This window comes from Pseudomonas sp. F8002 (assembly GCF_013385495.1).
GTDB lineage: Bacteria > Pseudomonadota > Gammaproteobacteria > Pseudomonadales > Pseudomonadaceae > Aquipseudomonas.
This window is the reverse complement of record NZ_JACAPW010000043.1, coordinates 1-56,623: the sequence shown is the minus strand read 5'-3', so window position 1 is coordinate 56,623 and position 56,623 is coordinate 1. Positions and strand designations below refer to the sequence as shown.

General features: G+C 60.3%; 52 protein-coding genes and 1 tRNA gene (1 of these 53 cut by a window edge). 16 read left to right on the top strand and 37 right to left on the bottom strand.

Annotated elements, in window-relative coordinates:
- The 17 genes from nuoH to HX811_RS28525 form a co-directional block, all read right to left on the bottom strand.
- Positions 1 to 132, bottom strand: the beginning of a protein-coding gene (gene nuoH / locus HX811_RS28605; RefSeq protein ID WP_003219563.1) for an NADH-quinone oxidoreductase subunit NuoH. 876 nt of this gene lie to the left of the window's left edge; only the first 132 of its 1,008 coding nucleotides appear in the window; it begins with the start codon at positions 130 to 132; the stop codon falls past the left edge of the window.
- Entirely contained in the window at positions 129 to 2,843 is a 2,715-nt protein-coding gene (nuoG, locus tag HX811_RS28600) for an NADH-quinone oxidoreductase subunit NuoG (RefSeq protein ID WP_177048408.1), read from the bottom strand. The genes nuoH and nuoG overlap by 4 nt, the downstream gene beginning before the upstream one ends.
- 135 nt (positions 2,844 to 2,978) lie before the next feature.
- Complete coding sequence (gene nuoF / locus HX811_RS28595) at positions 2,979 to 4,334, bottom strand: NADH-quinone oxidoreductase subunit NuoF (RefSeq protein WP_003219566.1); 1,356 nt, start codon at positions 4,332 to 4,334, stop codon at positions 2,979 to 2,981.
- Entirely contained in the window at positions 4,331 to 4,828 is a 498-nt protein-coding gene (nuoE, locus tag HX811_RS28590) for an NADH-quinone oxidoreductase subunit NuoE (protein ID WP_003219568.1), read from the bottom strand. The genes nuoF and nuoE overlap by 4 nt, the downstream gene beginning before the upstream one ends.
- Positions 4,829 to 4,830: 2 nt before the next feature.
- Positions 4,831 to 6,615 (bottom strand): NADH-quinone oxidoreductase subunit C/D, encoded by a 1,785-nt coding sequence (gene nuoC, locus HX811_RS28585; RefSeq protein WP_003219570.1) that lies wholly within the window; start codon positions 6,613 to 6,615, stop codon positions 4,831 to 4,833.
- 72 nt (positions 6,616 to 6,687) lie between these two features.
- Positions 6,688 to 7,362 carry an NADH-quinone oxidoreductase subunit B family protein gene (locus HX811_RS28580; RefSeq protein WP_003219572.1) on the bottom strand — a complete coding sequence of 225 codons (675 nt, stop codon included), beginning with the start codon at positions 7,360 to 7,362 and terminating at the stop codon, positions 6,688 to 6,690.
- A gap of 10 nt (positions 7,363 to 7,372) precedes the next feature.
- Positions 7,373 to 7,786: an NADH-quinone oxidoreductase subunit A gene (locus tag HX811_RS28575; protein WP_003219575.1), complete on the bottom strand. Its 414-nt coding sequence runs from the start codon at positions 7,784 to 7,786 to the stop codon at positions 7,373 to 7,375.
- Positions 7,787 to 8,444: 658 nt separating this feature from the next.
- On the bottom strand, positions 8,445 to 9,770 hold the full coding sequence (gene aceA, locus HX811_RS28570) for an isocitrate lyase (protein WP_003219577.1): 1,326 nt from the start codon (positions 9,768 to 9,770) through the stop codon (positions 8,445 to 8,447).
- Positions 9,771 to 10,263: 493 nt separating this feature from the next.
- Positions 10,264 to 11,001: a secretin N-terminal domain-containing protein gene (locus HX811_RS28565; RefSeq protein ID WP_177020159.1), complete on the bottom strand. Its 738-nt coding sequence runs from the start codon at positions 10,999 to 11,001 to the stop codon at positions 10,264 to 10,266.
- Positions 11,002 to 11,240: 239 nt separating this feature from the next.
- Positions 11,241 to 11,663, bottom strand: a complete 423-nt coding sequence (locus tag HX811_RS28560) for a GNAT family N-acetyltransferase (protein ID WP_003219580.1) — start codon at positions 11,661 to 11,663, stop codon at positions 11,241 to 11,243.
- Positions 11,656 to 12,822 (bottom strand): cupin domain-containing protein, encoded by a 1,167-nt coding sequence (locus HX811_RS28555; RefSeq protein ID WP_177048406.1) that lies wholly within the window; start codon positions 12,820 to 12,822, stop codon positions 11,656 to 11,658. Before HX811_RS28555 ends, HX811_RS28560 begins: the two co-directional genes overlap by 8 nt.
- Before the next feature lie 84 nt (positions 12,823 to 12,906).
- Positions 12,907 to 14,277: an adenylosuccinate lyase gene (gene purB, locus HX811_RS28550; protein ID WP_003219584.1), complete on the bottom strand. Its 1,371-nt coding sequence runs from the start codon at positions 14,275 to 14,277 to the stop codon at positions 12,907 to 12,909.
- Positions 14,278 to 14,401: 124 nt separating this feature from the next.
- A complete protein-coding gene (hflD, locus tag HX811_RS28545) occupies positions 14,402 to 15,025 on the bottom strand; it encodes a high frequency lysogenization protein HflD (protein WP_003219586.1) in 624 nt (207 codons plus the stop codon).
- Positions 15,022 to 16,146, bottom strand: coding sequence for a tRNA 2-thiouridine(34) synthase MnmA (mnmA, locus tag HX811_RS28540; protein WP_003219588.1), 1,125 nt, complete (start codon positions 16,144 to 16,146; stop codon positions 15,022 to 15,024). Before mnmA ends, hflD begins: the two co-directional genes overlap by 4 nt.
- A 59-nt stretch (positions 16,147 to 16,205) precedes the next feature.
- On the bottom strand, positions 16,206 to 16,652 hold the full coding sequence (locus HX811_RS28535; protein WP_177048403.1) for an NUDIX hydrolase: 447 nt from the start codon (positions 16,650 to 16,652) through the stop codon (positions 16,206 to 16,208).
- Between the two features lie 64 nt (positions 16,653 to 16,716).
- Entirely contained in the window at positions 16,717 to 17,934 is a 1,218-nt protein-coding gene (locus tag HX811_RS28530) for a serine hydrolase (protein ID WP_177041783.1), read from the bottom strand.
- Between the two features lie 172 nt (positions 17,935 to 18,106).
- Entirely contained in the window at positions 18,107 to 20,332 is a 2,226-nt protein-coding gene (locus HX811_RS28525; RefSeq protein ID WP_087693052.1) for an NADP-dependent isocitrate dehydrogenase, read from the bottom strand.
- 494 nt (positions 20,333 to 20,826) lie between these two features.
- Between HX811_RS28525 and icd the strand changes: the two genes are divergently transcribed.
- Positions 20,827 to 22,083 (top strand): NADP-dependent isocitrate dehydrogenase, encoded by a 1,257-nt coding sequence (gene icd, locus HX811_RS28520; RefSeq protein WP_003219599.1) that lies wholly within the window; start codon positions 20,827 to 20,829, stop codon positions 22,081 to 22,083.
- Positions 22,084 to 22,153: 70 nt separating this feature from the next.
- Here the strand turns inward: icd and cspD are convergent, their stop codons facing one another.
- On the bottom strand, positions 22,154 to 22,414 hold the full coding sequence (cspD, locus tag HX811_RS28515) for a cold shock domain-containing protein CspD (protein ID WP_023658953.1): 261 nt from the start codon (positions 22,412 to 22,414) through the stop codon (positions 22,154 to 22,156).
- A gap of 224 nt (positions 22,415 to 22,638) precedes the next feature.
- Here cspD and clpS point away from each other — a divergent pair, with 224 nt between their 5' ends.
- Both clpS and clpA read left to right on the top strand, forming a co-directional pair.
- Positions 22,639 to 23,028: an ATP-dependent Clp protease adapter ClpS gene (gene clpS, locus HX811_RS28510; RefSeq protein ID WP_177048401.1), complete on the top strand. Its 390-nt coding sequence runs from the start codon at positions 22,639 to 22,641 to the stop codon at positions 23,026 to 23,028.
- A 29-nt stretch (positions 23,029 to 23,057) separates the two neighbouring features.
- Entirely contained in the window at positions 23,058 to 25,328 is a 2,271-nt protein-coding gene (clpA, locus tag HX811_RS28505; protein WP_003219606.1) for an ATP-dependent Clp protease ATP-binding subunit ClpA, read from the top strand.
- 236 nt (positions 25,329 to 25,564) lie between these two features.
- Here the strand turns inward: clpA and infA are convergent, their stop codons facing one another.
- From infA to aat, 3 genes are all read right to left on the bottom strand, one after another.
- Positions 25,565 to 25,783, bottom strand: coding sequence for a translation initiation factor IF-1 (infA, locus tag HX811_RS28500; protein WP_002553999.1), 219 nt, complete (start codon positions 25,781 to 25,783; stop codon positions 25,565 to 25,567).
- Between the two features lie 100 nt (positions 25,784 to 25,883).
- Entirely contained in the window at positions 25,884 to 26,591 is a 708-nt protein-coding gene (locus HX811_RS28495) for an arginyltransferase (protein WP_003219609.1), read from the bottom strand.
- Between the two features lie 55 nt (positions 26,592 to 26,646).
- Positions 26,647 to 27,327 (bottom strand): leucyl/phenylalanyl-tRNA--protein transferase, encoded by a 681-nt coding sequence (gene aat / locus HX811_RS28490; protein WP_003219611.1) that lies wholly within the window; start codon positions 27,325 to 27,327, stop codon positions 26,647 to 26,649.
- 487 nt (positions 27,328 to 27,814) lie between these two features.
- On the opposite strand from aat, the gene ftsK reads away from it, so the two are divergent.
- From ftsK to cysG, 6 genes are read left to right on the top strand one after another with little or no spacing between them, the layout of a single operon-like run.
- Positions 27,815 to 30,223: a DNA translocase FtsK gene (gene ftsK / locus HX811_RS28485; RefSeq protein ID WP_003219614.1), complete on the top strand. Its 2,409-nt coding sequence runs from the start codon at positions 27,815 to 27,817 to the stop codon at positions 30,221 to 30,223.
- A gap of 57 nt (positions 30,224 to 30,280) precedes the next feature.
- Complete coding sequence (gene lolA, locus HX811_RS28480) at positions 30,281 to 30,904, top strand: outer membrane lipoprotein chaperone LolA (RefSeq protein ID WP_177048398.1); 624 nt, start codon at positions 30,281 to 30,283, stop codon at positions 30,902 to 30,904.
- 27 nt (positions 30,905 to 30,931) lie between these two features.
- Positions 30,932 to 32,254, top strand: a complete 1,323-nt coding sequence (locus tag HX811_RS28475) for a replication-associated recombination protein A (RefSeq protein WP_003219616.1) — start codon at positions 30,932 to 30,934, stop codon at positions 32,252 to 32,254.
- Complete coding sequence (gene crcB, locus HX811_RS28470) at positions 32,254 to 32,628, top strand: fluoride efflux transporter CrcB (protein WP_008431560.1); 375 nt, start codon at positions 32,254 to 32,256, stop codon at positions 32,626 to 32,628. The genes HX811_RS28475 and crcB overlap by 1 nt, the downstream gene beginning before the upstream one ends.
- A gap of 16 nt (positions 32,629 to 32,644) precedes the next feature.
- Positions 32,645 to 33,925, top strand: a complete 1,281-nt coding sequence (gene serS, locus HX811_RS28465) for a serine--tRNA ligase (protein WP_177048396.1) — start codon at positions 32,645 to 32,647, stop codon at positions 33,923 to 33,925.
- On the top strand, positions 33,926 to 35,320 hold the full coding sequence (cysG, locus tag HX811_RS28460; protein ID WP_003219620.1) for a siroheme synthase CysG: 1,395 nt from the start codon (positions 33,926 to 33,928) through the stop codon (positions 35,318 to 35,320).
- A gap of 110 nt (positions 35,321 to 35,430) precedes the next feature.
- Here the strand turns inward: cysG and HX811_RS28455 are convergent, their stop codons facing one another.
- The 7 genes from HX811_RS28455 to HX811_RS28425 form a co-directional block, all read right to left on the bottom strand.
- Positions 35,431 to 36,426, bottom strand: coding sequence for a glutathione S-transferase family protein (locus tag HX811_RS28455; protein ID WP_102369436.1), 996 nt, complete (start codon positions 36,424 to 36,426; stop codon positions 35,431 to 35,433).
- Positions 36,427 to 36,514: 88 nt separating this feature from the next.
- The gene (locus HX811_RS28450; RefSeq protein ID WP_008431554.1) at positions 36,515 to 37,516 is read right to left on the bottom strand and encodes a glycosyl transferase family protein; all 1,002 of its coding nucleotides are present in this window, start codon (positions 37,514 to 37,516) and stop codon (positions 36,515 to 36,517) included.
- Complete coding sequence (locus HX811_RS28445; RefSeq protein ID WP_177041787.1) at positions 37,513 to 37,848, bottom strand: TusE/DsrC/DsvC family sulfur relay protein; 336 nt, start codon at positions 37,846 to 37,848, stop codon at positions 37,513 to 37,515. Before HX811_RS28445 ends, HX811_RS28450 begins: the two co-directional genes overlap by 4 nt.
- On the bottom strand, positions 37,845 to 38,138 hold the full coding sequence (tusB, locus tag HX811_RS28440) for a sulfurtransferase complex subunit TusB (RefSeq protein WP_003219628.1): 294 nt from the start codon (positions 38,136 to 38,138) through the stop codon (positions 37,845 to 37,847). The genes HX811_RS28445 and tusB overlap by 4 nt, the downstream gene beginning before the upstream one ends.
- A complete protein-coding gene (tusC, locus tag HX811_RS28435) occupies positions 38,138 to 38,488 on the bottom strand; it encodes a sulfurtransferase complex subunit TusC (protein WP_087693046.1) in 351 nt (116 codons plus the stop codon). Before tusC ends, tusB begins: the two co-directional genes overlap by 1 nt.
- 1 nt (position 38,489) lies before the next feature.
- A complete protein-coding gene (gene tusD, locus HX811_RS28430) occupies positions 38,490 to 38,882 on the bottom strand; it encodes a sulfurtransferase complex subunit TusD (protein WP_003219632.1) in 393 nt (130 codons plus the stop codon).
- Between the two features lie 89 nt (positions 38,883 to 38,971).
- Positions 38,972 to 39,643, bottom strand: coding sequence for a Bax inhibitor-1/YccA family protein (locus tag HX811_RS28425; RefSeq protein ID WP_003219636.1), 672 nt, complete (start codon positions 39,641 to 39,643; stop codon positions 38,972 to 38,974).
- A gap of 152 nt (positions 39,644 to 39,795) precedes the next feature.
- Here HX811_RS28425 and HX811_RS28420 point away from each other — a divergent pair.
- Positions 39,796 to 39,886 (top strand) — tRNA-Ser (locus HX811_RS28420).
- A gap of 247 nt (positions 39,887 to 40,133) precedes the next feature.
- On the opposite strand, the gene HX811_RS28415 is transcribed toward HX811_RS28420, so the two are convergent.
- Positions 40,134 to 41,045, bottom strand: coding sequence for a bifunctional GNAT family N-acetyltransferase/nucleoside diphosphate kinase regulator (locus tag HX811_RS28415; protein ID WP_008431545.1), 912 nt, complete (start codon positions 41,043 to 41,045; stop codon positions 40,134 to 40,136).
- 362 nt (positions 41,046 to 41,407) lie between these two features.
- On the opposite strand from HX811_RS28415, the gene HX811_RS28410 reads away from it, so the two are divergent.
- Positions 41,408 to 41,866 carry an Hsp20 family protein gene (locus tag HX811_RS28410; protein ID WP_003219642.1) on the top strand — a complete coding sequence of 153 codons (459 nt, stop codon included), beginning with the start codon at positions 41,408 to 41,410 and terminating at the stop codon, positions 41,864 to 41,866.
- 127 nt (positions 41,867 to 41,993) lie between these two features.
- Here the strand turns inward: HX811_RS28410 and HX811_RS28405 are convergent, their stop codons facing one another.
- From HX811_RS28405 to HX811_RS28390, 4 genes are all read right to left on the bottom strand, one after another.
- Entirely contained in the window at positions 41,994 to 43,322 is a 1,329-nt protein-coding gene (locus HX811_RS28405) for an OprD family porin (protein ID WP_003219643.1), read from the bottom strand.
- A 230-nt stretch (positions 43,323 to 43,552) separates the two neighbouring features.
- The gene (locus tag HX811_RS28400) at positions 43,553 to 43,810 is read right to left on the bottom strand and encodes a hypothetical protein (protein ID WP_003219645.1); all 258 of its coding nucleotides are present in this window, start codon (positions 43,808 to 43,810) and stop codon (positions 43,553 to 43,555) included.
- A gap of 40 nt (positions 43,811 to 43,850) precedes the next feature.
- On the bottom strand, positions 43,851 to 44,843 hold the full coding sequence (locus tag HX811_RS28395) for a zinc-dependent alcohol dehydrogenase family protein (protein ID WP_177048394.1): 993 nt from the start codon (positions 44,841 to 44,843) through the stop codon (positions 43,851 to 43,853).
- 62 nt (positions 44,844 to 44,905) lie between these two features.
- Positions 44,906 to 45,208, bottom strand: coding sequence for a helix-turn-helix transcriptional regulator (locus HX811_RS28390; RefSeq protein ID WP_003219649.1), 303 nt, complete (start codon positions 45,206 to 45,208; stop codon positions 44,906 to 44,908).
- A 599-nt stretch (positions 45,209 to 45,807) separates the two neighbouring features.
- Here HX811_RS28390 and HX811_RS28385 point away from each other — a divergent pair.
- Together HX811_RS28385 and HX811_RS28380 are read left to right on the top strand one after the other, a co-directional pair.
- Positions 45,808 to 46,005, top strand: a complete 198-nt coding sequence (locus HX811_RS28385) for a hypothetical protein (RefSeq protein ID WP_177009152.1) — start codon at positions 45,808 to 45,810, stop codon at positions 46,003 to 46,005.
- A gap of 145 nt (positions 46,006 to 46,150) precedes the next feature.
- Entirely contained in the window at positions 46,151 to 46,900 is a 750-nt protein-coding gene (locus HX811_RS28380; RefSeq protein ID WP_003219654.1) for a hypothetical protein, read from the top strand.
- A 15-nt stretch (positions 46,901 to 46,915) separates the two neighbouring features.
- On the opposite strand, the gene HX811_RS28375 is transcribed toward HX811_RS28380, so the two are convergent.
- Complete coding sequence (locus HX811_RS28375; protein WP_177048463.1) at positions 46,916 to 48,178, bottom strand: MFS transporter; 1,263 nt, start codon at positions 48,176 to 48,178, stop codon at positions 46,916 to 46,918.
- Positions 48,179 to 48,421: 243 nt separating this feature from the next.
- Between HX811_RS28375 and HX811_RS28370 the strand changes: the two genes are divergently transcribed.
- Positions 48,422 to 49,549 (top strand): MFS transporter, encoded by a 1,128-nt coding sequence (locus HX811_RS28370; protein WP_177048461.1) that lies wholly within the window; start codon positions 48,422 to 48,424, stop codon positions 49,547 to 49,549.
- Between the two features lie 55 nt (positions 49,550 to 49,604).
- A complete protein-coding gene (locus HX811_RS28365) occupies positions 49,605 to 50,702 on the top strand; it encodes a LacI family DNA-binding transcriptional regulator (RefSeq protein ID WP_008431528.1) in 1,098 nt (365 codons plus the stop codon).
- A gap of 108 nt (positions 50,703 to 50,810) precedes the next feature.
- Here HX811_RS28365 and HX811_RS28360 read toward each other — a convergent pair whose 3' ends face one another.
- Genes HX811_RS28360 through HX811_RS28350 form a run of 3 tightly spaced genes read right to left on the bottom strand, consistent with a single transcriptional unit; the run spans position 50,811 to position 54,942 of the window.
- Complete coding sequence (locus HX811_RS28360) at positions 50,811 to 52,421, bottom strand: GMC oxidoreductase (RefSeq protein WP_102369430.1); 1,611 nt, start codon at positions 52,419 to 52,421, stop codon at positions 50,811 to 50,813.
- A 17-nt stretch (positions 52,422 to 52,438) separates the two neighbouring features.
- A complete protein-coding gene (locus tag HX811_RS28355; protein ID WP_102604522.1) occupies positions 52,439 to 54,226 on the bottom strand; it encodes a thiamine pyrophosphate-binding protein in 1,788 nt (595 codons plus the stop codon).
- Positions 54,223 to 54,942, bottom strand: coding sequence for a ThuA domain-containing protein (locus tag HX811_RS28350; RefSeq protein WP_032898774.1), 720 nt, complete (start codon positions 54,940 to 54,942; stop codon positions 54,223 to 54,225). The genes HX811_RS28355 and HX811_RS28350 overlap by 4 nt, the downstream gene beginning before the upstream one ends.
- Positions 54,943 to 55,230: 288 nt before the next feature.
- Here HX811_RS28350 and hisD point away from each other — a divergent pair, with 288 nt between their 5' ends.
- Positions 55,231 to 56,514 (top strand): histidinol dehydrogenase, encoded by a 1,284-nt coding sequence (gene hisD / locus HX811_RS28345; protein ID WP_008431521.1) that lies wholly within the window; start codon positions 55,231 to 55,233, stop codon positions 56,512 to 56,514.
- Positions 56,515 to 56,623: the final 109 nt, after the last annotated feature.

Here is a 56,623-nt window from a genome sequence, read left to right as displayed (position 1 = left end):
CTGCCACCAGCCCAGCAGGCGACGTTCGACGAAGCTGAGCAGGGCGCCCGCCACGACCACGGCCAACAGGATCACGATGGCCTTGACCACCGCGATGATCACGTCGATCACTTCAGGGGTGAACCAGGTCATTGAGCTGCCTCCTGCAGACCGTCAACGGTGAGGCCGAAGATCGCCGGAGGAATCCCCGCGAGGCCTTTTGGCAATGCAACCAGGCCAGCACCCAACTCTTCGTCGATGCGCAGCGGCAGACGCAGGGTCTTGCCGGCGACGTTCACGCTGAGCAGGGCACCGTCGTTGACGCCCAGGCGGTCGGCTTCGGACTTGGCTACGGACACGTAGGCGGCTGGAATGCGCTCTTGTACCGGCGCGGCTTTGGAAGAAGTCTCTTCGCTGCCGAACAGGTGGAAGAACGGCACAACCTGCCAGGTACCCTGGGCCGGGTTGAACGGACGCGGAACGCTGGCGAACCAGTTCAGCGAGTCACCGGTGCTTTCGATCAGGCGGGTGCCCGGGTCGCCGGCACGAATGTGGCCACCGACTTCGTCCTGGAACTTGTTCCAGGCCTGCGGCGAGTTCCAGCCCGGCGACCAGGCGAAAGGCACCTGCTGACGTGGCTCGACCGAACCCGAGTAACCTTCCATGGAGAAGGCAAACGCGGTGTCGTTGTCTTGCGGTGTACGTGGCTCATGCACGCTGATGTCAGCCCGCATGGCGGTACGGCCGGAGTAACGCAACGGTTCACGGGCGAGTTTCATGCCCTTGATGCGGAACGCGGCGGACGGTGCAGCGTCGACGATGCGCGCCAGTTGCGGTGCGGCTGCGGCTGTGGCGGCAGTCACGTGGTCGAGCTGGGTCCAGTCGATCGGCTGGTTCAGCAGGGTAGCGCGCAGGGCATGCAGCCAGCGCCAGCCTTCGTGAACCAGGATGCTGGCGTCCATGTACTTCGGATCGAATACCTGGAAGAAGCGCTGGGCGCGGCCTTCCTGGCTGACCAGGGTACCGTCGCCTTCAGCAAAGCTGGCGGCGGGCAGTACCAGGTGGGCGCGGTCGCTGGTGGCGGTTTTCTGGTGGTCGGCAACGATCACCACTTTGGCCGCGTTCAGCGCTGCGTCGACCTTGGCCGAATCAGTGCGGGTGTACAGGTCGTTTTCCAGTACCACGATCGCATCGCTGCTGCCGTCGGTCACGGCTTGCAGGGCGGCGTCCAGGGACTCGCCACCGAGCATGGCCAGGCCGAGGCTGTTGGCTTCCGGCACGATCAGGCTGATGGAACCGTTCTTCTCGCGCAGCTTCAAGGCTTTGGCAATGTTGGCAGCGGCTTCGATCAGCGCCTTGGAACCCAACGAGGTACCGGCAATGATCAATGGACGCTTGGCGGCCAGCAGGGCGTCGGCGATGCGCTTGGCCAGTTCAGCGGCTTCAGCGTCCAGGCCTTCTACGGCAGGCGCGCTGGCGTCGAGGGCGTGGGCCACGGCGAAACCGATGCGGGCCAGGTCGTCAGGCGCGGCGTGTACGCATTCTTCTGCGATGTCGTCGAGCTTGGTGGCGGTCAGACTGGCGATAAACAGCGGGTTCAGCGCGTGCTGGCCGATGTTTTTCACCGCAGCGTCGAGCCATGGCTGGACGCGCATGGCGTCGGCCATGTCTTCGGCCTTGCCTTTTACCGACTGGCGCAGGGACAGGGCGACACGGGCAGCGGTCTGGGTCAGGTCTTCACCGAGGACGAAGATCGCGTCATGGTCTTCGATGTCGCGCATGTTCGGAACCGGCAGAGGGCTGTCGTTCAACACTTGCAGCACCAGGCGGATGCGCTCCAGTTCACCGGCTTCGATACCCGAGTAGAAGTGCTCGGCACCCACCAGTTCGCGCAACGCGTAGTTGCTTTCGAGGCTGGCGCGGGGCGAACCGATACCGACGATGTTGCGACCGCGCAGCAGGTCAGCGGCTTTATCCAGTGCTTCGTCGAGGCTCAGCTTGGCGCCGTCGGCCAGCAGTGGCTGACGCGGGCGGTCTTCGCGGTTGACGTAGCCGTAGCCGAAACGGCCACGGTCGCACAGGAAGTACTGGTTGACCGAACCGTTGAAGCGGTTTTCGATCCGACGCAGTTCGCCGTAGCGTTCGCCCGGGGAGATGTTGCAACCGCTGGAGCAGCCATGGCAGATGCTCGGCGAGAACTGCATGTCCCACTTGCGGTTGTAGCGCTCGGAGTGAGTCTTGTCGGTGAACACACCGGTCGGGCAGACCTCGGTGAGGTTGCCGGAGAACTCGCTTTCCAGGGTGCCGTCTTCAACGCGACCGAAGTACACGTTGTCGTGGGCGCCAAACACACCGAGGTCGGTACCGCCGGCGTAGTCCTTATAGAAGCGCACGCAGCGGTAGCAAGCGATGCAGCGGTTCATCTCGTGGGAAATGAACGGGCCCAGTTGCTGGTTCTGGTGGGTACGCTTGGTGAAGCGATACCGGCGCTCGTTGTGGCCGGTCATCACGGTCATGTCTTGCAGGTGGCAGTGGCCGCCTTCCTCACACACAGGGCAGTCGTGCGGGTGGTTGGTCATCAGCCATTCGACGACGCTGGCGCGAAACACTTTCGCTTCTTCGTCTTCGATGGAGATCCAGCTGCCGTCGGTGGCAGGGGTCATGCAGGACATGACGATACGACCACGGGTGTCGTTCTCGTCGGTGTACTGCTTGACCGCGCACTGGCGGCAAGCGCCAACGCTGCCAAGGGCGGGGTGCCAGCAGAAATATGGAATGTCGAGGCCTAGCGACAGACACGCCTGTAACAGGTTGTCTGCCCCATCGACTTCGAGCTCTTTGCCGTCTACGTGGATAGTGGCCATGGTTCAAAGTTCTTCGTTGGCCCGGTGTCAGCGGGCGTGGCTAATGGAATCTTGTTATTCATGTGCATCAACACAGCCTTGAAGGCGTCAGCACATGAGAAAGCTGCGGGTGCGGACCCTTCGCCTTTTTAAGCGTTACGCGCCGACTACGATCGGCCTTGCCAGAGGCGGGACGGCGGCGCTGGTAGGCGCGATGCCGGCTTCGAACTCCGAGCGGAAGTATTTGATCGCGCTGCCCAATGGCTCCACGGCGCCCGGTGCGTGAGCACAGAAGGTCTTGCCTGGGCCGAGGAAACCGACCAGACCCAGCAGGGTCTCGATGTCGCCCTCGCGGCCTTCGCCGTTTTCCAGGGCCATCAGCAGCTTGACGCTCCATGGCAAACCGTCGCGGCACGGGGTGCAGAAGCCACAGGATTCGCGGGAGAAGAACTGCTCCATGTTGCGCAGCAACGACACCATGTTCACGGTGTTGTCCACGGCCATGGCCAGGCCGGTACCCATACGGGTGCCCACCTTGCCGATGCCGCCGGCGTACATTTGAGCGTCCAGGTGTTCTGGCAACAGGAAGCCGGTACCGGCGCCGCCTGGCTGCCAGGCCTTGAGGGTGTAGCCATCGCGCATGCCGCCGGCGTAGTCCTCGAACAGCTCCCGTGCGGTCACGCCGAAAGGCAGTTCCCACAGGCCCGGGTTCTTGACCTTGCCGGAGAAGCCCATGAGCTTGGTGCCCATGTCTTCGCTGCCTTCGCGGGCCAACGATTTGTACCACTCCACGCCGTCGCCGATGATTGCCGGCACGTTGCACAGGGTCTCAACGTTGTTCACGCACGTCGGCTTGCCCCACACGCCCACGGCGGCAGGGAAGGGCGGCTTGGAACGCGGGTTGGCGCGGCGGCCTTCGAGGGAGTTGATCAGTGCGGTTTCTTCACCGCAGATATAACGCCCGGCGCCGGTGTGCACGAACAGTTCGAAGTCGAAACCCGAACCAAGGATGTTCTTGCCCAGCAGGCCAGCGGCCTTGGCTTCTTCCACGGCACGGTTCAGGTGCTTGGCGGCGGTGGTGTATTCGCCACGCAGGAAGATGTAGCCACGGTAGGTTTTCAGCGCGCGGGCACTGATCAGCATGCCTTCGATCAGCAGATGGGGCAGTTGCTCCATCAGCATGCGGTCTTTCCAGGTGTTCGGCTCCATTTCATCCGCGTTGCACAGCAGGTAGCGGATGTTGATGGATTCGTCTTTCGGCATCAGGCCCCACTTGACACCCGTGGGGAAGCCTGCACCGCCGCGGCCCTTAAGGCCTGCGTCTTTCACGGTCTGGACGATGTCGTCCTGGGCCATGTCGGCAAAGGCTTTGCGCGCGGCCGCGTAACCGTTCTTGGCCTGGTACTCGTCAAGCCATACAGGCTCGCCGTCGTCACGCAGGCGCCAGGTCAGCGGGTGAGTCTCGGCCGACCGCTTGATGCGGTTGGCAGGACCGAAGGAAGTCAGGGTCATGGGTAGCCCTCGAGCAATTGGGTGACGCCAGCAGGCTGCACGTCGCCGAATGTGTCGTCGTCGATCATCAACGCCGGCGCCTTGTCACAGTTGCCCAGGCAGCACACCGGCAGCAGCGTGAAGCGCCCGTCCGGAGTGGTTTGGCCCAGGCCGATGCCCAGCTTGCTCTGGATCTCGCTGACCACGGACTCGTGGCCACCGATGTAGCAGACCATGCTGTCGCACACGCGAATGATGTGGCGGCCGACCGGCTGGCGGAAGATCTGGCTGTAGAACGTCGCCACGCCTTCAACGTCGCTGGCGGGGATGCCGAGGATCTCGCCGATGGCGTAGAGGGCGCCGTCCGGCACCCAGCCACGTTCCTTCTGGACGATCTTCAAGGCTTCGATCGACGCCGCGCGCGGGTCTTCGTAGTGGTGCAGCTCGTGCTCGATGGCCGAGCGCTCGGTTTCACTCAAGGTGAAACGGTCTGTCTGGATAAGCGTGCTATTCATGCTTAGCGGTCCACGTCGGCCATAACGAAATCGATACTACCCAGGTACGCAATCAAGTCCGCGACCATTTCACCTTTGATCACCGAAGGGATCTGCTGCAGGTGCGGGAAGCTTGGCGTACGAATCCGGGTGCGGTAGCTCATGGTGCCGCCATCGCTCGTCAGGTAATAACTGTTGATACCCTTGGTCGCTTCGATCATCTGGAAGGATTCGTTGGCCGGCATTACCGGGCCCCACGAAACCTGCAGGAAGTGCGTGATCAGGGTTTCGATGTGTTGCAGCGTGCGCTCTTTCGGCGGCGGCGTGGTCAGCGGGTGATCCGCCTTGTACGGGCCTTCCGGCATGTTGCGCATGCACTGTTCGATGATCTTCAGGCTCTGGCGCATTTCTTCGACGCGCACGATGCAGCGGTCGTAGGCATCGCCGTTGGCCGCCAGCGGCACTTCGAATTCGAAGTTCTGGTAGCCGGAGTACGGGCGTGCTTTACGCAGGTCGAAATCGCAACCGGTGGAACGCAGGCCAGCACCGGTGACGCCCCATTCCAGGGCCTCTTTGGTGTTGTACTGGGCGACGCCGATGGTCCGGCCCTTGAGGATGCTGTTGTCCAGGGCGGCTTTCTGGTACTCGTCCAGACGCTTGGGCATCCAGTCGATGAATTCCTTGACCAGGCGTTCCCAGCCACGCGGCAGGTCGTGGGCGACGCCGCCGATGCGGTACCAGGCGGGGTGCAGGCGGAAACCGGTGATGGCTTCGATGACCTTGTACGCACGCTGACGGTCGGTGAAGGTGAAGAACACCGGGGTCATGGCGCCGACGTCCTGGATATAGGTACCCAGGAACAGCAGGTGGCTGGTGATCCGGAAGAACTCGGCCATCATGATGCGGATGGTGTCGACCTTGTCCGGCACCTTGATGCCGGCCAGCTTCTCGACCGAGAGCACGTACGGCAGGTTGTTCATCACGCCGCCGAGGTAGTCGATACGGTCGGTGTACGGGATGAAGCTGTGCCACGACTGACGCTCGGCCATCTTCTCGGCACCACGGTGGTGGTAGCCGATGTCCGGTACGCAGTCGACGATTTCTTCGCCGTCCAGTTGCAGGATGATGCGGAAGGCACCGTGAGCCGAAGGGTGGTTCGGGCCCAGGTTGAGGAACATGTAGTCCTCGTTGGTGCCGGAGCGCTTCATGCCCCAGTCTTCCGGACGGAAGCGCGCAGCCTCTTCTTCAAGCTGTTGCTTGGCGAGGGTCAGGCTGAATGGATCGAATTCGGTGGCGCGGGCAGGGAAGTCCTTGCGCAGCGGGTGACCTTCCCAGGTCGGCGGCATCATGATGCGCGACAGGTGCGGGTGGCCCGGGAAATCGATGCCGAACATGTCCCACACTTCACGCTCGTACCAGTTGGCGTTGGGCCAGATACCGGTCACGGTCGGAACGCTCAGGTCGCTCTCGGAGAGGGCCACCTTGATCATCACGTCGCTGTTACGTTCAAGCGACATCAAGTGGTAGAACACGGTGAAGTCGGCGCCGCTCGGCAGCCCCTGGCGCTTGGTGCGCAGGCGCTCGTCCACGCCATGCAGGTCATAGAGCATGACGTACGGCTTGGGCAGGTTGCGCAGGAAGCTCAGGACTTCGACGAGCCTGGCACGCGCCACCCACAGCACCGGCATGCCGGTGCGTGTGGCCTGGGCGGTGAAGGCGTCAGGGCCAAAACGGTTGTTGAGTTCGACGACCACATCCTGGTCGTCTGCCTTATAAGGCGGGATGTACAGAGCACTGCCTGTAGTCATGGTTTTTTATCGCTTTCGGTCAACGTAAAGAATGAAGCCAGGTTTTCGTTCTATAAAAGAAGCGGTTCTGGATCAGACTTCGTCGGGGCTGCGCAGGTTGGTTACCTGAATACGCTGTTCGCGGCGCTGTTCCTTTTGTGACGGCATCTCGGCGCGGTATACGCCTTGATCTCCGACAACCCAGGAAAGTGGGCGACGCTCCTTGCCAATCGATTCCTGCAACAGCATCAAGCCTTGCAGAAATGCTTCAGGGCGGGGCGGGCAGCCAGGCACGTAGACGTCCACGGGCAGGAACTTGTCCACCCCCTGAACCACGGAGTAGATGTCGTACATGCCACCGGAGTTGGCGCACGAACCCATGGAGATAACCCACTTTGGCTCGAGCATTTGCTCGTAGAGACGCTGAATGATCGGCGCCATCTTGATAAAGCAGGTACCGGCGATAACCATGAAATCCGCCTGACGCGGCGATGCCCGGATAACTTCGGCGCCAAAGCGCGCGATGTCGTGGGGCGCCGTGAAGGCGGTGGTCATTTCCACGTAGCAGCAGGACAGACCGAAGTTGTACGGCCACAGGGAGTTCTTACGTCCCCAGTTGACCGCGCCACTCAGCACGTCTTCCAGCTTGCCCATGTAGATGTTTTTGTGGACTTGGTCTTCTAACGGGTCGGAAACGGTTTCCCGTTCGCCGATTGGGTACTGCTCGTTAGGAGCATCCGGGTCGATCCTGGTGAGATTGTATTGCATCGCCAAAGCCTCATTGTTTCAGCTTCGCTTGCCGCTTGCGACGAGCTTCCGGAGCCCAGTCAAGGGCGCCCACTCGAAATAGGTAGACAAGGCCTGCCAACAGAATTGCTATGAAAACGAGGGCTTCGACGAATCCGGTCCAGCCGCTTTCGCGGACGGACACAGACCAGGCAAAGAGAAAAAGGGCTTCGATGTCGAAGATCACGAAGAGCATCGCGACCAGATAGAATTTGGCTGAGAGCCGCAAGCGGGCGCCACCTGTAGGTAGCATGCCGGACTCGAACGGTTCGTTTTTGCTGCGGCCCCAGGCTTTTGACCCGAGGAGGCTGGAGACGCCAAGCATGAAGGCGCAAAGGCCGACTACACCGAGGAGGAAAATGGCAAAGCCCCAGTTGTGGGCCATGAGTCCTGTCGCTTCGGTCATGCTGGAAATCCTTAACAGAGAGCAAAGGTCTCTGAGCTCGAAAAAGTAACGATGCAGTGACGATATGTCGCAGCGCAATCAATCGCGGTGATTTTATGGCTAAACACCGGGCAAGTAAAATTCCTATAGCGAAATTATTCGATGGAATAAGCACATAGTGCACCTTCTTGGGGCTGTAGCCCTTGTGCTGCGGGCATTAGCGGGCTTTTCACGAATTGTGTTTTGTTTAACCGGTAAAGAAGTTTTCATGCTCTAAATGATAATGAATATTGTTTGCGTGGGGTTTAAGCGAATGTTTCTCGTGTGGCGGGGGAAGTTGCCGTTACTTGCTAGAGTGTCGCTTAGTTGCTGACGGAGATCTTTTAACCGATCTGGTTGAGGCAGATACCGCTCTAGATCAATGTTTTGCACAAATTTTTAGAATGCACACATTCCCCTTGTGGGAGCGGGCTTGCTCGCGAATGCAGTGGGTCAGCCAATGAATCTGTTGACTGATACACCGCATTCGCGAGCAAGCCCGCTCCCACATTTTGATCTGTGTTGTGTCAGGCAGGGTTTCATCAGTGCAAAAAAAACGCCCCGAACCAGTCGGGGCGTCAGATCGTGCGGCACTGCGGTTAGGTCTTCCGTGGGGCCGCAGTGGCCGTGTACTCAGTACTTAGTGGAACTGCTCTTCTTCGGTCGAACCGGTCAGCGCAGTCACGGACGAGGTGCCGCCCTGGATCACGGTGGTCATGTCGTCGAAGTAACCGGTGCCCACTTCCTGCTGGTGCGCCACAAAGGTGTAACCCTTGGCGGCGTCAGCGAATTCCTGCTCCTGCAGCTTCACGTAGGCAGTCATGTCATTACGGGCGTAGTCATGCGCCAGGTTGAACATGCTGTGCCACATGTTGTGAATGCCGGCCAGGGTGATGAATTGGTGCTTGTAGCCCATGGCAGACAGTTCACGCTGGAACTTGGCGATGGTCGCGTCGTCCAGGTTCTTCTTCCAGTTGAAGGAAGGCGAGCAGTTGTAGGACAGCAGTTGATCCGGGTATTCCTTCTTGATGGCTTCGGCAAAGCGGCGAGCTTCGTCCAGGTCCGGCTTGGCAGTTTCGCACCAGATCAGGTCGGCGTACGGCGCGTAGGCCAAGCCACGAGCGATCGCCTGGTCGAGACCGGCGCGCACTTTATAGAAACCTTCCTGGGTACGTTCGCCAGTCACGAACGGCTGGTCGTACGGGTCGCAATCCGAGGTCAGCAAATCAGCCGCGTTGGCATCGGTACGGGCCAGGATGATGGTCGGAGTGCCAGCAACGTCAGCAGCCAGACGAGCAGCCGTCAGCTTCTGAACAGCTTCCTGGGTTGGAACCAGTACCTTGCCGCCCATGTGGCCGCATTTCTTCACCGAAGCCAGCTGGTCTTCGAAGTGAACGCCGGCAGCGCCTGCCTCGATCATGCTCTTCATCAGCTCGTAGGCGTTCAGTACGCCGCCGAAACCGGCTTCAGCGTCTGCAACGATCGGTGCGAAGTAGTCGATGTAGCCTTCATCGCCCGGGCCTTTACCGGCTTTCCACTGGATCTGGTCGGCACGGCGGAACGAGTTGTTGATGCGCTTGACCACGGTTGGCACGGAGTCCACCGGGTACAGCGATTGGTCGGGGTACATGGATTCAGCGGAGTTGTTGTCCGCTGCCACTTGCCAGCCAGACAGGTAGATCGCCTGGATACCGGCTTTGACCTGTTGAACCGCTTGGCCGCCAGTCAGGGCGCCCATGCAGTTGACGAAATCTTTTTCGGGACGGAAGGACGGCTTGGCACCCTGGGTGACCAGCTTCCACAGCTTCTCGGCGCCGAGTTTTGCAAAGGTGTGCTCAGGTTGAACCGAGCCACGCAGGCGGACGACGTCAGCAGCGGAATAAGCGCGGGTCACGCCTTTCCAGCGTGGGTTTTCAGCCCAGTCTTTTTCAAGGGCTGCAATTTGCTGTTCGCGTGTCAGTGCCATGGGGAAAAACCTCGTCGCATAGGTCTAGGTGGAAAATTCCATTTGCCAGCCACGTATCAGTGCGTGGTTATGGCTGCTCGCTGACCAGAAGCTTAGGCGGTCAAGTCAGGCTCGGCGGGGAAGGCGACGGGATGAACGAGTGGCTCAAGGGGGAGTTGAGCAGGTAAGGGCGAACTGCGAACAGTCTTCGGGCGTCGTGGGCCTTTGTACGATCCATCAGTGTGTTGCCGGGTTACCTGGTTAGCTTCCGTCCCTCGGGACAACTTCGTTCCAGTCGCAACCTCGTCAAACACACCTTGTGGGCGGTACAGACACGAATCGGCTCAGGTGGGTGGCTTTGAGCGACGATCCGAAGGCCCTTGCCAGGGCCCCTGATTAGCGGGAGCGAGGCCATCATGCCCATGCTTTTTTGGATCGTCAAATGTTTTGTAGTGCTTTTTTTAAAGCACTACATCTTTAGTCTAATACGACTCGCCAGTCAGTTTTTGGTGCTTCAGTTCAGCGTGTCGACTTTGACCCGCAATGTCAGGTCATCGCGCCCTTGAGTAGAGTAGCTGCGGGTTGTAGTGCTTTTGTCGGCCTGGGTCTGGCGGTTGATCCCGGCCAGGGTGATCCACTCGCCCAGGCGTCCGCTGACAGTTGTGTCGGTACTTTGCACGCTCACTACATCGGGACGTTCCTGGCTCATGCGGTCACGATTGGTACTGATGCTCAGGTGAACGGTCTCGCCGGTGACGCTGGCCGTCACGTAGAAACCCTGGGTTACGTTGCGATACTGGGTCTGGTTCTGCGGGCGGCCGTAGGCATCGGGCTGGGTGGTGGTGAGGGGCACGCTCTGGCCGACCTGGATCAGCGCGGGCACGCCTTCGCTGGCCTGGATCTGCTGGATCCCGCCGTCACGGCTTTCGGTGCTGTAGGTGATGACCTGTGTTTGATTGTTGCCGTTGCTCTGCTGGTTGTTTTCGTTGGTGTCGACGGTGATCAACAGGCGTTTGGAAGGCGTATCCAGTTGCGCGAGCAAGGCGCGCAGGCCCTGGATCTTGTCGGGCTCGGCATTCACGATCAGTTGGTTGCCGTAGGCGCTGACGGTGCCGTCCTTGCCGATAAAGTTCTGCGCCACCGGCAGCAGGTCGGCGCTGGTGCGGTTGCTCAGGGGCACGACTTCGGTGGCGGCCATCACCGAGAAACTGGTGGCCAGGAGCAACAGGGTGAGCAGGGTGCGTAGGGACATGTCCGTTATCTCTGCGAGTCATTTAGGCTAGATATTGCCAGTTTGTCGGCCTGGCGGGGTGCAAGTTGAATCCTGGACGGCAAAAGGCCCTGGCATCGGGGGATGGCAGGGCCTTTTGAGGTGTTGCTGATGGCGCCTTCGCGAGCAAGCCCGCTCCCACATTTGACCTCATTCCAAAGGATGTACTGGATCGAATGTGGGAGCTGGCTTGCCTGCGAAGGGCGCGGCGCGGTCTCGGGTCAGCCCTCGCGCACCATATCAACGTGAGGAATCCCGACTTCCAGGAACTCATCGCTGACAATCTTGAAGCCCAGGCGCTCATAAAACGGCGCCGCATGGACCTGTGCGCTGAGGATCTGCCGGGTCTGGCCGCGTTTCTCGGCCACGCCGATCACCGCTTCCATCAGCTTGTCGCCGACCTTCAGGCCCCGCCAGTCCTTGAGAACCGACACGCGGCCGATCTCGCCGGTAGGCAGCAGGCGTGCAGTACCGATGGGAAAGTCGCCTTCGAACGCCAGGAAATGCACGGCACTCGCGTCGTCTGCATCCCATTCCAGCTCCGGTGGAACCGATTGTTCAGCGATAAATACCGCTTCACGAATGCGCCGTATCTCGGCGATATCCTTTTGCCAGTCCGCGACACTTACGTGAATCTTATTCATCGGCAAACCCCAGGCTTCCTTGCTTGACCAGTTCCCACAGCAGGGCGCAGCCATCTTCATCCGCCAGCCATGGGCCGAGGTTGTCGATGTGCAGGGCGTCGGCGGCGCACACCAGCTTCAGCAGTTCCCGCAGCTTGCCCGGCAACAGGCGGCTCTGGCCGCTGGCGAACAGCAGCAGGTCGTCGTCGACTTCGGACCAGGCCAGGCGGGCGCTCGGGTTGCGGATCAGCACGGCGCCGTTTTCCAGGCTGCCCAGCAGGTCTTCTTCTTCCACTTCCGGGCCGGCGACCAGTTCCGGGTAGCGCGGCTCGGTCATGAACTGGCCGAACCAGGTCAGCAGCATGCGCTCGTCGCTCATGTGCTCGGCCAACAGGCTTTTCAGGCGGTCGAGGGCGTCGCCCTGGATCTGGTGCGGGTCGCTGACCGGCTGGGCATCGGCGTCGGTGTAGCGCTCTTCGTCAGTCAGGTACTGGCTGAGGAAGTCGGTGAAGTGGGTCAGCACTTCAGCGGCGCTCGGGGCGCGGAAGCCTACGGAGTAGGTCATGCAATCATCCACGGCCACACCGCAGTGGGCCAGGCGGGGCGGCAGGTAGAGCATGTCGCCCGGTTCCAGCACCCATTCGGCGGTCTCTTCGAATTCAGCGAGGATGCGCAGGTCCGCGTGTTGCAGCAGCGGGCTTTCGGAGTTGCACATCTGGCCGATCTTCCAGTTGCGCTTGCCGGAACCTTGCAGCAGGAACACGTCGTAGTTGTCGAAGTGCGGGCCCACGCTGCCACCCGGGGCGGCGTAGCTGATCATCACATCGTCAATGCGCCAGCTTGGCAGGAAGCGGAAGTTTTCCAGCAGTTCGGCCACTTCCGGCACGAACTGGTCGACCGCCTGCACCAGCAGGGTCCACTCGCGCTTGGGCAGGGTGCTGAAGGCATCTTCGGCGAACGGGCCGCGGCGCAACTCCCACGGGCGTTCGCCGTGTTCGATGATCAGGCGCGACTCGACTTCTTCTTCCAGCGCCAGGCCGGCCAGTTCGTCGGCGTCGATCGGGCTTTCGAAGTCAGGGATGGCCTGGCGGATCAGCAGGGGTTTTTTCTGCCAGTAGTCGCGCAGGAATTCCCGTGCCGTGATGCCGCCCAGAAGTTGAAGAGGAATGTCAGGATTCATGTGTAACCTATTGAAAAAAAGCACTTTTCAGACGGGAATAAAAACGCCCGGCGCTGCCGGGCGTCTCAAGGGGTCAAGCTTCTATCAGATGCGTTTGGCTTGAGCCACAGCGTTGCCGATGTAGTTGGCCGGGGTGAGCAGTTTCAGCTCGGCCTTGGCGGCGGCTGGCATATCCAGGCCGTCAATGAAAGTTTGCAGCGCTTCGGAGGTGATGCCCTTGCCGCGGGTCAGCTCTTTGAGCTTCTCGTACGGGTTTTCGATGTTGTAGCGGCGCATCACGGTCTGGATCGGCTCGGCCAGGACTTCCCAGCAAGCGTCCAGGTCAGCGGCGATCTTCTGCTCGTTGAGCTCCAGTTTGCTGATGCCTTTGAGGCTGGCTTCGTACGCGATCACGCTGTGGGCGAAGCCCACGCCGAGGTTGCGCAGTACGGTGGAGTCGGTCAGGTCGCGCTGCCAGCGGGAAATTGGCAACTTGCTGGCCAGGTGCTGGAACAGGGCGTTGGCGATCCCGAGGTTGCCTTCGGAGTTTTCGAAGTCGATCGGGTTGACCTTGTGCGGCATGGTCGACGAACCGATTTCGCCGGCAATGGTGCGCTGCTTGAAGTAGCCCAGGGAGATGTAGCCCCAGATATCGCGATCGAAGTCGATCAGGATGGTGTTGAAGCGCGCAATCGCGTCGAACAGCTCGGCGATGTAGTCGTGGGGTTCGATTTGCGTGGTGTACGGGTTGAAACCCAGGCCCAGTTCGTCTTCGATGAAGGCGCGGGCGTTTTCTTCCCAGTCGATCTCAGGATAGGCCGACAGGTGGGCGTTGTAGTTGCCTACGGCGCCGTTGATCTTGCCCAGCAGCGGTACGGCCGCGACTTGAGCGATCTGGCGCTCCAGGCGGTACACCACGTTGGCCAGTTCTTTACCCAGGGTGGTCGGCGAAGCCGGCTGGCCGTGGGTGCGCGACAGCATCGGAACGTCGGCGAAACGGATCGCCAGTTCGCGGATGGCGTCGGCAGTCTGGCGCATCAGTGGCAGCATCACGTCATCACGGCCTTCGCGCAGCATCAGGGCGTGGGACAGGTTGTTGATGTCCTCGCTGGTGCAGGCAAAGTGGATGAACTCGCTGACCTTGGCCAGTTCCGGCAGCTTGGCCGCTTGCTCTTTGAGCAGGTATTCGATGGCTTTAACGTCGTGGTTGGTGGTGCGCTCGATCTCTTTGACACGCTCGGCGTGCTCCAGAGCGAAGTTTTCCGCCAGGGCGTTCAGCACAGCGTTGGCTTCGGCAGAGAACGCCGGCACTTCGCTGATGCCAGGGTGAGCGGCCAGGCGCTGGAGCCAGCGCACTTCAACCAGAACACGAGCACGGATCAAGCCGTATTCGCTGAAAATAGGGCGCAGGGCCTGGGTTTTGCCGGCGTAGCGGCCGTCAACAGGGGAAACCGCAGTGAGCGAAGAAAGCTGCATGGGGTGTTCTCGGACAGTCGGGCAACGAAATGGGGCGCGTATCATACATGAAAAAATCCGCCGGTCCGTTGCCAACTGACCGGCGTATTACGCGTGGGGCTATAAAAAAATCGGTTGCTGCGACTTATTCGTTGCGCATCAACGGGTAAAGCTCTTTCAGCAATTTGCGTCGGCTGACCACCAGCTGCCAACGATGACCGCCCAATTGGCGCCATAACCGCGCCGAACGAATACCGGCCAACAGCAGGGCGCGGATTTTCGAGGCGTTGTTCGGTTGTTGCAGGTTGCGCATATCGCCGTGCACCTGGATCCGCTGGCGCAAGGTGCTCAGGGTGTCCTGGTACAGGGCGCCACAGGCTGCGATCACGTTTTCGTGGGCCGGGCCAAAATGCTCGACCTGGGACTGGATCTGCGGCAGGCGCTTGCCGATGGTGTCCAGCAGGTCGTCGCGCTTGGCCAATTGACGCTCCAGGCCGAGCATCGACAGGGCGTAGCGCAGCGGCTCGCGCTGCAAGGTGCTTGGGTCGCGCTCGAGGGCGCCGACCAGTGCGCGATAACCTTCGCGCAGGGCCAGGTCGTCGCCGCCGTACACTTCCAGGGTGTCCTTCGGGTCGCGGATCAGCAGGCTGCCGAGCATGCAGGTCAGGCCGGCCTCGGTGACCTGGCCGGTCTTGGCGATCTTGTCCACCAGCACCGCGGCGAGAAACACGCCGCCCAGTGCCGTCAGTTGCTCCTGGGTCGGGCTCATGCCTGGCTGCTCCAGGGTTCGGCAACTTCGATCACACCGCCCCCCAGGCAAATCTCTCCGTCATAGAACACTACCGATTGGCCCGGCGTTACGGCGCGCTGCGGGTCGTCGAAAGTGGCGCGATAGCCGGTGGCGGTTTTTTCCAGGGTGCAGGGCTGGTCGCTCTGGCGATAGCGCACTTTGGCCGTGAGGCGGCGCGGGCTGCTGAGGTCCACCGGGTTGACCCAGTAGATGTCCGAGGCCAGCAGGGCACGGGAGAACAGCCATGGGTGGTCATTGCCCTGGCCCACGATCAGCTCGTTGTGCTCCAGGTCCTTGACCAGCACGTACCACGGCTCTTCGCCGGCGTCTTTCAAGCCGCCGATGCCCAGGCCCTGGCGCTGGCCGATGGTGTGGTACATCAAGCCGTGGTGACGGCCGATGATCTCGCCTTCGGTGGTCTTGATCTCGCCCGGTTGCGCCGGCAGGTACTGCTTGAGGAAGTCGCTGAAACGGCGCTCGCCGATAAAGCAGATCCCGGTGGAATCCTTCTTCTTGGCGGTGGCCAGGCCGTGTTTCTCGGCAATGGCGCGCACTTCGGGCTTTTCCAGCTCGCCCACCGGGAACAGGGTCTTGGCGATCTGTTCGCCGCCGACGGCGTGCAGGAAGTAGCTCTGGTCCTTGTTGGCGTCCAGGCCCTTGAGCAGCTCGGTGCGACCATCGATGTCGCGACGGCGCACGTAGTGGCCCGTAGCAATCAGGTCGGCACCGAGGATCATCGCGTAGTCGAGGAACGCCTTGAACTTGATCTCGCGGTTACACAGGATGTCCGGGTTTGGCGTGCGACCGGCCTTGTATTCGGCCAGGAAGTGCTCGAACACGTTGTCCCAGTACTCGGCGGCGAAGTTGGCGGTGTGCAGCTTGATGCCGATTTTGTCGCAGACGGCCTGGGCATCCGCCAGGTCGTCCATGGCGGTGCAATATTCCGTTCCATCGTCTTCTTCCCAGTTCTTCATGAACAGGCCTTCCACCTCATAACCCTGCTCCATGAGCAGAACGGCGGAAACGGAAGAATCCACGCCGCCGGACATACCGACGATGACGCGCTTCTTTTGTGTGTCAGAAGGGGCTGGATCACGCATAGGATTTCAACGGGAGTCTTTAAAAAGGACGCGATTCTAGCAGGCTCGCGCCTGCAAGGCTAAAGAGAAGGGCGGATCAATTCGAGGCTGTGGTGCTGGCCGGCCAGATAATCGTCGATGCAGCGAATGATCAGCTCGCTGCGCCAGTCTTCGCGCAGGGCCATCAATTCGTCACGGGTCAGCCAGCGGGCGCGCAGAATACCGTCGTCCAGTGGGTAGTCCGGGTGGTGTTGCAGGGCCTTGGCGATGAAGCATACGCGCTGATAGGTCACGCCATTGCTGGGAGCGGTGTACAGGTAAATCCCGACAATCCCGGTGGCTTCGACGTCCCAGCCGGTCTCTTCGAGGGTTTCGCGCACGGCGGCCTCGGTCAGGGTTTCGTTCGGGTCGAGGTGGCCGGCGGGCTGGTTGAGCACGGCGCGGCCGCCCTTGAGTTCTTCGACCATCAGGAAGCGGCCGTTGTCTTCGACGATGGTGGCGACAGTAATGTGGGGGAGCCAGGTCATGGGAGAGTCTCGAGAAATCAGAGAAACATCATACAGGGGCGCCCGCCGAGAGCGCCCCTGTCGGTTACTTCGCGGCCTTGGTGATCGCGTCGAAGGCGACCATGTCATCAATCACTTCACCGCCGGTGGCTTTGGTTTGCGCTTGCCATACGACGATCACCACGTTCTGCGTGGGATTGATGTAGACAAACTGCCCGAAAATGCCGGCAGCCGTGAAGGCCTTGTCCGCCTTCGAGGCGGCGGTCCAGGCGGGCCACCACATGGAGGCAAAGTCGCCGTACGCCGGGTCGGTGCCGGTGGTGGCGCTGGCGAAGCTCATCCAGCCCTGGGGCAGGACCTGTTTGTCGCCGGCTTTGCCGCCGCTGAGTACGAACTGTCCGAAGCGCCCGTAATCTTCCAGCGTTGCACTGATGCCGCTGCCGCCGACTTCGTTGCCATTGGGGCCATCGAGCCACCAGTTGGCGTCGGTTTGCATGCCGTAGGGCGCCCAGATCTTCTCGCTCAGGTATTGCGCAAGTGGCTTGCCCGTGGCGGCGCTGACCAGTTGGCCCAGCACTTGGGTCTCGCCGGTACTGTAGTTGGTGCGGGTGCCGGGCGGCGCGGCGCTGGGCAGGCTGGCCATGAACTTGAGGGCGGAGCCGGGCACCTGTTCGGTTTGCAGCTTGAGCATCATGCGCCGGTCTGACATCGGGTCGGCGTATTTCTCACTCCATTTGACCCCGGAGCGCATCGCCAGGACCTGGCGTACGGTGGCCTGGTCGTAACCACTGCCGGCGAGTGCGGGCAGGTATTGGGTGACTTTGTCATCCAGGCTTTTGATCGAGCCGTCCTGCAGCGCGGCGCCCACGAGGGTCGAGGTGATCGACTTGGCCACCGACATCGACATCCACCGGGTGTCCGGCGTGTTGCCTTTTTCGTAGCGTTCAGTAACGACCTGGCCGTTCTTGATCACCAGCAGGCCTGTTACCCGGTTGAGGGCGACGTAGTCGTCGAGGCTGTAGCGTTTGCCTTCATAGTCGAAGGCCACTGGCCCCAGCGGTTGGCTGCTGTGCGGCAGTGGAAACGGGTGGCCACCGGCCTTGATGGTGCGTACCGGGAACAGGCGATCAATGTTGCGGAAGGTGCTGACAGCGTCGGGTTCACTGAGTTTGCCGTCGTACATGGTCTGTACGTCGCCGATCGGTTCCTGGGCGTGGGGGTAGGGACTTGAAGTGCCTGCGCAGGCCGTCAGCAGGGCCAGGACCGAGGAGCAGGTCAGCGCCTGTAGGAGGTTTCTTGGCATGGGAACGTCCTTATTTATTGTTCTTTGAGGGTTGGAACAATAAGAAGACAAAGCAAGGACTGCGCCCGTTCCTGAAAAACAGGCAAAAAAAATCCGGAATCCTTTCGAATTCCGGATTTTCCTGTCGCACGAGGATCAGTCAGCGATCCTCGTGCGGCGGCACCTCAAGGCATCACACCAGCGCAGCGATTGCCGCGTTGAGGGTGGCGCTTGGGCGCATGGCCTTGCTGGTCAGCTCGGCGTTCGGTGCGTAGTAGCCACCGATGTCCACTGGCTTGCCCTGGACAGCGTTGAGCTCGGCAACGATGGTTGCCTCATTCGCGGTCAGGGTCTTGGCCAGTTCGCCAAACTGCGCTTGCAGTGCAGTGTCTTCGGTCTGGGCCGCCAGGGCTTGAGCCCAGTACAGCGCCAGGTAGAAGTGGCTGCCGCGGTTGTCGATGTTGCCGACTTTGCGCGATGGCGACTTGTTGTTGTCGAGGAACTGGCCGGTGGCCTGGTCCAGGGTCTTGGACAGCACCAGGGCTTTCGGGTTGTTGTACGTCACACCCAAATGCTCGAGGGATGCGGCCAGGGCCAGGAACTCGCCCAGGGAATCCCAGCGCAGGAAGTTCTCTTCAACCAGTTGCTGCACGTGCTTCGGAGCCGAGCCGCCAGCGCCGGTTTCGAACAGGCCGCCACCGTTCATCAGCGGCACGATCGACAGCATCTTGGCGCTGGTGCCCAGTTCCATGATCGGGAACAGGTCGGTCAGGTAGTCGCGCAGAACGTTGCCGGTCACCGAGATGGTGTCCAGGCCCTTGCGGGTGCGCTCCAGGGTGAACTTCATCGCGTCGACTGGCGACATGATGCGGATGTCCAGGCCTTCGGTGTTGTGGTCTTTCAGGTAAGCCTGAACTTTCTCGACCACGACGCCGTCGTGCGCGCGCTGTGGGTCCAGCCAGAAGATGGCCGGGGTGTTGCTGGCGCGGGCGCGGTTGACGGCCAGTTTGACCCAGTCCTGGATCGGCGCGTCTTTGGTCTGGCACATGCGGAAGATGTCGCCGGCTTCAACAGCCTGTTCCATCAGCAGGTTGCCCTTGCTGTCGGTGACGCGGACTACGCCGTCAGCCTTGATCTGGAAGGTCTTGTCGTGGGAGCCGTACTCTTCGGCTTTTTTCGCCATCAGGCCAACGTTTGGCACGCTGCCCATGGTGGTTGGGTCGAAGGCGCCATTGGCCTTGCAGTCTTCGATGACTGCCTGGTAGATAGTGGCGTAGCAGCGATCCGGGATCACAGCCTTGGTGTCGTGCAGCTGGCCGTCGGTGCCCCACATCTTGCCGGAGTCACGGATCATGGCAGGCATCGAGGCGTCGACGATGACGTCGCTCGGCACGTGCAGGTTGGTGATGCCTTTGTCGGAGTTGACCATCGCCAGGGAAGGGCGAGCAGCGTATACCGCCTGGATGTCGGCTTCGATCTGCGCTTGCTGATCGGCCGGCAGGGCCTTGATGCGAGCGTACAGGTCGCCGATGCCGTTGTTCAGGTTGAAGCCGATCTGCTCCAGCACCACAGCGTGCTTGGCCAGTGCGTCTTTATAGAACTCGGCAACGATCTGGCCGAACATGATCGGGTCGGAAACCTTCATCATGGTGGCTTTCAGGTGAACCGACAGCAGCACGCCTTGTTTCTTGGCGTCTTCGATTTCAGCGGCGATGAAGCTGCGCAGGGCTTTCTTGCTCAGCACGGCGGTGTCGATGATCTCGCCAGCTTGTACGCTGGTTTTTTCCTTCAGGACGGTAGCGGTACCGTCCTTGGCGATCAGTTCGATCTTGACGGCATCAGCGCCCTCGATCTGAACGGCTTTCTCGCTGCCGTAGAAGTCGCCGTTGCTCATGTGGGCAACGTGGGACTTGGAGTCGGCAGCCCAGGCGCCCATTTTGTGCGGGTGCTTGCGAGCGTAGTTCTTGACCGACAGCGGGGCGCGGCGGTCGGAGTTGCCTTCGCGCAGTACCGGGTTCACGGCGCTGCCCTTGACCTTGTCGTAACGTGCACGGGTTTCTTTTTCCGCGTCGGTGGTTACGGTTTCCGGGTAGTCCGGCAGGGCGTAGCCCTGGGCCTGCAGTTCCTTGATCGCAGCTTGCAGCTGAGGGGTCGAGGCACTGATGTTCGGCAGCTTGATGATGTTGGCTTCAGGGGTAACGGCCAGGTCGCCCAGTTCGGCGAGGTGGTCCGGCACGGCCTTGGCGCCCAGTTGCTCGGGGAAGCTTGCGAGGATGCGCGCGGCCAGGGAAATGTCGCGGGTTTCCACGGCAATATCAGCGGAAGCGGTGAAGGCCTCTACGATAGGCAGCAGTGAATAGGTGGCGAGGGCTGGTGCTTCGTCGGTGAAGGTGTAGATGATCTTCGAGCGGGTGGGCATATTCGGATTAACTCTCTTCTTTGCTGAAAGCATGCGCAGAAACTCGAGATGCGCCGGGTAAAGCGCGTTCGTTCAAAGTCATCCATGAGCGAAATGTCGAAGTTTCTTCGCGGTGATGTTGGGTTGCATCAGTCGAGCGTCAAGCGGGTGAGCTACTGTAGTAGCTCGGCTTTTCTGGCGGAGGGCGTCTGTCTAGAGCGGTCGGCCGTCGTGACTCTTTGGTCAGCGGCGGCATTATACATAGGTCGCTATGCTTACGCCGAGCCTTCATACAAAAGGTGTGTCGTCCATTGGTCTAAAGGTCGCAGGCAGCGGGTTGCGCCTAAAGTCGCATGATGTGCTCAAGATTGGCGCTTTTCCCTTTGCTTTCAAGCTTGTAGGCCGCTAAATGTGCTGTTTTCGACGCAAATGTGCAGGGCCTGAGGTTTCAGTCCTCATTTATCTGGAGTAGGCTCGAACGCAGCCAGATGTTCAATCCATAGATGGAGTTCAGCATGGGATACAAGAAGATTCAGGTTCCGGCAGTCGGCGACAAAATCACCGTCAATGCAGACCATTCTCTCAATGTTCCTGACAACCCGATCATCCCCTTCATCGAGGGTGACGGTATTGGCGTCGACATCAGCCCGGTGATGATCAAGGTGGTCGATGCAGCTGTTAACAAGGCTTATGGCGGCAAGCGCAAAATCTCCTGGATGGAGGTGTATGCCGGCGAAAAGGCCACCCAGGTTTACGACCAGGACACCTGGCTGCCCCAGGAAACCCTGGATGCGGTCAAGGACTACGTGGTTTCCATCAAGGGTCCGCTGACCACCCCAGTCGGTGGCGGTATCCGTTCGCTGAACGTGGCCCTGCGCCAACAGCTCGACCTTTACGTGTGCCTGCGCCCGGTGCGCTGGTTCGAAGGCGTGCCAAGCCCGGTCAAGAAGCCAGGCGATGTGGACATGACCATCTTCCGCGAGAACTCCGAGGATATTTACGCCGGCATCGAGTGGAAAGCCGGCTCCCCGGAAGCGATCAAGGTCATCAAGTTCCTGAAGGAAGAGATGGGCGTCACCAAGATCCGTTTCGACCAGAACTGCGGGATCGGCATCAAGCCGGTGTCCCTGGAAGGCACCAAGCGCCTGGCGCGCAAGGCCTTGCAGTATGTCGTGGATAACGACCGCGACTCGCTGACCATTGTGCACAAAGGCAACATCATGAAGTTCACCGAAGGTGCCTTCAAGGAATGGGCCTACGAAGTGGCGGCCGAAGAGTTCGGTGCGACCCTGTTGGATGGCGGCCCGTGGATGCAATTCAAGAACCCGCGCACCGGCAAGAATGTGGTGGTCAAGGACGCCATTGCCGACGCCATGCTCCAGCAGATCCTGCTGCGCCCGGCCGAATACGACGTGATCGCCACCCTTAATCTTAACGGTGACTATCTGTCCGACGCCCTGGCGGCGGAAGTGGGCGGTATCGGTATTGCGCCGGGTGCCAACCTGTCCGACACCGTGGCGATGTTCGAAGCCACCCACGGTACTGCGCCGAAGTATGCCGGCAAGGACCAGGTCAACCCGGGTTCGCTGATCCTGTCGGCGGAAATGATGTTGCGCCACATGGGCTGGACCGAAGCGGCCGACCTGATCATCAAGGGCACCAACGGCGCAATTTCGGCCAAGACGGTGACCTATGACTTCCACCGCTTGATGGACGGCGCCAAGTTGCTGTCGTCGTCGGCGTTCGGGGATGCGCTGATTTCGCATATGTAAGCTGATACAGGGGCGTAAAAAAACCGGCCTGATGGGCCGGTTTTTTTTAGAGCGTTTGCTCAGTGGCTGATCAGGCCAGCTGTCTTTTTGATTTTTGAGCGACGCCCTCTTTGGGGGTAGTGGCGCTGACTGGAGCGCTGATATTCACTGCGTGCAAGCCCTTGGGTCCCTGAATGATGTCGAAGGAAACCGGTTGCCCTGCCTTTAGTGTCTTGTAGCCATCCATTTGGATAGCCGAGTAATGCGCAAATAGGTCGTCAGTCTTGTCGTCTTCGTTGATGAAGCCGTAACCCTTGGCATTGTTGAACCACTTGACCTTACCGCTCGCCATGCCCATATCCCTCTGCACCAGACTCCATCACTGGAGTATCATCCAGTTTATCCGTCCTAACCCGAATAAATAAGGTTGACTGCGCGGACCTTTTTTACCCACTGTGGGTTCTATTGGTTGTAACACTGATTTGCCGATAGTCAAGGCGACCAGTCGGTCAGAGTTGAAATTCTGACAGGTCGCCCCCACCACTGTATTTGAACCACTGACGAACCTTTCTTTCCATGCATGCAATCAGCCAGATTCGACTAACATTCAATCAGGATCGCCCGACTCTCCATAAGGATCATCCGGATGGTCAAGAAGACGACGACGGTTCTGCAGGCATTGCTGTCCAGGAGGCCAAGCCTGCTTTACAGGCGCCGCCGATGTACAAGGTGGTTTTGTTCAATGATGACTACACACCGATGGATTTCGTCGTCGAAGTGCTCGAGGTGTTTTTTAACCTGAACCGCGAGTTGGCGACCAAGGTAATGCTGGCCGTTCACACAGAAGGACGGGCAGTATGTGGAGTGTTTACCCGCGACATCGCCGAGACAAAGGCCATGCAGGTCAACCAGTACGCCAGGGAAAGCCAGCATCCGCTACTCTGTGAAATCGAGAAGGACGGTTAACTCCGACCACTTGGGTATGAGGTGAAGCTATGTTAAACCGCGAGCTCGAAGTCACCCTCAATCTTGCCTTCAAGGAGGCCCGTTCGAAGCGTCATGAATTCATGACCGTCGAACACCTGCTGCTGGCACTTTTGGATAACGAAGCTGCCGCCACCGTACTGCGTGCGTGTGGTGCCAATCTCGACAAACTCAAGCATGACCTGCAGGAGTTTATCGACTCCACCACGCCGTTGATCCCCGTTCATGACGAGGACCGCGAGACCCAGCCAACCCTGGGCTTCCAGCGGGTACTGCAGCGTGCCGTTTTCCACGTACAGAGCTCCGGCAAGCGCGAAGTCACAGGGGCCAATGTGCTCGTGGCGATCTTCAGCGAGCAGGAAAGCCAGGCTGTGTTCCTGCTCAAGCAGCAAAGCGTTGCCCGTATTGATGTCGTCAACTACATCGCCCATGGCATTTCCAAGGTGCCAGGGCATGGCGATCACTCGGAAGGTGAGCAGGATATGCAGGATGACGAGGGCGGTGAGTCTTCTTCTTCGAGCAACCCGCTGGACGCTTATGCCAGCAACCTCAACGAACTGGCGCGCCAGGGGCGGATCGATCCGCTGGTAGGGCGTGAGCTGGAAGTTGAGCGCGTGGCGCAGATCCTGGCGCGTCGCCGCAAGAACAACCCGTTGTTGGTCGGTGAGGCAGGCGTGGGTAAAACCGCGATTGCCGAAGGCCTGGCCAAACGCATTGTTGATAACCAGGTGCCCGACCTGCTGGCCAACAGCGTCGTCTACTCCCTTGACCTGGGCGCATTGCTCGCCGGGACCAAGTACCGTGGCGATTTCGAGAAGCGCTTCAAGGCGTTGCTCGGCGAGTTGAAAAAACGCCCGCAGGCGATCCTGTTCATTGACGAAATCCACACCATCATCGGTGCCGGTGCGGCTTCCGGTGGCGTGATGGATGCGTCGAACCTGCTCAAGCCGCTGCTGTCTTCGGGCGATATCCGTTGCATCGGTTCGACCACGTTCCAGGAATTCCGCGGGATCTTCGAAAAAGACCGCGCCCTGGCGCGCCGCTTCCAGAAAGTGGATGTGTCCGAGCCTTCGGTAGAAGACACCATTGGCATCCTGCGCGGGCTCAAGGGGCGCTTTGAAGCGCACCATGGCATCGAGTACACCGATGAGGCGCTGCGTGCAGCCGCCGAGCTGGCATCGCGCTACATCAATGACCGGCACATGCCGGACAAGGCCATCGACGTGATCGACGAGGCGGGTGCCTACCAGCGCCTGCAGCCGGTGGAGAAGCGTGTGAAACGCATCGACGTGCCTCAGGTCGAGGATATCGTGGCGAAGATCGCGCGGATTCCGCCAAAACACGTCAACACCTCCGATCGGGAGCTGCTGCGTAACCTGGAGCGCGACCTCAAGCTGACCGTGTTTGGTCAGGATGCGGCGATCGACTCGCTGTCCACCGCGATCAAGCTGTCCCGCGCTGGCCTCAAGTCGCCGGACAAGCCGGTCGGTTCGTTCCTGTTCGCCGGGCCTACCGGCGTCGGCAAGACCGAAGCGGCGCGGCAATTGGCCAAGGCCATGGGGATCGAGCTGGTGCGTTTCGACATGTCCGAGTACATGGAGCGTCACACCGTGTCGCGCCTGATCGGTGCGCCTCCGGGCTATGTCGGCTTCGACCAGGGCGGCCTGTTGACCGAGGCGATCACCAAGCAGCCACATTGCGTACTGCTGCTCGATGAAATCGAGAAGGCGCACCCGGAAGTCTTCAACCTGCTGTTGCAGGTCATGGACCACGGCACCCTGACCGACAACAACGGGCGCAAGGCGGACTTCCGCAACGTGATCGTGATCATGACCACCAACGCCGGTGCCGAAACGGCCGCGCGGGCTTCCATTGGCTTTACTCATCAGGATCACTCTTCCGACGCCATGGAAGTGATCAAGAAGAGTTTCACGCCGGAATTCCGCAACCGCCTGGACACCATCATTCAGTTTGGTCGCCTCAGCCATGAGGTCATCAAAAGCGTGGTGGACAAGTTCCTCACCGAGCTCCAGGCGCAGTTGGAAGACAAGCGCGTGCAGCTGGAAGTCTCGGACGCGGCGCGCAACTGGCTGGCGGAAGGTGGCTACGACGCGGCAATGGGCGCTCGGCCAATGGCTCGCCTGATCCAGGACAAGATCAAGCGCCCACTGGCGGAAGAGATCCTGTTTGGCGAACTGGCAGACCATGGTGGCGTGGTGCATATCGATCTGAAGGACGGCGAGTTGACCTTCGACTTCGAAACCACGGCTGAAATGGCCTGATAGCTGACGCAACAAAACAAAAAGGCGCCGAGAGGCGCCTTTTTGCTGTCTTGAAACCGATGCAGATCAAATGTGGGAGCGGGCTTGCTCGCGAATGCGGTGTGCCAGTCGACACAGTCAGTGACTGATATGCCGCATTCGCGAGCAAGCCCGCTCCCACAAGGGATTGCTGGTTTCAGGTAAATCGCGCACACACAAAAACGCCCGGCATAACCGGGCGTCTTGTATTGACTTGATTAACGGGCGCGGTAAGTGATGCGCCCTTTGCTCAGGTCATAGGGCGTCAGTTCGACGCGCACTTTGTCACCGGTAAGAATACGAATGTAGTTCTTGCGCATCTTGCCGGAGATATGCGCGGTTACGACGTGCCCATTTTCCAACTCCACACGAAACATGGTGTTGGGCAGGGTGTCGACGACAGTGCCTTCCATTTCGAAGCTGTCTTCTTTCGACATGCAGTAAAGCCCTCGGTATCCAGTGAATGGCCCGGTGCAACTGCGCCAGGCAAAAGCGGCGTGCATTGTGCCCGAAAAAGGGTGTTTAAGCCAAGAGGTTCTAGTTCAACGTGACCCATCTTTGGTTAATTAGCAGCTCAATGGGCCGATATTGGGTCTTGTAGTTCATCTTTTTGCAGTTTTTTATCCAGTATCCGAGGTACACCGCCTCCAATTCCAGGCGCAAGGCTTCACCGATCTGCCACAGGATCGCAAAGCGTCCCAGGCTGCGCCGTTCCTCGGCGGGCTCATAAAAGGTGTAGACCGCCGACAGGCCATTGGGCAGCAGGTCGGTCACGGCGACCGCCACCAGTCGTCCCTCGAGCCGAAACTCATAGAAGCGCGAGAAGGGCAGGTCGCGCACCAGGAAGGTGGAAAACTGGTCGCGGCTGGGCGGGAACATGTCGCCGTCGGCGTGGCGCTGTTCGATGTAGCGTTGGTAAAGGTCGAAATATTCTTCGCTGAAGCCGGGTTTGGTGGCGGTAACGGTCAGGTCGGCGTTGCGCTTCAGGATGCGTTTCTGGTTGCGGTCCGGCAGGAACTGCGCCACCGGGATGCGCGCCGGTACGCAGGCGTTGCAGTTCTGGCAGTGCGGCCGGTAAAGGTGGTCGCCGCTGCGCCGGAAGCCCATTTCCGACAAATCGGCATACACATGCACGTCCATCGGCTGGCTGGGGTCGAGGAACAGCGTGGTGGCCTGCTCATCGGGCAGATAGCTGCATGAGTGGGGTTGAGTGGCATAAAACTTCAAACGCGCCAGCTCGGTCATGATCAACCCTCGGATAAGCTTTGAAATAAGTGTAAGCCAGGTGCGGGGAAGTCGCCTAGGAAACCCACGGAGCAGAGCTGGTTTGGTCCAAATGGTCGCGCAGGTAGTTGGCGAAGTCGCTGCGGGGAATGGCGCGGGCGCCGAGGCTGTGCAGGTGATCGGTGGGCATCTGGCAGTCGATCAGCACAAAGCCCCAGGCCTGTAGTTGCCGAACCAGGGTGGCAAAGCCGTATTTCGAGGCGTTGTCGGCGCGACTGAACATGGACTCGCCGAAAAACAACTGGCCCATCGCCAGGCCGTACAGGCCACCCACCAGTTCGCCCGCGTCCCACACCTCCACCGAATGCGCATAACCGCGCTGGTGCAGTTGCAGGTAGGCGTTCTGCATGGCTTCGGTGATCCAGGTGCCATCGGCATAACTGCGCGGCGCCGCGCACGCCTGGATAACCGCAGCGAAGTCCTGGTCGAAGGTCACTGTGTAACGCTGCTGGCGCAACAATTTGCCGAGGCTGCGGGAAACGTGCAGCTCATCGGGGAACAGTACGGTGCGTGGGTCGGGCGACCACCAGAGGATGGGCTGGCCTTCCGAGAACCAGGGAAAGCAGCCGTGGCGGTAGGCCTGGATCAGGCGGTCGGCCGACAGGTCGCCACCGGCCGCGAGCAGGCCATTGGGTTCGCGCATGGCCTTGGCCAGCGGTGGGAAGGTCAGGGTGTTGCGTTGTAACCAGGTCAGCATGGCATCCAGGCTTACGGAAGGGGAGGGCGGTAACGGCGATGTTGTCCGTTGCAAGAGCTGTGATTATTGTCGACGAAACGCTCTGGGGCTACCCCGAACATGGGATCGGTGCAGATAAGCATGAACGGGTGTTTCTGCAACTCTATGCCGGGGGCGTGGTCGTAATCGCGTACGTCGGTCGGCAAGCTAGCCTGGATTGGCAAAAACAGCTCATAAGCCTTTGTCAGTAAAGACAATGCATGCTCAAATTGAACGTTATGAAATTGAACATTGGCTATGCTGTGTAACGTAGGGCCAAGTGCGTGGCATCGCGCACACAAACCCGTACAATGCGGCCATTGGGGCGTTATCGCCGTTTCATGAATCAGTAGCAGGGTGTTAAAAGTAGCTCCACTGGCACTCGTTCATTTTTTACCTGCCCGGATTGGGCAGTGTTTTGCAGTCATTCAACAGATGGACGCGCTAAAGGCGCAGGAAAAGACCCGTTTTGAAGAAATCCGCCGCAACACCTAAAGCCGCAGTCGTGCCCGCCTGGCGCCAGCACCTGCACTACCGACTCAAGGAAGGTGCACTGATCGCCATCGGCGCGCTGTGCCTGTTCCTGATGATGGCCTTGCTCACCTATGGCAAGGACGATCCAGGCTGGAGCCACAACAGCAAGATCGAAGACGTGCAGAACTTCGGTGGTCCGGCCGGCTCCTACAGCGCCGACATCCTGTTCATGGTGCTGGGTTACTTCGCTTACATCTTCCCGTTGCTGCTGGCCATCAAGACCTGGCAGATCTTCCGCCAGCGTCACGAGCCGTGGCAATGGAGCGGCTGGCTGTTCTCCTGGCGCCTGATCGGCCTGGTGTTCCTGGTGTTGTCCGGCGCGGCCCTGGCCCATATCCATTTCCACGCACCTACCGGTCTGCCGGCCGGTGCCGGCGGCGCTCTGGGCGAAAGCCTCGGCGACCTGGCCCGCAGGACCCTGAACATCCAGGGCAGCACCCTGATGTTCATCGCGCTGTTCCTGTTCGGCCTCACCGTGTTTACCGACCTGTCCTGGTTCAAGGTCATGGACGTGACCGGCAAGATCACCCTCGACCTGCTCGAACTGTTCCAGGGCGCCGCCAATCGCTGGTGGTCGGCCCGGGTGGACCGCAAACGCATGGTTGCGCAACTGCGCGAGGTGGATACCCGCGTCAACGAGGTGGTGGCCCCGAGCACGCCGGACCGGCGTGAGCAGGCCAAGGTCAAGGAACGCCTGATCGAACGCGAGCAGGCCCTGACCAAGCACATGTCGGACCGCGAGAAGCAAGTGCCGCCGGTGATCGCCCCTGCGCCGCCGAAGGCCCCCGAGCCGAGCCACCGCGTGCAGAAAGAGAAACAGGCGCCGTTGTTTGTCGACAGCGCCGTGGAAGGCACCTTGCCGCCGATCTCGATTCTTGATCCTGCGGAAAAGAAACAGCTCAATTATTCCCCTGAATCCCTGGCGGCCGTCGGCCACCTGCTGGAAATCAAGCTCAAGGAATTCGGCGTCGAAGTCTCGGTGGATTCGATCCACCCGGGCCCGGTGATTACCCGCTACGAAATCCAGCCGGCTGCCGGCGTCAAGGTCAGCCGCATTTCCAACCTGGCCAAGGATCTGGCGCGTTCGCTGGCCGTGACCAGCGTGCGAGTGGTGGAAGTAATTCCGGGCAAGACCACCGTCGGTATCGAGATTCCCAACGAAGACCGGCAGATCGTGCGCTTCTCCGAAGTGCTGTCGACCCCGGAATACGACAACTTCAAGTCGCCGGTCACCCTGGCCCTGGGCCACGACATCGGCGGCAAGCCGGTGATCACCGACCTGGCGAAAATGCCTCACTTGCTGGTTGCCGGTACCACCGGTTCCGGTAAGTCGGTGGGTGTGAATGCGATGATCCTGTCGATCCTGTTCAAGTCGGGCCCGGATGACGCCAAGCTGATCATGATCGACCCGAAAATGCTTGAGCTGTCGATCTACGAAGGCATTCCACACCTGTTGTGCCCGGTGGTGACCGACATGAAGGATGCGGCCAACGCCCTGCGCTGGAGCGTTGCCGAGATGGAACGGCGCTACAAGCTGATGGCGAAGATGGGCGTGCGTAACCTGTCGGGCTTCAACGCCAAGGTCAAGGAAGCCCAGGACGCCGGCACGCCGCTGACCGACCCGTTGTACAAGCGCGAAAGCATCCACGACGAAGCGCCGCTGTTGACCAAATTGCCGACCATCGTGGTGGTGGTCGACGAATTTGCCGACATGATGATGATCGTCGGCAAGAAGGTCGAAGAACTGATCGCCCGTATCGCCCAGAAGGCGCGGGCCGCCGGGATCCACTTGATCCTCGCGACCCAGCGTCCGTCGGTGGACGTGATCACCGGCCTGATCAAGGCCAACATCCCGACCCGCATGGCGTTCCAGGTGTCGAGCAAGATCGATTCCCGGACCATCATCGACCAGGGCGGCGCCGAGCAACTGCTGGGCCACGGTGACATGCTCTACATGCCGCCGGGCACCAGTTTGCCGATCCGTGTCCACGGCGCGTTCGTCTCCGACGATGAGGTGCACCGTGTGGTGGAAGCCTGGAAGCTGCGTGGCGCCCCGGAATACAACGACGACATCCTCGCCGGCGTCGAAGAGGCCGGCAGCGGCTTCGACGGTGGCAGCGGCGGTGGCGACGATGATGCCGAGACCGATGCGCTCTACGACGAAGCGGTGCAGTTCGTGCTTGAAAGCCGCCGCGCCTCGATCTCCGCCGTACAGCGCAAGCTGAAGATTGGCTACAACCGCGCTGCCCGCATGATCGAAGCCATGGAAATGGCCGGCGTGGTCACCTCGATGAACACCAACGGCTCGCGCGAAGTGATTGCGCCAGCGCAGATGCGTGACTGATTACGTGCCGCGTGGCAACACGCGGCACGCCTTGCAACCGAATCTAAGAGGACTCCCATGCGTCTTATCCGCATGCTGTTGTTGCCTGCATTGGCCCTGACTGCTGTTTCGGCTCATGCTGACCCGGCTTCCGTCGCCAGCCTGAAAAACCTGTTGGACAAATCCCAGACCCTGACCGCGCGCTTCTCCCAGCTCACGCTGGATGCCGGTGGCACCCAGTTGCAGGAAACCGCCGGCGAGATGGCTGTGCAGCGCCCAGGGCTGTTCTACTGGCACACAGAAGGCAAGGCCGAGCAGACCATCGTCTCTGACGGCCAAAAAGTCACCCTGTGGGACCCGGACCTGGAGCAGGCGACCATCAAGAAGCTCGACCCGCGCCTGAACCAGACGCCAGCGCTGTTGCTGTCGGGCGATGTGTCGAAGATCAACGACAGCTTCGACATTACCTCCAAGCATACCAGCAACGTGATTGAATTCACCCTTAAGCCGAAATCCAAGGACACGCTCTTTGACACGCTGTCCCTGTCGTTTGGCAACGGCGTGATCAACAACATGCGCCTGGTTGACAGCGTCGGCCAGCGCACCGACATCCTGTTCTCCGGGGTCAAGGCCAACCAGCCGGTACCGGCATCCAAGTTCAAGTTCGACATCCCGAAGGGTGCCGACGTGATCCAGGAATAAACTGCCCAGAGGTTTCAAACGCTGCCCATGGACCTGTTTCGAAGTGACCCGATTGCTCAGCCTCTGGCGGCGCGCCTGCGCTCGACCAACCTGGACGAGTACGTCGGGCAGGAACACCTGCTCGCCCGCGGCAAGCCTTTGCGCGAGGCCCTTGAGCAGGGTGCGCTGCACTCGATGATTTTCTGGGGGCCGCCGGGCGTGGGTAAAACCACCCTGGCGCGGCTCCTGGCAAAAGTCTCGGATGCACACTTCGAGACGGTCTCGGCGGTGCTGGCCGGGGTCAAGGAGATCCGCCAGGCGGTGGAAGTCGCCAAGCAGCAGGCCGGGCAGTACGGCAAGCGCACCATCCTGTTCGTCGACGAAGTGCATCGCTTCAACAAGTCGCAGCAGGATGCGTTCTTGCCGTATGTCGAAGACGGCACGCTGATCTTTATTGGTGCCACCACCGAAAACCCGTCTTTTGAACTGAACAATGCCTTGCTGTCCCGGGCGCGTGTCTATGTGCTCAAGAGCCTCGATGAGGCCGCGATGCAGAAGCTCTTGCAGCGTGCGCTGAACGAAGACAAGGGCCTGGGCAAGCGCCAGTTGAGTGTCAGTGAGGAAGGCTTCAAGATCCTGCTGACTGCTGCGGATGGCGACGGTCGACGTTTTCTCAATCTGCTGGAGAACGCTTCCGACCTGGCCGAGGATGGCAGCGAAATCGGCGTCGACTTGCTGCAGAGCCTGTTGGGCGACACCCGGCGGCGTTTCGACAAGGGCGGCGAAGCGTTCTACGACCAGATTTCCGCGCTGCACAAGTCTGTGCGCGGCTCAAACCCAGACGGCGCGCTGTACTGGTTTGCGCGGATGATCGACGGCGGTTGCGACCCGCTGTACCTCGCCCGGCGCGTGGTGCGCATGGCCAGCGAAGATATCGGCAATGCCGACCCGCGTGCGCTGAGCCTGTGCCTGGCCGCCTGGGAAGTGCAGGAACGCCTGGGCAGCCCGGAAGGCGAGTTGGCGGTGGCCCAGGCCATCACCTATCTGGCCTGCGCACCGAAGAGCAACGCGGTGTACATGGGCTTCAAGTCCGCCCTGCGTGCTGCCGCCGAGCATGGTTCCCTGGAAGTGCCGCTGCACTTGCGCAATGCGCCGACCAAGCTGATGAAGCAACTCGGCTACGGCGATGAATACCGCTACGCCCACGATGAGCCGGACGCCTATGCGGCTGGCGAAGATTACTTCCCGGATGACCTTGAGCCGCAGCCGTTTTACCAGCCGGTGCCCCGCGGCCTGGAGCTGAAGATCGGCGAAAAGCTCAATCACCTTGCCCAACTTGACCGGCTCAGTCCGAAACAGCGGAGAAAGTAGTGCTCAGAACGATTCTTGCCGTGTCCGTAGCCGGCATCGCTGGTACATTATTGCGTTTCGCCACCAGCACCTGGGTCAGCGCCAATTGGCCGAAGCATTTTTATGCGGCGACCCTGGCGGTCAACCTGGTGGGCTGTTTGATCATCGGCTTGTTGTACGGGTGGTTTCTGCTTCGCCCGGAAGTGCCGATTGAGATTCGTGCCGGCTTGATTGTCGGTTTTGTAGGCGGTCTGACGACCTTTTCATCCTTTTCACTGGACACGCTACGCCTGCTGGAAAGCGGGCAGGCACCGGTCGCCTTCGGGTACCTGGCCATCAGCGTGTTCGGCGGGCTGCTCGCCACCTGGGCTGGCCTGTCCTTGACCAAACTTTGATAAACGAGAGACCGACATGCTCGATTCCAAACTGTTACGTAGCAACCTTCAGGACGTAGCGGACCGCCTGGCATCCCGTGGCTTTGCCTTGGATGTTGCGCGCATCGAAGCGCTGGAAGAACAGCGCAAGACCGTCCAGACCCGCACCGAAGCACTGCAGGCTGAGCGTAATGCGCGTTCCAAATCCATCGGTCAGGCCAAGCAGCGCGGCGAAGACATCGCGCCGTTGATGGCGGACGTCGAGCGTATGGCTGGCGAGTTGGCTTCCGGCAAAGTCGAGCTGGACGTTATCCAGACCGAACTGGACTCGATCCTGCTGGGCATCCCGAACCTGCCGCACGAATCCGTGCCAATCGGCGAAGACGAAGACGGCAACGTCGAAGTCCGTCGCTGGGGCACGCCAAAAACCTTCGATTTCGAGATCAAGGACCACGTCGCCCTGGGCGAACTGACCGGTGGCCTGGACTTCGAAACGGCGGCCAAAATGTCCGGCGCGCGCTTTGCCTTGCTGCGTGGCCCGATCGCACGCATGCACCGCGCCCTGGCACAGTTCATGATCAACCTGCACACCGGCGAGCACGGCTACGAAGAGGCTTACACCCCGTACCTGGTCCAGGCTCCGGCGCTGATGGGCACCAGCCAGCTGCCGAAATTCGAGGAAGACCTGTTCAAGATCAGCCGCGATGGCGAAGCCGACTTGTACCTGATCCCGACCGCCGAAGTGTCGCTGACCAATATCGTGGCCGGGGAAATCCTCGACGCCAAGCAGTTGCCGATCAAGTTTGTCGCCCACTCGCCGTGCTTTCGCAGCGAAGCCGGTGCATCGGGCCGCGACACCCGCGGCATGATTCGCCAGCACCAGTTCGACAAGGTCGAGATGGTGCAGGTTGTCGAGCCGTCGACTTCCATGGAAGCGCTGGAAGGCCTGACCGCCAACGCCGAACGCGTCCTGCAACTGCTGGAGCTGCCGTACCGCGTTCTGGCCCTGTGCACCGGCGACATGGGTTTCAGCGCCGTGAAGACTTACGACCTGGAAGTGTGGGTGCCGAGCCAGGACAAATACCGCGAGATTTCGTCGTGCTCCAACTGCGGTGATTTCCAGGCCCGTCGCATGCAGGCGCGTTTCCGTAACCCGGAAACCGGCAAGCCCGAGCTGGTCCACACCCTCAACGGTTCGGGCCTGGCAGTAGGCCGCACCCTGGTGGCCGTGCTGGAAAACTACCAGCAGGCTGACGGTTCGATCCGCGTGCCTGAAGTGCTCAAGCCGTACATGGCGGGCGTTGAGGTCATCGGCTAAATGGAATTTCTGCCGCTGTTTCATAACCTGCGCGGCAGTCGTGTGTTGGTCGTCGGTGGCGGGGAAATTGCCTTGCGCAAATCCCGGCTGCTGGCCGACGCCGGCGCGTTGTTGCGGGTGGTTGCTCCCCAGATTGAAGACCAGTTGCGTGAACTGGTGCAGGGCAGTGGCGGTGAACTGATTTTGCGTGGTTATCAGGAGGCCGACCTCGACGGTTGCACCCTGATCATCGCGGCGACCGACGACGAGCCGCTGAACGCGCAAGTGTCCAGCGATGCCCGGCGTCGTTGCGTACCGGTCAATGTGGTGGATGCGCCGGCCTTGTGCAGCGTGATCTTTCCGGCGATTGTCGACCGTTCGCCGTTGGTGATCGCAGTGTCCAGCGGCGGCGATGCGCCGGTGCTGGCACGGCTGATCCGCGCCAAGCTGGAAACCTGGATTCCGTCGACTTATGGCCAGTTGGCCGGGTTGGCGGCGCGGTTTCGCAGCCAGGTCAAAGGCTTGTTCCCGGATGTGCAGCAACGTCGCGCGTTCTGGGAAGATGTCTTCCAGGGCCCGATTGCTGATCGGCAACTGGCCGGGCAGGGCGATGAAGCCGAGCGTCTGCTGGTGGAGAAAATCAACGGCGCGCCGCCGCACGCACCGGGCGAAGTCTACCTGGTGGGCGCAGGCCCGGGTGATCCGGACCTGCTGACGTTCCGCGCCTTGCGCTTGATGCAACAGGCCGACGTGGTGCTGTACGACCGCCTGGTGGCGCCGGCGATTCTTGAATTGTGCCGTCGCGATGCCGAGCGGGTGTATGTCGGCAAGCGTCGCGCCGACCATGCGGTGCCGCAGGACCAGATCAACCAGCAACTGGTGGACCTGGCCAGGCAAGGCAAGCGCGTGCTGCGGCTCAAGGGGGGCGACCCGTTCATCTTTGGGCGTGGCGGTGAAGAGATCGAAGAGCTGGCGGCCCATGGCATCCCGTTCCAGGTGGTGCCGGGTATTACCGCGGCCAGCGGTTGCGCGGCGTATGCCGGTATTCCGCTGACCCACCGCGACTATGCGCAATCGGTTCGCTTCATTACCGGGCACTTGAAGGACGGGACTTCGGACCTGCCGTGGAGTGACCTGGTGGGCCCTTCGCAGACCCTGGTGTTCTACATGGGCTTGATCGGGTTGCCGATCATCTGCGAACAGCTGATCAAGCATGGTCGTTCGGCGGATACGCCGGCGGCGTTGATCCAGCAGGGCACCACGTCCAACCAGCGGGTGTTTACCGGCACCCTGGCTGACCTGCCACGCATGGTGGCGGAACATGAGGTTCATGCGCCGACACTGGTGATTGTGGGAGAAGTGGTGCAGTTGCGTGAGAAGCTGAAGTGGTTTGAAGGCGCTCAGTCGCAAGTCTGACACGTCTCCTGTGGCGAGGGAGCTTGCTCCCGCTGGAGTGCGAAGCGCTCCCAGGATTTTGGGGCCGCTGCGCAGCCCAGCGGGAGCAAGCTCCCTCGCCACAGGGTTTGTCAGCTCAAGATGCCTTTTCCGCTCAGTCTCGCGCGGTCATGCTCCGCCTCAAACGTCTGCAACGGCCCCTTCGGCACAATCCCCGTCGGATTAATCGTGCGGTGACTGGCGTAGTAATGCCCCTTGATGTGAGCAAAATCCACCGTCTCGGCAATCCCCGGCCACTGATACAACTCCCTTAGCCAGTTCGACAGGTTCGGATAATCCGCAATTCGCCGCAGGTTGCATTTGAAGTGGCTGTAGTACACCGCATCAAACCGAATCGCCGTGGTGAAAAGCCTTACATCGGCTTCAGTCAGGTATTCTCCCGCCAGGTAACGATGCTCACCCAAGTGCTGCTCAAGGTGATCCAGTTCGGCAAACACATCATCAAATGCGGCCTCATAAGCCTTTTGTGACGTGGCAAAGCCTGCGCGGTACACACCGTTGTTCACGGCGGGATAGATTCGATCGTTCAGTGCATCAATGGTCGAGCGCTGGGCTTCGGGATAGAAATCCAGTTGATTGCCGGTCAGTTCATTAAACGCACTGTTGAACATGCGAATAATCTCCGCCGACTCATTGCTGACAATCCGCTTGAGCTTCTTGTCCCACAACACCGGCACTGTGACCCGCCCGGTGTAGCTGGCGGTGTCGGCGGTGTAGCGTTGGTGCATGAAGGTGAAGTCGTCAAGCTTGTCGCCGCTGGAGCCATGGGCCTTGTCGAAGGTCCAGCCGTTTTCCAGCATCAGCCAACTGACCACCGACACGTCGATCAGGCTTTCCAAGCCTTTGAGCTTGCGCAGGATCAATGTGCGGTGCGCCCAGGGGCAGGCGAGGGATACGTATAAATGGTAGCGACCGGCTTCAGCCGCGAAACCGCCTTCGCCGGTCGGGCCGGGTTCACCATCGGCGGTCACCCAGTTGCGGCGTTGCGCCTGCTCCCGTTGGAAGGCGCCGTCTGCGCTACTTTCGTACCACTGGTCATGCCAGCGTCCTTCGATCAGCAAACCCATGACTGACTCCTTGGCTAATAAGCGTTGGAGTGCAGTCTAAAGGTCTGAGTTCGAACAAAAAGCGCAAAGGCTGGGGGTTAATGATCGACTAAATCGATTTGTCCCGGGCATCCCAGTACTGCTGGGCCAGTTCGAACGCCTGTTCCCGCGGGTGGCCGAGGCCGCGCAAGGCCAGGGCCATGGTGGCGATCAGTGCCAGTTGCGGGTAGCTATCCTGCACCTCACCGCGCCATAGCGCCTTCAAATGCTCGGGCTCCAGGGCCGCAGGCTTGACGTGGCGCTGGGCGGAGAGGGCGGGCCACTCTTCATCCCAGCTTTCGCCGCCGGTAGTGCCGTACAGGTGGCTGATGGTGTCCGGGTTGATCTCGATCTCGCCGCCGTCGCCCTTGATCACGATGGTGTTGTCGCCAAGCAGGCCGCTGGCATCGCGGTGTACGCCCTGGTAGCCCGGGTGGAAGATGCTTTGCAGGCCGCAGCGGGCGCTCAACGGGTTGAGGATGCGCGCCAGTGAATGGATCGGCGAGCGCAGGCCCAGGGTGTTGCGCAGGTCGATCATGCGCTGCAGTTGCGGCGCCCAGTCCCCCAGGGGAATAAACGCCAGGTTGCCCTGTTCAAGGGCCGCTTCCACCTGTTGCCAATTGCGGCACAACGGAATCTGCAAGCCATCCAGCAACTGCTCGGTGTAGAGCCGGCCTGCCGTATGCGCGCCGCCGCCGTGCATCAGGATACGCACGCCGTTCTGTGCCAGGCACTTGGCTGCCAGCAGGTACCACGGCAGGTGGCGTTTTTTACCGGCGTAGGTCGGCCAGTCGACATCCACATTGAGCGACGGTGCATTCAGGCGCTCGCGCACGGCTTCGGTGAAACCGGCGAGTTCCTCCGGGCTTTCTTCCTTGTGCCGCAGCAGCATGAGGAAGGCGCCGAGCTGGGTGTCTTCGACCTTCTCGTCCAGCAACATGCCCATGGCTTCCCGGGCTTCCTCACGGGTGAGGTTGCGGGCGCCGCGCTTGCCTTTGCCGAGGATGCGCACGAACGGCGCGAACGGGTGCTCGGCAGGGGTTTCAGTGATCAACGGGGCAAAATCAGTCATAAGCAATTCGTCGGCCTGGGCAGGCCCGCCAACTTGGCGGCGAGTTTGGCGGGAGTGCCTTTGAACAGTCGGTTGAGGTGCAGGCTGTTGCCCTTTTCCGGGCCCAGCTTCAAGGCGGTGTACTTGATCAGCGGGCGGGTGGCGGGCGACAGCTGGAATTCGGTATAAAAGCCGCGCAGCAGTTCGAGGATTTCCCAGTGTTCCGGGGTCAGCTCCAGCTCCTCGGTAGTGGCGAGGGCGTTGGCCACGTCGCTGGACCACTCGGTCAGGTCGACGAGGTAGCCGTCCTTGTCCAGTTCGAGGGTGCGTTCACCTACGGTCAAAGTGTTCATAGCCAGGTATTGACCTTGTCATAGTCGATCGACAGCTGGACGAACGCCGGGTAATCGACACTGCCGGCCCATTCAGGCACGGCGAGGTTACGCGCCTGGCTGTCTTCGGCCAGTACAAACACTTTCACGCCCCTGGCCTGCAGGGCCTGGCAAGGCGCGCTGGCGGGTTGCAGGGCATAGGCGCCGTCGCCGCACAGCAGGATCGCATCCTGGGTGCCACAGAGGCGCAGGCAGCTGTCTAGCCGGCTGTCGGTAAAAGGCGAGTGGGATACCACATGCAAGGTCGACATCAGAGGGTAATCACCTGGTCGTAACGGTCAATCATCTGTGAAATTTGTTCACTGCTCAGCGGCTGTGCGTTGCCGGAGGTGGCCAGCCCGCGCACGGCGAGGCTATGGCTGCAGGCAAACACCTCTTCGACGCCAAATAATTCCAGGGCCTGGAGGTTGGCGCTCAGGTCTTTCTGTTGCACGGCCCTGGCGTCCTGGCTCGCGGCCAGTTGAAACACGCCGTCATCCAGAAACAACAGGCCAATCGGCAAATCAAACGCGCCGCCAGCCAATACGATATCCAGCGCTTCACGGGCGCTGGGGCCGGACCACGGCGCCTGTCGGCTGATCACCAGCAAGGATTTCGACATGTCACGGCCCTCCGAAGCAGATCAAGCGGTCAGCGGACTGGGCGGCATCATGCAACTGCCCAAGCCCGGACAATGCCCAAGGCGCGTCCAGGTTCACCGCGCTGCGCTGATAACGGGTGGCCTCTTCGGCATTCAGCACGCCACGGCGCAGGGCCGCGGCGATGCACACCACGCCATCGAGTTGATGTTCGCTGACAAACTCGCGCCACTGGCGGGCGATATCCTGCTCATCCTGCGGCGCAACAATGTTAGTGGACGCGCTGTAGACGCCATCCTGATAAAAAAACAGCCGCACAATCTCATGCCCACCCGCCAGCGCCGCCTGGGCGAACAGCAAGGCACGGCGCGAGGAGGGCGCATGGGCGGCGGAAAAAAGCGCAATCGCGAACTTCATGGAACACTCTGAAGGCAAAACCTGTGGCAATGATAAGGCCGCAGGCAACAAAAAGCCCGCCGAAGCGGGCTTTTTGCATGCGGCTGCGATCAGTCGTCGCGGCCCATGATGCCGAAGATCTGCAACAGGCTGATAAACAGGTTGTAGATCGATACATACAGGCTGATGGTGGCCATGATGTAGTTACGCTCGCCACCCTGGATGATTGCGCTGGTCTGGAACAGGATGCAGGCCGAGGAGAACAGCACGAAACCGGCGCTGATCGCCAGTTGCAGGCCGCTGATCTGGAAGAACATGCCTGCCAGTACCGCAGCCAGCAACACGAAGAAACCGGCGGTGATGAAACCACCCAGGAAGCTCATGTCCTTGCGGGAAATCAGCACGTAGGCCGACAGGCCGCCAAATACCAGGGCAGTCATGGCAAATGCCGAGCTGACCACTTCCGCGCCGCCGGCCATGCCGAGGTAACGGTTAAGGATCGGGCCGAGGATAAAGCCCATGAAACCGGTCAGGGCAAACGCCGACACCAGGCCCCAGGCCGAGTCGCGCAGCTTGTTGGTCAGGAAGAACAGACCGTAGAAGCCGATCAGCACGACGAAGATATTCGGGTAGCCGACGCGCATTTGCTGGGCTACGAAGGCCATCACGCCGCTGAACGCGAGGGTGAGAGCGAGCAAGCCGTACGTATTGCGCAGGACGCGGCTAACTTCTAGCTGCTCAGCCTGCGCGTTTCCATTCACTGCGTAATTTTGTTCGCGCATGGCGACACTCCTTCAGTTTTGAAACATTCAGTCGCAAGGATCATAACAGACGCTCTGTAACAAGCTATGGCGAGAGTTTGACAGTGTGTTTCATTCGGGTATTATGGCGCCCGCTGAGGCAGGATGAGCTACGCTAATCCTGTGTTGCACAAGGGAAATTGGCAGAGTGGTTGAATGCACCGGTCTTGAAAACCGGCGGACGTTAATAGCGTCTCCAGGGTTCGAATCCCTGGTTTCCCGCCAAGATTTACTCGAGAGCCCCGCTATTGCGGGGCTTTTGCGTTTCTGGGGTTCAGGAATACACCTCCAATCGTTAACGCATCATTTCAGGCAGTTTCCGCAACTCTGCAAAAAGTGGGCGTCAACGGGTAGGGTTCACGATCTCACCCACGCGCCGATAACCGTCTCGGTTATCAGTTCACGCTGGAGAAGTCAGGCACCCAAGCCGGGCGCGCCGGCTGGCGTGATTCGTTACTGAGAAAAGGCGCAATTACAGGTGGAAGTCGCCCGCAGCCTCCGGCTGGTAAAGCACTTTCTTGATCTCAATCCGGCGGGTCCGATCAGCAATTCGCCAGTCGATGGCGTCTCCCTCCTGATAGCCAAGGATGGCGGTGCCTATGTCGGAATACACGGAATGCTTTGCTGCGTTGCTGTCCGCGTCTTCAGGGTAGACCAAGGCCACTTCGAACTCTTCATCGTCCAGTTGCAGCAAGGCCCTGGAGTTCATCGTGATGACATTGCACGCCACCTGCTGCGGCTTGACGACAATGGCCCGCTCAAGCTCATGTTCGAGTTCAACAACCGCCGGGCCTTGCTCGAACGCGATCAGATCCTCGAGCCTGGCCTTGTCGATTTCAGTGATGTAGATCCTGGTGGAGTCGCCACCGGCGCCTTCGCGCAAGAACTGGAAATAGCTCGCAGCCGTCATGGAAAATGACGTCAATGTCGGCGTTTCGCTCTCCAGCATAAAGCCGCTGCGCAGAAAGGCTTTCAGCGAGCGCGAGTTGTCCGGGTGAATCTTGGCGATGAGCTTCTCGGCCCGCATGTCGAGGAAGGCCAGTTTCATGCCTTCGCGGATCGTGCTGGCGCCCAGGTTTCGGCCCCATTTGTCGCTGTCTCCGATGACCAGGACAATCTCGCAATTTGAGCCGGTCTTGATGAGACGGACAAAGCCCACCGGAGCGTCATGCCGGTCATAGGCCATAAAGAATCTGCCGCCCTGGTTGAATAGATGAGTCAGGATCGGCAACTGAGTCCGATCAATGACTTGCTCAATGGAGCGGGAGACATGACGCGAATCGCTCAGATAGCAGGTGATGCGTTCATCTTCTAACCAATCCACCAACGTCAGCGCGTGCGCCCGCGTAATTTCAGGGCACAGCGAAATGAAAGGCTTGTTCATCTTGACCACACTTGTTTGTAAAGGATTGAAGCCCTTCATGGATATGTCATGGCGGTTCTTCGGCAACCGGATATTTTAAGACATGCCGCGAGTAATGGCGAACATGCCAGAGAGTTCCAAGAAGCCACCGCTTGCTGAACCCGACCCAGGCAAGCACTCAAGAGAAAGGTGGGCTGACTGCGCATCGCAGCCTGAGGGCGGCCTGTCTATCCAACCGAGCAAGCCGTTCCCGGCTGGTACTCAAATGTAAAAATTTTTATCTGGCCTCTTGAAAATTTTCCCGGCGAACATAAATTTTCATCACGCGACGCCGAATGCGGGTCGCGCACTTAATCACTTGGATTTAATCAGGAGATTTTGAGATGGCTACTACCCTTTCCTTGGCCCCTTTGTTCCGTCAATCCGTGGGCTTCGATCGCTTCAATGACCTGTTTGAGTCGGCGCTTCGCAGCGAGGCTCCGAACACTTATCCGCCTCACAATGTGGAAAAGCACGGTGATGACGAATATCGCATTGTCATTGCTGTCGCTGGGCTTACTGAAGCGGATCTGGATATTCAGGTCGAGAAGGGCGTTTTGACAGTCGTTGGCGACAAGCGCGAAACCGAGAAAGCAGTCACTTATCTGCACCAGGGCATCGCGCAACGAGCATTTCGGCTGTCGTTCCGGCTGGCAGATCATATCGAGGTGCGCGGTGCTTCGATGAACAACGGGCTGTTAAGCATCGACTTGCTGCGCGTGGTTCCTGAAGAGGCCAAGCCCAAGCGCATCACGATTGGTAGCGGGAAAGAGCCCGAACTGCGTCAGGTTAGTTTGCAATAAGTCAGCGGTAACAAAAAAGGCGCTCTTGGTAGCGCCTTTTTTTGTGTGTGGAATCAAGACGCCTACCGATCAATACCTGGCTACGCAGAGTACCCGGTAGATCCATCAACCGGGCACTCCCGCCTGTTTAGAAGATATTCAACGGGTACTCGGTAATCAGGCGTGTCTGCACCAGATGCCCCCCGGTGGACGCATCACCATCGTGCCAGGCTTCCCGCAGGCGAAAGGACAGCTTCTTGGCCGGGCCACTCTGCACGACGTATTTCACTTCGGCGTCGGTTTCGTGTTCCTGGTCGTTGGCGCCATAGAACCCGGTGTAGGCCGAATTGCCAGGGGTATGCGTACCGTCGATGCCGGCACCGCGAATATGGCGGGCCATGAAGCTCAGGCCGGGGGCGCCAAAGGCTCCCATGTCCAGGTCATAGCGCATCTGCCAGGACCGCTCGCCCGGGCCGTTGAAGTCGGAGTATTGCACCGAGTCAGCCAGGTTGATCGAGTTGCCGTAGCGCCCGGCACCGACGCCGGCATTGGTCTCCCCAAAGCCGACGTAGTCGAACGGCTCGTCACCATGCACTTTCTGCCCGGCCAGGGTGAAGGTCTGTGCACCCAGGGTGTAGGCAGCCGCCAGCGAGGCTGCGGTGGTGTCGATGGTCCCGGCCTTGGCGCTGCCGTCGTCCAGTGTGCGATAGAGGTTGAAGTCCAGCGCGACGGACTGGTCATCGGTCAGTGGATGAACAAGGTTCAGGTTGACGTAGTACTGATTCCACACGTCTTCCAGGTGTGCTCCGTACAGCGACGCGGTGAATTCCTTGCTGAACTGGTATTTGCCCCCCGCGAAGCTGGCCGACGACGCTTCCACGCCTGCATAGCTGGCGAGAATGTCGCCGCTGCGCGAGGTGGTGGTGGTACCGGTGCCGGAGGTGTAATGGCCAGCCTCCAGGTTCAGGCCGGTGATTTCATGGCTGTCGATCTGGAAGCCTGTTGCGGTCTGTGGCATCAGGTAGTTATCGGCGGTGGCGAACACCGGCGACGTAGGCTGCAGGTCGCCGACCTTGAGCGTGGTATTGGAAATACGGAACTTGACGTCACCACCGGCCTTCGCGAAGCCATGATCCGGATTGCCATTGGCGTCGGACGGTATGTTCGGGCCACCGGCGCGGTCGGTGTCCCCGTCGATGCGCAACGCCAGGTCGGCAAACGCATCAATGCCGATGCCAATGGTGCCTTGAGTGAAGCCCGAGCTGTAGGTCGCCATCAGCGCCTGGCTCCAGTCACGGGTGTGGGCGCCGTTGCCGTTCTGGTTCCAGAACAGGTTGCGGTTGAGGATATTCAAGCTGCTGTCGGCGACAAAGCCCTTGGAGTCGGACTGATCGCTGGCATAGCTCATGGCCGGCAAGGCAAATGCCAGCGCCACGGCCAAGGTATTGAGCTGAAGTAACGGTTGACGTTTTTTCATTATATTTTGCTCCTGTGCACGAGTTCGTGTGGGAGCATTAAGGCGACAGCCCAGGCCATCAACAAATGAAACTGGATGAAGGTTTTGATATCCCTTTTACCAAATTCCAGGCAAAGAAAAGCCCGCGATGGGGAGTGCGGGCTTAAAGGTGTTCACTTAGGAGCTGGAGTGACGATAAGCGCTCGAGTGTGAAAGGGATGTGAAAGGTTGTTGGGTGCGCAGCGTATTTATCACGAGTGATCCTCTCCTCGCACAATCCTTCCGGCCTTCACCTCATCCGCGTACCCGCTGAGCTTTTCCTGCTGAGCCGCGAGCAGTGCACCCATCTTCATCAGGGCGACTGCTTCGTCGGGTGATTTGGCGACCCCCGCGATAGTGGCCAATTGATTGACCGACCAGGCGATAACGGCCGTCGCATCTTCGAGGTCGTAGAACAGTTCCTGCTGTGCGGTCCTTGGGCCGTCGAGCATTTCCATCAGTTCTGCCATTTACCCGTGCTCTCCAAAAAAGTGGTTCAGTGCGATCAGCTCAAGCACCGTTGCGCCAATCCTCCTGTAAGCCGGCGGACACGGCAATCGCGATTTTCCCTTGAATGCCGTTGTTGGGGCTTTCCAGGCGGGAATGGGCGAGCGGGATGTCGGCAAGGGAATAGACCGCGCCAACGTGTGGCCGCAGTTGACCGTTTGCTATCAGTGCGCTCATTTCATCCAGCTTGCCGCGGTTCTGTCGTGTGAAAACGAAGTGATAACTCGCGTTCCTGCCCCAGGCCTGGACGAGGTTCTGGGGGTGCGCCGTGTCCACAATCGTGACCACGCGACCCAGTTGCGCAAGCGCGTCCGGGCTACGGGACAATGTGGTGCCGCCGATGGTATCGAACACCACATCAACGCCACGGCCACCCGTTTCCCGCAGGATGGCGTCGACGTAATCTTCCTTTTCGTAGTCGATGATTACGTCCGCACCCAGGCTTCGCGCGAACTCGACATTGACGTCGCGTACGGTGGTGAACACCTGGGCGCCAATGGCTTTCGCCAGTTGGATCGCCACATGGCCGACGCCGCCCGCGCCGCCGTGCACCAGGATGCTTTCTCCCACCCTGAGGGCTGCACGCACCACCAGCGCTTCCCAGGCGGTCCCGCCGACCAGGCTCAGGCTTGCTGCTTCAAGATGACTCAGGGCAGGGGGCTTCTTCCCGATAATGCCTTCGGCCGCCACGTGGTATTCGGCATAGCTGCCGGGTCCGTCAAATATTTGCGGGGTGTACCAGACTTCGTCGCCTGGCGCGAAGGACGTAACCCCCGGCCCGACTTCCTCAACGACACCCGATACGTCATGCCCGGTAAGCGCCGGTAGCGGCACCAGGTCAGCGTAGTCGCCACGTCGGACCTGGTAATCCAGCGGGTTGATGGAGGTTGCGTGTACGCGGACCAGGACTTGCCCCGTGTGCGGAACGGGCTTGGGAACGTCGCGAAGTTCGAATGATTCCGGGCCGCCAAATGACTTGAGTATCAACGCCTTCATTGCATTTCCTCGTTTCGATAAAAAGGGATATCGCGAAATCTCGATATTCTGTGGTAAAAAAACTACAAATCTTTCCCTATGATCTCGGCAAGCCTGCGGATGGTGGCTTCATTGCGCTTGTAGTAAGTCCACTGGCCGATGCGCCTGACTTCGACCAGGCCCACCCGTTGCAGCGTTGCCAGGTAACCGGACACCGTCGACTGCGAGAGCCCGATGCCTTCCTGAATACTGCTGACGCACACGCCCACCGTGTGAACGTCCCCTTCATCTTGTGCAGGGAAGTTCTTCTCGGGGTCCTTCAAACCTTTCAGGATTTCGAGGCGTGTCTGGTTTGAGAGGGCTTTGAATATTTCGAGTAAGTCCATGGCGTGATCATATCGAGAATTATCGATATGTCAATGTGTGTCAGATATAAAGGGTAGTCAGTTTCAGGCCTCACCGTAGGCGGCGACCAAGGACCTGTCGCGCTGCGGGCCTCTGAGCTATAACAGTGTAAAAGCACAAAAAACAAACGTGTTTCCGGGCTGTTTTCAAGGAGAGAACTCATGAGTGCCATGGACGCGGGGCAAGTGGTGCCTTGCTACGTAACCTTCGTCGGGCGTGAGGCATCGTGGGCCGGACGCCAATTCATGAGCTTCAGCTATAGCGTCAATGGGCAGCACTTTCACAAGTCTCTCAACGAGACGGTTGACGCTTGGTCAACGATGACGCTTCGTAAAGCTTCGTATGGCTTGCGAGTGGGAGACCCGGTGTCTGTCTGGTGTTCTCTCACCGACCCGGAGGTGTGTTGCATTGGCGAAAAACCAGCAGAGAAACCCGCGATCCTGCGGTGGATAGAGTCTCTCGGAGCGTTAGGGCCGTTATGAAATTGATCCCCACCGTTCGTCCATCGTCCGGCACTCGCGACACCGCACCGTTTCTCATGTTCAAGCACGGACATCCCGCGCTAGAACGGAGAGCCAGCATGGAAATTGACGAGAAGGCCCCTGGAAACGTATCCCAGCAGGGCGTAACGCGCGGTACAGACAATGAAACCGGGCATGATCCTCGGCGCGATCAACCTGAAGCGCCTCTACCGCCGGACGATGACGCCCCTCTGGAAGAGGATATGTCGGATGTGGATGCGGCTGATTCTGTCGCGAGTGAACACCCCGACAACTGACGCACCCGAAGAAGCCCGACCACAGTGTCGGGCTTCTTTGCAGTCAATATTCCGGCCGCCCCGCACTTTTTCCCGTTCTTCCGATCTATCTCTGTCCCGACCACACTAATTTCCGGCGTGGACAGCAGACCCAGACCTGATGCCGATGGATCGCACGTTACCTGTTTTTATCACCCGATGGATGCGTCAGCCGCTGTTGCTGGCTGCGGTTTTGATGCTTTGCGCCAACGGTTGCAGCCAGCAGCAGGGGCGCGATATTGCCACGCAGTTCAGCAACGGCAAGCCCGACGAGTTCTTCCAGACCAGCGTTGATCGCATGGCCACCCTGAGCATGCGCGACAACCTGCAAAGCCTGTATCTGCTGATGAGCAAGCTCTACCTGCGCAACCCCAACCAGTGGCGTCAATCGGGTTACACCGACGCGGTGACCGCCGCCCGGCAAATCCGCCAGGCCATCGAACTTCGCCAACCACTGCCCGCCCTGGGGGATCGTCGCGACCTGGCGGCGCTGAGCTATTCCCTGAGCCCGGAGTTTCGCGGCGACCGGGTGGGCGCCTTCATCTACGCGATCGGCAGCATGCTGGTGACGGCACACGGCGGGCGCACCGAGTTTTATATAACGGACTCGATCAACCCGCAGTTCGTCAGCAATGCCGCGCGCAATATCGAGAAGGCCACCTGGCTGCTCAGTCAGCGCCAGGATGCCAATGGCTCGCTGTTGCTGTTCTCCAACGAGATCTCGGAGGCGGGCAGCAACCTCAGCTTTGCCGTGGAGTTCGGCAAGATCGTCGCGCGCCTCGACCTGTTGACCCAGATGCTCGACGAACGCTACCGGCGCATCGGGCTCAACTACGCGCAAAGCTTGCTGCTGATGAATTTCCTGCCGGTGCAGTGACGATGCGGGCCTCCCTCACACCTCGGTTTGCGCTTTGCCGCGGGCAACGGTTTTCTTCGGCGCGCGCATCAGCAGTGGGCCGAACGTCGCGAGCAAACCGAGCATCACCAGCGGGAAGAACATCAGCTTGCTCAGGCCGAAGTTGCTGACGATGACGGTGATGACGGCGGGGCCCACCAGCATCCCGGAAAATCCGATGCAGTTGACGATGCCGATATTGCGCCCGGCATGTGCCGGGTCCCGGCGCCCGGCGGCGGAGATCATCAACGGTGCGATGCACGAAAGGCCGAGGCCAAACAACGCGAAGCCGACAACGCCGGTTACGGCCGTACCGCCCAATATCGTGGTGATCATGCCGAGGACGCACAACGTACCGCATCCAAACACCACCTGCGCATTACCGAACGCAGCGGCCAGGCGGTCGCCAAAAAGGCGCCCCACGAATGACGCCCCGACGAACAGTGAGACCGCCATGCCTGCGGTCGAGGTGGTGGTCGCGAACTCCCGGCGAATGTATTCCTGGCCCCAGTCGGCAATTGCGTTTTCGCCCATCATGCTGCCCAGCAGCAAGGTGCCGAGAGCGATCATCACCAGCAGTGTCTTGGCCGAAGGGCCCTTGCCGGTTTCGTCCCGGGACTGGGTGCCGGCTTGCCAGTCGTCGAGCTGGGCGTCGGGCACATCATGCTTGCCCAGCAACCATCGGCTGAACACACAGCCCAGAATGAACATCGCCAGGCCCAGTAGGGTGTAAGGCACCAGCACGCTGTCGGTGTAGAACCGGGTCAGCCAGCTGCATGCCATGCCCAGCAGGAAGCCGCCCAGGGAATAGAAGGCATGGAAGCCGGACATGATCGAACGTCGATAAAACCGTTCAACCTGCACGCCGTGGGCATTCAAGGCGGTATCCAGGGCGCCGCGCAACAGCCCCAGCACAGAGCCGAAACACAGCGCAAACCAGAAACCGTTGACGAAGCCCAGCGGGATAATCGAAAGGGGATAGGCGAGGGCGCCAAGGGTAATTACCGGCTTGGCGCCGAAGGTGTCCAGCAGCCGCCCGACCAGCAGCGCACCGGCTGCGGAGCCGACCCCGACCCCGAGGGCAATCAGGCCGAAACTCGAGTCCCCGAGTTCTCCCGTCAGGCCAAGCTGGGTCCTGAACACGCTTACACCGGTGGACCAGATGTACATCATGGCGCCGATCATCATGAAGCCGAGAAAGGTGGCGATACGTGCCTTGCGAATACGCGGGGGGATCGGGGTTTTCTGGAAAGTGCTTATCACGCTGCATGGTCCCTTTTGTTTTTGTGGGGTGGTTATGCAATTTTGGGTTATACGAATAACCTTGCGGAAGTAAAACCTGCACCCTGTGGGCTGTCAATGCTTTATCAATCCAGAATATGTAACAGTAACAAGGCAGTGGCTGGCGCTTGAGTTTTAAGTTATACGTATAACTCCAACTGTCTAGGTATTGGGGTTTCCGTGTCGTCTCAAGAGTTGTTATTGCCGTGCTCCACGCCGCATATGTCGGCCTACCGCTTGACGTTTCTGCTGTCCGGCCTGTGCATGGGCGCCTGGGCGCCGCTGGTTCCCTATGCGCGCAGCCGGGCCGGGGTGGACGACGGCGCATTGGGCATCCTGTTGCTGTGCCTGGGCCTCGGCTCACTGGTGATGATGCCGCTGGCGGGCATCCTGAACGCCCGCAAAGGTTGCCGCTTTACCATGCACATCGGCATCGCCCTGGTGTTTCTGACGCTGCCTCTGCTGGCGACCACACATTCATTCTTGGGCTTGATGTTTGCCCTGACCGTGTTCGGTGCAGGGTGCGGCGCAGTGGATGTGACGATGAACGTACAGGGCGTGATGGTTGAGCGTGCGACCGGGCGGTCCTTGATGTCGGGTTTTCATGGCTTGTTCAGCCTGGGCACGATTGTCAGTGCGGCGGGGATCACCGCGCTGCTCTGGCTGGGCGCCACGCCGTTGCTGGCCAGCAGCGCGGTGATGGCGGCACTGGCTGCGTTTGTCCTGAGTTACGGGCGCCAGATGCTCGGGCGCAGCGGCGAAGAGGGCAGCCCGATCTTTGTGCGGCCCACGCGTAAAGTCCTGGTGCTGGGGGTGCTGTGCCTGTTCGCGTTTCTGGCCGAAGGTGCGATTCTCGACTGGAGCGCGGTGTTCCTGACCCAGGTGCGTGATGTCGAGCCTTCCATTGCAGGCCTGGGCTACGCCTGCTTCGCCGTGATGATGGCGTTGGGGCGCTTGAGTGGCGACCGGATTCTGCTCAGGCTCGGCGCCCGGCTGGTACTGGTGGGCGGTGGCCTGATTGTAATCCTGGGCTTTCTCACGGTGGTGCTCGCGACGAACTGGCAGGTGAACCTGGTGGGGTTTGCGGTCATCGGCATCGGTTTGGCCAATATCGCGCCGGTGTACCTGTCGCTGGCGGGCGCGCAAAAGACCATGCCGGGGGAACTGGCGATTGCCGCTGCCACCAGCCTCGGTTATCTGGGTATCCTGATGGGCCCGGCGGTGATCGGCTTGTTCGCCCACGCGACGAATCTATCCTGCGCGCTGCTGGCGGTTGCCTCGCTGATGGTCGCAATCATGTTCAGTGCCACACGACTGGTTCCGAAGGTTTCCCCTCAACGGGTACACTGAGCGCCTGTTTTTTCATGACCTCGCATGAGGTTTCAAAAGGATTGGGAAGCAAGCGATGGCCGTTTCAATGAAAGACGTAGCACTGGCGGCAGGGGTGTCCCAGCCTGCGGTGTCTTACGCCTACAACCGACCTTCCAAACTGTCCCCGGCCCAGCGCGAGCATATCCTCGAGGTGGCCGCTTCATTGGGCTACCCGGGCCCCAATGTGCTGGGCCGCAGCCTGCGCTCGGGCAAGATCGGCGCCATCGGGTTGATGATGATGGACAAGTTGTCCCTGGCCTTTGCCGACCCGTGCACCATCGCCATGCTGCGCGGCATCAGTGAAGTGGGCGAGTTGGAAAATGTCGCACTGACACTGTTTCCGCTCAACAACAACCGCCTGGTGGGCCGGGGCCCGGCGGCGAGCCACGGCAGCCTGGCCCTGCGCGGGCTGGTGGATGGCCTGATTATCTCGACCCTGCCCGATGATCACCCGGCGGTGCTGGCGGTGGTGAAGCACAGTATTCCGTTCGTGGTGATCGACTCGCCGCTGGTCGAGAATTCGTTTTTTGTCGGCATCGACGATCGCGGTGCGGCTCGCACGCAAATGCAGCATCTGCTGGACCTGGGCCACCGCAAGATCGGCGTCATCATTGACCGCCTCAACCCGGATGGTTACCGCGGCCCGATTGACCTGCAACGCTTCAAAAGTGCCAGTGAGCGGATTGTCCGCGAACGCCTCACCGGTTACGTGGAGGCGGCCACCGCCGCGGGCCTGGCGTTTGAAGACCTGAGCGTGATCGAGGCCGGTGGGCTGGATTCCACGTCCGGCCAGGCCGCAGCGTTCACATTGCTGACCTCCAACGACGTCACGGCAGTGGTGGCGTGCTCGGATGTGATGGCGATTGCCTGCATGAAAACCGCCCACGCCCTCAGTCGCCAAGTGCCGCAGACGCTTTCGGTGATCGGCTTCGACGATATTCCCGAGGCGGTGCAGCTCGGGTTGACCACCATTGCCCAACCCATGGTGGAGAAGGGCGTGTACGCCGCACGCATGCTGACCGAGCAATTGAATGCCCCGGCTGATGCGCCGCTGGCGCCCGAGCAAAAGATTTTCGCCACCAAGCTGGTGGTGCGTACCTCGACCCGCAGTATCCAGCAGGCAGACGCCTGATCCCGTTGGTAAGGGATCGCTGTAGGAGCTGGCTTGCCTGCGATGGCATCGACTCAATACCACTGACAGACCGAGTCGACTGCATCGCAGGCAAGCCAGCTCCCACCTTTACCCGGGCTGCCCCTTGAAGTGTGCCGCTACTCTGAGGGCATTCGCCGCGATGGTCAGTGCCGGATTAACCGCCGCCGACGACGGGAAGAACGAGCTGTCCACCACCCATACATTCTCCAGGTCATGCAGCTTGCAGTTCAGGTCCAGCACGCTGGTGGTTGGGTCCTTGCCCATCACGGCAGTGCCGCACTGGTGGGAGTTCGTCGCGATGCCCATGCGCGCCTTGAGGATCAGCGGATACCCTGCATCACGCATGGTTTGGGTGGCCTTGCTCACCAGTCCTTCATGGGCCTTGAGGTTGTTCGGCGTCCAGTGAACCTTGATCGCACCGCGCTGCGTGTCGTAGGTGACGCGGTTGTCCTGGGTCGGCAGATCTTCCGAGGTCAGGTACAGGTCGACGCTGTGGTCAGTGATATAGCGTGAAGCGAATTTCGGCAGCCAGGGCCGCATGGCACTGATCATCGGCTCGCGGATTTTCCCCAGCATCTGCACGTTACCCAAGGGGAATGCGTTGTGCGGGCTGGCGCTGTACCAGTCGTTGATGGCCAGGGTTTTCTGGAAGGTCACGTTGTTCTTGCGTCGCGGGTCCACCGCCAGCATGAAGGTGCTGTTGTGCACCATGTAGTTACGCCCCAACTGCCCGGAGCTATTGCCCAGGCCATGAGGATGTTGAGCGTTCGCAGACTTGAACAGCAATGCCGCGCTGTTGACTGCGCCGCATGCCAGCACGAAGCGTTTGGCACGCAGTGTCACCTCGCGTCCATCGAACAGACCCCGCGCTTGAGTCACGGTTTTGCCATCGTTATCGGTGTTCAGCTGCCGGATCGTGGTGCGAGTCATCAGCCGAATGCTGCCACTGCGCAGGGCGGGCCTGAGCGCAGAAACTTCGGCGTCGGCCTTGGCCTCCACCAGGCACGGATAGCCATCGCAGGTTGAGCACAATACGCAATCGCCGCCATCGCCATAGTCCACCGCCGCCGGCATCACGAACGGCTTGAGTCCGGCACGCTGCATGCTTTGCTCCAGCGCAACCAGGGCCGGGTCGTGCTTGAGTGCCGGTTGCGGGAAGGGTCCTGAACGCCAGGGTTCGCTTGGGTCAATGCCGGCCTGGCCATGCACGCGGTAGAGTTTTTCCGCTTCGGCGTACCAGGGTTCAAACTCGGCGTAGCTGACGGGCCACGCAGGCGACACGCCCTCGGCATGCTGGATCTCGCCAAAGTCCGCCTCGCGAAACCGTGGCAGCATGGCGCCGTAGAATTTGGTGTTGCCGCCGACGTAATAAAACACCCCCGGCGAAAATGCTTGGTTGGCCTGGTCCAGCCACGGTTCGGCATTGCGATAGCGTCCTTGGCCGAACACCGCTTCAGCGCTCCAGTTCTGGATTTCCCGGGGCAGGAAATCCCCTCGTTCGACGATCACAATATCCAGCCCGCTGTCACGCAGGGCATGGGCGAAGGTCGAACCGCCCATGCCCGAGCCGATAATCACCACGTCACAGTTGATCGTGCCATCTGCATCAGGTGTCACCACGTCGAGGGCGCGCGGTTCGCGCGGCGCCCCCGGTTGTGGATTCAGCTCTGCATGATGCGAAATCAATGCATCACTCATGTGAGCCGCTCCGGCATTTACAGGTGTTGTTCGGAATTACGGATTTGCCAGTACTCATCCTGGCGTTCGTCGGTGATGTATTCCGGAATCGGGAAGTCCCACCAGCCGGGCACCCAAGGGCCAGCCGCATCGCGGTCGGTGGGTACTTCGATCAGCACCGGCACATTCAAATCCAGCGCTTCCTGCAGGATAGGCTCAAGGTCTTCCGGGCGCTCCACACGGTAGGATTTGAGGCCGAAGGCTTCGCCCACCGCCTTGAAGTCCGGGCTGTAGGGCGTGCCGTCCGGGTGGTTGAATTCAGTGCCGATATGGCGGCTGGTCTGCTTGCGCTGGCCACCGCGAATCGACATGTAGCCGGCGTTGTTCTGGATCAGGAACACCACAGGGATATTGTTGGTCACGCAGATCGCAATTTCCTGGGAGGTCATCAGGAAATCGCCATCCCCGAGGATGCACACCACCGGCTGGTCAGGCGCCGCCAGCTTCGCACCGATGGCCGCAGGTACGGCCCAGCCCATGGACGAGAAGCCGCCGGAGGTCAGGTGGGTACGTGGCGTATAGACCGGGAAAGTCTGCTTGACCGCGCCCTGGGTGTTGCCCGAGCCAACCACCACGATGGTGTCCCGCGGGAACACTTTGCGCAGCGCGCCGAGGGGGCGTTGCGAGGTGAACGGAAAGCGATCGGAGTCACGACGGCCCGCCAGTTTGGTCTCCCATTCTTCCTGATAACCGCGCAGGTCGCTCAGGTACTCTTCGCGCTCAACCGTCTCGCCTTTCAGGCTTTCGACAATGGCGGCGAGGGCGTATTTGGCGTCGGCACAAATGCCCACGGTCACCGGGTAGTTCTTGCCGATTTCATGCGGGTCGATGTCGATGTGGATCAGCTTCGACGGCGGGATCGCGAAGGTCACGCCCTTGGCGTAGCTGGACGACGACCAGTCGGTGAAACGGCAGCCCACGGCGATGATCACGTCTGCGGTGGACGCGACTTTATTGCCGCACAGGGTGCCGGTCTGGCCGACACTGCCGGCGAACAACGGGTGATCTTCCGGGAAGCCGCTCTTGCCGTTCCAGGTGGTGACCACCGGGATCTTCCAGGCTTCGGCCAGGGCGAACAATTCCGCGCTGGCTTCGCCGGTAATCACGCCGCCGCCGATCACCAGCACCGGGCGCTTGCTCAGTTTCAGCTCTTCCACTGCGCGTGCGGTGGCTGCCGGGTCCGGGAAGCATTTGCCGATCGGGGTGCGCTCTTCGAGGGCATGCAGGGTCACTTCAGCGGCCTCGGCCTGCACATCCATCGGGATTTCCAGGTGCACCGGCCCGGGGCGTCCGGTGACCATTGCGCTCCAGGCGCGGTGCATCATGAACGGCAACTCTTCAACACGGGTCGCCACCCAATGACGCTTGGTCACGGCCTCGGCGATTTTCGGGAAGTCGTTGTCGGTGTAGCGCTCCAGCTCCTGCAGCAAGCCATGGCCACGCATGTGAGTGGGTGGCCCGCCGGTGATCAGCATCAGGCTGGTGGAGTCGGTAAACGCGGTGGCCATGCCGATCACCGTGTTGGCGGCGCCGGCACCGATGGACGTCACTGCCGCCATCGGCTTGCCGCTCACCCGATAGTAACCGTCGGCGAGGTGCACCGCGCTCTGCTCATGGAACACCTGGATGAACTTGAGCTTGGAGTCTTCTTCGAGGAAGGCGTCGGTCAGGGTCCAGATACCGTGGCCGGGAATACCGGCGACGTATTCGACGCCATAGTTTTTCAGGGTTTGAGCCACGATCTGGCTGCCGGTCAATTTAGTCATGACAGGACTCCTTGGGTTGATGAAACGGAGGGGGTTGCCTCGGCGGTACTGGCTGCACGCCCGCGTGTCGCCCAGTTCAGGCCTTGCTTGGTCAGGCGGCGGATATTCGGGTCGGCGAGGTTGCTGGTGTCGTGCCCGATGGAGTGATAGAACACCCGGCCCTGGCCCCACTGGCGCACCCAGGCCACCGGGCTGCGATGGCCGTTGAGCCAGGGGAAGGGGTTGCCGTCGAAGGTGGTTTCAGCCAGCACATGAATGTTCGGGTCGACCTGCATGTAGTACTGCTCGGACCGTACCTCGAAATCCTCGACGCCCTGGGTCACCTCGTGGCTGTGGTCGATGACGTTGACCTGGTACGGGTGGGGAAAGCCTTCGCCCATCGGGTGTTCGAGGAATGAGCCGCCGAGCACCCAGTGATATTTGAGGCTGGCGCGAAACGCCGCGCCTGCGCCGTGCCAACCCACCAGGCCGGTGCCGCTTTCGATGGCTTCCAGCAGGCGGTTTTCCTGGGACGCGGTGAGCGTCTCGGTAGTGACGGCGTTGTTCCAGCCGATCACGATCAGGTCATAACCGGTCAAGTCCCTGTCCAGTGTGAAGATGTCGGTGGACTCTTCGACCTCGAAATCCAGTTCCTGGAAAACGGTGCGCGCCCATGCCGCAATTTCGTAGGGGAAATGGCCGGGCCAGCCACCGAATAGATACAAGACTCGACTCACGGTTGATCACCTCTTTACGTTGGGTGTGATTGTTAGGTTATACGTATAACCGCTTATTTAACCTATCACTCCGAATCCCTAAGTCAATGGGGCTTACATGTTTTTCATCGGGGGTTATACGAATAACGTCAGCAGCCCGCCGCAGTGCTTCAACACTGCGTCTGTGTTGCGTCAGGTTGCGTCACCAATAGGGAGGCTGCGAAATTGCCCGGGGCAGGGGGGTAGGAAAAGATGGTTGCCAATGCCGGGGGCATGTCGCGTGCCCTCAAGAACCACCTGGAGCCACTGATGATTCGTTACCTGAAAACGCCTAAACCGGTCGAAGCCCAAGCCGAGATTGCCGCCCAAGTCCGCGATACCGTTGAGCGCATCATCGCCAACGTCGCCCGTAACGGCGATGCGGCCGTACGTGAATACTCGAAGCAGTTTGATCAGTGGTCGCCTGTATCTTTCCGGCTGAGCGACGAAGAAATTGCCGCCTGCGTGGCGAGCCTGTCCGAGCAGGAAATCGGCGATATCACCTTTGCCCAGGCCCAGGTCCGGCGCTTCGCCGAGGTGCAAAAAGCCTCGATGCACGATGTGGAAGTCGAGACCTTGCCTGGGGTGATCCTTGGGCATCGCAATATTCCGGTGAACTCGGTGGCTTGCTACATTCCGGGCGGCAAGTACCCGTTGCTGGCGTCGGCGCATATGAGCGTGCTGACGGCCAAGGTGGCCGGGGTGAAGCGCGTTGTTGCGGCCGCGCCGCCGTTTGATGGCAAGCCTCATCCGGCCATTGTGACGGCGATGTATTTGGCGGGTGCCGATGAGATCTATTGCGTGGGCGGGGTGCAGGCGATTGCTGCGTTTGCGTTGGGCACCGATACGTTCAAGCCGGTGGATATGATCGTTGGGCCGGGTAATGCGTATGTGGCCGAGGCCAAGCGTCAGTTGTTCGGCAAGATTGGTATCGACTTGATTGCCGGGCCTACAGAGACACTGGTGATTGCTGATGACAGCAGCGATGTTGAAATCATCGCTGCCGATTTGTTGGGGCAGGCGGAGCATGGGGTTAATTCGCCTGCGGTGTTTTTGACGAACAGTGCGGAGTTGGCGCAAACCCTGCCGGCGGAGATCGAGCGGCAGTTGGCGATCCTGTCCACCGCACCGGTTGCTTCTGTCGCCTGGCGCGACTATGGCGAAATCATCCTGTGCGACAGCGTCGACGAGCTGGTGCAGGAAGCCGATCGCATCGCCTCCGAGCACGTGCAGGTGATGACCCGCGATCCGTTGTATTTCCTGGAGCACATGACCAATTACGGCGCGTTGTTCCTCGGTGAGCGCACCAACGTTTCCTATGGCGATAAGGTGATTGGGACCAACCACACATTGCCTACCACCGGGACTGCGCGGTACACCGGCGGGCTGTGGGTCGGCAAGTTCATCAAGACGTGCACGTATCAGCGGGTGCTGACGGATGAGGCTTCGGTGTTGGTAGGGGAATACTGCTCGCGGCTTTGCGGGATGGAAGGGTTTGCGGGGCACAAGGAGCAGGCGGATATTCGGATTCGTCGTTACAAGAAGCACGGTTGAGGGTACATATCCGTTGTTTGGGTAACGGCGACTATTGGTTCCGCTCTTACAGCGGCTCACTTTTGAAAAGCGCAAAAGTAAGCAAAACGCTCTTGCCCCACCACTCGGC

What these genes read in the sequence shown, in the direction of transcription:
- HX811_RS28535 (WP_177048403.1), bottom strand. Translation starts at nt 16,652, where the DNA reads ATGACCTGGCTCCCCCACATTACTGTCGCCACCATCGTCGAAGACAAC.
- HX811_RS28455 (WP_102369436.1), bottom strand. Translation starts at nt 36,426, where the DNA reads ATGGGTTTGCTGATCGAAGGACGCTGGCATGACCAGTGGTACGAAAGT.
- nuoE (WP_003219568.1), bottom strand. Translation starts at nt 4,828, where the DNA reads ATGAATAGCACGCTTATCCAGACAGACCGTTTCACCTTGAGTGAAACC.
- HX811_RS28355 (WP_102604522.1), bottom strand. Translation starts at nt 54,226, where the DNA reads ATGACTAAATTGACCGGCAGCCAGATCGTGGCTCAAACCCTGAAAAAC.
- HX811_RS28495 (WP_003219609.1), bottom strand. Translation starts at nt 26,591, where the DNA reads ATGACCGAGCTGGCGCGTTTGAAGTTTTATGCCACTCAACCCCACTCA.
- HX811_RS28385 (WP_177009152.1), top strand. Translation starts at nt 45,808, where the DNA reads ATGGAAATTGACGAGAAGGCCCCTGGAAACGTATCCCAGCAGGGCGTA.
- HX811_RS28405 (WP_003219643.1), bottom strand. Translation starts at nt 43,322, where the DNA reads ATGAAAAAACGTCAACCGTTACTTCAGCTCAATACCTTGGCCGTGGCG.
- lolA (WP_177048398.1), top strand. Translation starts at nt 30,281, where the DNA reads ATGCGTCTTATCCGCATGCTGTTGTTGCCTGCATTGGCCCTGACTGCT.
- HX811_RS28410 (WP_003219642.1), top strand. Translation starts at nt 41,408, where the DNA reads ATGGCTACTACCCTTTCCTTGGCCCCTTTGTTCCGTCAATCCGTGGGC.
- aceA (WP_003219577.1), bottom strand. Translation starts at nt 9,770, where the DNA reads ATGGCACTGACACGCGAACAGCAAATTGCAGCCCTTGAAAAAGACTGG.
- HX811_RS28425 (WP_003219636.1), bottom strand. Translation starts at nt 39,643, where the DNA reads ATGCGCGAACAAAATTACGCAGTGAATGGAAACGCGCAGGCTGAGCAG.
- tusC (WP_087693046.1), bottom strand. Translation starts at nt 38,488, where the DNA reads ATGTCGAAATCCTTGCTGGTGATCAGCCGACAGGCGCCGTGGTCCGGC.
- tusB (WP_003219628.1), bottom strand. Translation starts at nt 38,138, where the DNA reads ATGTCGACCTTGCATGTGGTATCCCACTCGCCTTTTACCGACAGCCGG.
- HX811_RS28555 (WP_177048406.1), bottom strand. Translation starts at nt 12,822, where the DNA reads ATGAATCCTGACATTCCTCTTCAACTTCTGGGCGGCATCACGGCACGG.
- HX811_RS28475 (WP_003219616.1), top strand. Translation starts at nt 30,932, where the DNA reads ATGGACCTGTTTCGAAGTGACCCGATTGCTCAGCCTCTGGCGGCGCGC.
- serS (WP_177048396.1), top strand. Translation starts at nt 32,645, where the DNA reads ATGCTCGATTCCAAACTGTTACGTAGCAACCTTCAGGACGTAGCGGAC.
- cspD (WP_023658953.1), bottom strand. Translation starts at nt 22,414, where the DNA reads ATGGCGAGCGGTAAGGTCAAGTGGTTCAACAATGCCAAGGGTTACGGC.
- nuoG (WP_177048408.1), bottom strand. Translation starts at nt 2,843, where the DNA reads ATGGCCACTATCCACGTAGACGGCAAAGAGCTCGAAGTCGATGGGGCA.
- HX811_RS28390 (WP_003219649.1), bottom strand. Translation starts at nt 45,208, where the DNA reads ATGGACTTACTCGAAATATTCAAAGCCCTCTCAAACCAGACACGCCTC.
- hisD (WP_008431521.1), top strand. Translation starts at nt 55,231, where the DNA reads ATGATTCGTTACCTGAAAACGCCTAAACCGGTCGAAGCCCAAGCCGAG.
- HX811_RS28445 (WP_177041787.1), bottom strand. Translation starts at nt 37,848, where the DNA reads ATGAACACTTTGACCGTAGGTGAACGCACCCTCGAACTGGACAAGGAC.
- clpS (WP_177048401.1), top strand. Translation starts at nt 22,639, where the DNA reads ATGCATGCAATCAGCCAGATTCGACTAACATTCAATCAGGATCGCCCG.
- clpA (WP_003219606.1), top strand. Translation starts at nt 23,058, where the DNA reads ATGTTAAACCGCGAGCTCGAAGTCACCCTCAATCTTGCCTTCAAGGAG.
- HX811_RS28565 (WP_177020159.1), bottom strand. Translation starts at nt 11,001, where the DNA reads ATGTCCCTACGCACCCTGCTCACCCTGTTGCTCCTGGCCACCAGTTTC.
- mnmA (WP_003219588.1), bottom strand. Translation starts at nt 16,146, where the DNA reads ATGCGTGATCCAGCCCCTTCTGACACACAAAAGAAGCGCGTCATCGTC.
- nuoC (WP_003219570.1), bottom strand. Translation starts at nt 6,615, where the DNA reads ATGACTACAGGCAGTGCTCTGTACATCCCGCCTTATAAGGCAGACGAC.
- HX811_RS28450 (WP_008431554.1), bottom strand. Translation starts at nt 37,516, where the DNA reads ATGACTGATTTTGCCCCGTTGATCACTGAAACCCCTGCCGAGCACCCG.
- cysG (WP_003219620.1), top strand. Translation starts at nt 33,926, where the DNA reads ATGGAATTTCTGCCGCTGTTTCATAACCTGCGCGGCAGTCGTGTGTTG.
- infA (WP_002553999.1), bottom strand. Translation starts at nt 25,783, where the DNA reads ATGTCGAAAGAAGACAGCTTCGAAATGGAAGGCACTGTCGTCGACACC.
- HX811_RS28530 (WP_177041783.1), bottom strand. Translation starts at nt 17,934, where the DNA reads ATGCCAAGAAACCTCCTACAGGCGCTGACCTGCTCCTCGGTCCTGGCC.
- HX811_RS28525 (WP_087693052.1), bottom strand. Translation starts at nt 20,332, where the DNA reads ATGCCCACCCGCTCGAAGATCATCTACACCTTCACCGACGAAGCACCA.
- HX811_RS28580 (WP_003219572.1), bottom strand. Translation starts at nt 7,362, where the DNA reads ATGCAATACAATCTCACCAGGATCGACCCGGATGCTCCTAACGAGCAG.
- HX811_RS28360 (WP_102369430.1), bottom strand. Translation starts at nt 52,421, where the DNA reads ATGAGTGATGCATTGATTTCGCATCATGCAGAGCTGAATCCACAACCG.
- HX811_RS28560 (WP_003219580.1), bottom strand. Translation starts at nt 11,663, where the DNA reads ATGAATAAGATTCACGTAAGTGTCGCGGACTGGCAAAAGGATATCGCC.
- HX811_RS28365 (WP_008431528.1), top strand. Translation starts at nt 49,605, where the DNA reads ATGGCCGTTTCAATGAAAGACGTAGCACTGGCGGCAGGGGTGTCCCAG.
- purB (WP_003219584.1), bottom strand. Translation starts at nt 14,277, where the DNA reads ATGCAGCTTTCTTCGCTCACTGCGGTTTCCCCTGTTGACGGCCGCTAC.
- HX811_RS28370 (WP_177048461.1), top strand. Translation starts at nt 48,422, where the DNA reads ATGTCGGCCTACCGCTTGACGTTTCTGCTGTCCGGCCTGTGCATGGGC.
- nuoF (WP_003219566.1), bottom strand. Translation starts at nt 4,334, where the DNA reads ATGACCCTGACTTCCTTCGGTCCTGCCAACCGCATCAAGCGGTCGGCC.
- HX811_RS28575 (WP_003219575.1), bottom strand. Translation starts at nt 7,786, where the DNA reads ATGACCGAAGCGACAGGACTCATGGCCCACAACTGGGGCTTTGCCATT.
- HX811_RS28380 (WP_003219654.1), top strand. Translation starts at nt 46,151, where the DNA reads ATGGATCGCACGTTACCTGTTTTTATCACCCGATGGATGCGTCAGCCG.
- icd (WP_003219599.1), top strand. Translation starts at nt 20,827, where the DNA reads ATGGGATACAAGAAGATTCAGGTTCCGGCAGTCGGCGACAAAATCACC.
- HX811_RS28395 (WP_177048394.1), bottom strand. Translation starts at nt 44,843, where the DNA reads ATGAAGGCGTTGATACTCAAGTCATTTGGCGGCCCGGAATCATTCGAA.
- tusD (WP_003219632.1), bottom strand. Translation starts at nt 38,882, where the DNA reads ATGAAGTTCGCGATTGCGCTTTTTTCCGCCGCCCATGCGCCCTCCTCG.
- hflD (WP_003219586.1), bottom strand. Translation starts at nt 15,025, where the DNA reads ATGAGCCCGACCCAGGAGCAACTGACGGCACTGGGCGGCGTGTTTCTC.
- HX811_RS28415 (WP_008431545.1), bottom strand. Translation starts at nt 41,045, where the DNA reads ATGAACAAGCCTTTCATTTCGCTGTGCCCTGAAATTACGCGGGCGCAC.
- aat (WP_003219611.1), bottom strand. Translation starts at nt 27,327, where the DNA reads ATGCTGACCTGGTTACAACGCAACACCCTGACCTTCCCACCGCTGGCC.
- HX811_RS28400 (WP_003219645.1), bottom strand. Translation starts at nt 43,810, where the DNA reads ATGGCAGAACTGATGGAAATGCTCGACGGCCCAAGGACCGCACAGCAG.